Source organism: Enterococcus sp. CWB-B31 (assembly GCF_020567645.1).
Classification (GTDB): Bacteria; Bacillota; Bacilli; order Lactobacillales; family Enterococcaceae; genus Enterococcus_L.
This window is the reverse complement of the sequence record NZ_JAJDJW010000019.1, coordinates 1-57671: the sequence shown is the minus strand read 5'-3', so window position 1 is coordinate 57671 and position 57671 is coordinate 1. Positions and strand designations below refer to the sequence as shown.

The 57671-nt window shown below is 40.0% G+C and carries 54 protein-coding genes and 2 other annotated features (1 of these 56 running past the window's edge); of the genes, 41 read left to right on the top strand and 13 right to left on the bottom strand.

The window, feature by feature from the left end:
* Positions 1 to 1621 carry the 5' portion of an Ig-like domain-containing protein gene (locus tag LI954_RS14120; protein ID WP_229444777.1) on the bottom strand. It extends 701 nt beyond the left edge of the window, so the window shows 1621 of its 2322 coding nt (coding positions 1–1621); its start codon is at positions 1619 to 1621; its stop codon lies off the left edge, out of view.
* Between the two features lie 1107 nt (positions 1622 to 2728).
* On the opposite strand from LI954_RS14120, the gene LI954_RS14115 reads away from it, so the two are divergent.
* Positions 2729 to 2959: a hypothetical protein gene (locus LI954_RS14115; RefSeq protein ID WP_229444776.1), complete on the top strand. Its 231-nt coding sequence runs from the start codon at positions 2729 to 2731 to the stop codon at positions 2957 to 2959.
* A gap of 184 nt (positions 2960 to 3143) precedes the next feature.
* Here the strand turns inward: LI954_RS14115 and srlE are convergent, their stop codons facing one another.
* The 3 genes from srlE to LI954_RS14100 are packed head-to-tail and all read right to left on the bottom strand — an operon-like array spanning position 3144 to position 5097.
* Entirely contained in the window at positions 3144 to 4157 is a 1014-nt protein-coding gene (gene srlE, locus LI954_RS14110) for a PTS glucitol/sorbitol transporter subunit IIB (RefSeq protein WP_202067267.1), read from the bottom strand.
* Between the two features lie 21 nt (positions 4158 to 4178).
* Positions 4179 to 4703: a PTS glucitol/sorbitol transporter subunit IIC gene (srlA, locus tag LI954_RS14105; protein WP_202067268.1), complete on the bottom strand. Its 525-nt coding sequence runs from the start codon at positions 4701 to 4703 to the stop codon at positions 4179 to 4181.
* On the bottom strand, positions 4687 to 5097 hold the full coding sequence (locus tag LI954_RS14100; RefSeq protein ID WP_202067269.1) for a transcriptional regulator GutM: 411 nt from the start codon (positions 5095 to 5097) through the stop codon (positions 4687 to 4689). The genes srlA and LI954_RS14100 overlap by 17 nt, the downstream gene beginning before the upstream one ends.
* 277 nt (positions 5098 to 5374) lie before the next feature.
* Here LI954_RS14100 and LI954_RS14095 point away from each other — a divergent pair, with 277 nt between their 5' ends.
* The 27 genes from LI954_RS14095 (at position 5375) to glmU (ending at position 33836) form a co-directional block, all read left to right on the top strand.
* Entirely contained in the window at positions 5375 to 6622 is a 1248-nt protein-coding gene (locus LI954_RS14095) for an NAD(P)H-dependent oxidoreductase (RefSeq protein WP_229444775.1), read from the top strand.
* A gap of 28 nt (positions 6623 to 6650) precedes the next feature.
* Positions 6651 to 7007: a PTS glucitol/sorbitol transporter subunit IIA gene (locus LI954_RS14090; protein ID WP_229444774.1), complete on the top strand. Its 357-nt coding sequence runs from the start codon at positions 6651 to 6653 to the stop codon at positions 7005 to 7007.
* Between the two features lie 24 nt (positions 7008 to 7031).
* Positions 7032 to 7985, top strand: a complete 954-nt coding sequence (locus LI954_RS14085; protein ID WP_229444773.1) for a sugar-binding transcriptional regulator — start codon at positions 7032 to 7034, stop codon at positions 7983 to 7985.
* Between the two features lie 100 nt (positions 7986 to 8085).
* Complete coding sequence (locus tag LI954_RS14080; RefSeq protein WP_420705987.1) at positions 8086 to 9087, top strand: thiamine pyrophosphate-dependent dehydrogenase E1 component subunit alpha; 1002 nt, start codon at positions 8086 to 8088, stop codon at positions 9085 to 9087.
* 12 nt (positions 9088 to 9099) lie between these two features.
* Entirely contained in the window at positions 9100 to 10083 is a 984-nt protein-coding gene (locus LI954_RS14075) for an alpha-ketoacid dehydrogenase subunit beta (protein ID WP_229444772.1), read from the top strand.
* A gap of 16 nt (positions 10084 to 10099) precedes the next feature.
* Complete coding sequence (locus tag LI954_RS14070; protein WP_229444771.1) at positions 10100 to 11353, top strand: dihydrolipoamide acetyltransferase family protein; 1254 nt, start codon at positions 10100 to 10102, stop codon at positions 11351 to 11353.
* Positions 11354 to 11372: 19 nt separating this feature from the next.
* Positions 11373 to 12767, top strand: coding sequence for a dihydrolipoyl dehydrogenase (gene lpdA, locus LI954_RS14065; RefSeq protein ID WP_202067275.1), 1395 nt, complete (start codon positions 11373 to 11375; stop codon positions 12765 to 12767).
* A gap of 1672 nt (positions 12768 to 14439) precedes the next feature.
* Positions 14440 to 15846 carry a hypothetical protein gene (locus tag LI954_RS14060; RefSeq protein ID WP_229444770.1) on the top strand — a complete coding sequence of 469 codons (1407 nt, stop codon included), beginning with the start codon at positions 14440 to 14442 and terminating at the stop codon, positions 15844 to 15846.
* 160 nt (positions 15847 to 16006) lie between these two features.
* Positions 16007 to 16483, top strand: coding sequence for a dUTP diphosphatase (locus LI954_RS14055; RefSeq protein WP_229441391.1), 477 nt, complete (start codon positions 16007 to 16009; stop codon positions 16481 to 16483).
* Between the two features lie 127 nt (positions 16484 to 16610).
* Entirely contained in the window at positions 16611 to 17981 is a 1371-nt protein-coding gene (radA, locus tag LI954_RS14050; RefSeq protein ID WP_202067278.1) for a DNA repair protein RadA, read from the top strand.
* A gap of 273 nt (positions 17982 to 18254) precedes the next feature.
* Positions 18255 to 19397 carry a PIN/TRAM domain-containing protein gene (locus tag LI954_RS14045; protein ID WP_202067279.1) on the top strand — a complete coding sequence of 381 codons (1143 nt, stop codon included), beginning with the start codon at positions 18255 to 18257 and terminating at the stop codon, positions 19395 to 19397.
* Positions 19398 to 19400: 3 nt separating this feature from the next.
* Positions 19401 to 20096 (top strand): 2-C-methyl-D-erythritol 4-phosphate cytidylyltransferase, encoded by a 696-nt coding sequence (gene ispD / locus LI954_RS14040; RefSeq protein WP_202067280.1) that lies wholly within the window; start codon positions 19401 to 19403, stop codon positions 20094 to 20096.
* 6 nt (positions 20097 to 20102) lie between these two features.
* Positions 20103 to 20576 carry a 2-C-methyl-D-erythritol 2,4-cyclodiphosphate synthase gene (gene ispF / locus LI954_RS14035; protein ID WP_202067281.1) on the top strand — a complete coding sequence of 158 codons (474 nt, stop codon included), beginning with the start codon at positions 20103 to 20105 and terminating at the stop codon, positions 20574 to 20576.
* Between the two features lie 16 nt (positions 20577 to 20592).
* Complete coding sequence (gltX, locus tag LI954_RS14030; RefSeq protein WP_202067282.1) at positions 20593 to 22053, top strand: glutamate--tRNA ligase; 1461 nt, start codon at positions 20593 to 20595, stop codon at positions 22051 to 22053.
* A gap of 2 nt (positions 22054 to 22055) precedes the next feature.
* Positions 22056 to 22269, top strand: a binding site (T-box leader).
* A 134-nt stretch (positions 22270 to 22403) separates the two neighbouring features.
* Entirely contained in the window at positions 22404 to 22952 is a 549-nt protein-coding gene (gene epsC, locus LI954_RS14025; RefSeq protein ID WP_202067283.1) for a serine O-acetyltransferase EpsC, read from the top strand.
* Positions 22936 to 24348: a cysteine--tRNA ligase gene (cysS, locus tag LI954_RS14020; protein WP_229444769.1), complete on the top strand. Its 1413-nt coding sequence runs from the start codon at positions 22936 to 22938 to the stop codon at positions 24346 to 24348. The genes epsC and cysS overlap by 17 nt, the downstream gene beginning before the upstream one ends.
* The gene (locus LI954_RS14015; protein ID WP_202067285.1) at positions 24345 to 24752 is read left to right on the top strand and encodes a Mini-ribonuclease 3; all 408 of its coding nucleotides are present in this window, start codon (positions 24345 to 24347) and stop codon (positions 24750 to 24752) included. The genes cysS and LI954_RS14015 overlap by 4 nt, the downstream gene beginning before the upstream one ends.
* Complete coding sequence (rlmB, locus tag LI954_RS14010; RefSeq protein WP_202067286.1) at positions 24733 to 25554, top strand: 23S rRNA (guanosine(2251)-2'-O)-methyltransferase RlmB; 822 nt, start codon at positions 24733 to 24735, stop codon at positions 25552 to 25554. The genes LI954_RS14015 and rlmB overlap by 20 nt, the downstream gene beginning before the upstream one ends.
* Positions 25555 to 25567: 13 nt before the next feature.
* A complete protein-coding gene (locus LI954_RS14005) occupies positions 25568 to 26098 on the top strand; it encodes an NYN domain-containing protein (RefSeq protein ID WP_202067287.1) in 531 nt (176 codons plus the stop codon).
* A 197-nt stretch (positions 26099 to 26295) separates the two neighbouring features.
* Positions 26296 to 26856, top strand: coding sequence for a sigma-70 family RNA polymerase sigma factor (locus LI954_RS14000; protein ID WP_202067288.1), 561 nt, complete (start codon positions 26296 to 26298; stop codon positions 26854 to 26856).
* Between the two features lie 123 nt (positions 26857 to 26979).
* Positions 26980 to 27225, top strand: coding sequence for a Veg family protein (locus LI954_RS13995; protein ID WP_202067289.1), 246 nt, complete (start codon positions 26980 to 26982; stop codon positions 27223 to 27225).
* 164 nt (positions 27226 to 27389) lie between these two features.
* A complete protein-coding gene (ispE, locus tag LI954_RS13990; protein WP_202067290.1) occupies positions 27390 to 28241 on the top strand; it encodes a 4-(cytidine 5'-diphospho)-2-C-methyl-D-erythritol kinase in 852 nt (283 codons plus the stop codon).
* A 274-nt stretch (positions 28242 to 28515) separates the two neighbouring features.
* Positions 28516 to 29469 (top strand): metal ABC transporter substrate-binding protein, encoded by a 954-nt coding sequence (locus tag LI954_RS13985; RefSeq protein WP_229444768.1) that lies wholly within the window; start codon positions 28516 to 28518, stop codon positions 29467 to 29469.
* 155 nt (positions 29470 to 29624) lie between these two features.
* Positions 29625 to 30326 carry a metal ABC transporter ATP-binding protein gene (locus tag LI954_RS13980; RefSeq protein ID WP_229441394.1) on the top strand — a complete coding sequence of 234 codons (702 nt, stop codon included), beginning with the start codon at positions 29625 to 29627 and terminating at the stop codon, positions 30324 to 30326.
* Between the two features lie 33 nt (positions 30327 to 30359).
* Complete coding sequence (locus LI954_RS13975) at positions 30360 to 31196, top strand: metal ABC transporter permease (RefSeq protein WP_202067293.1); 837 nt, start codon at positions 30360 to 30362, stop codon at positions 31194 to 31196.
* A gap of 142 nt (positions 31197 to 31338) precedes the next feature.
* Complete coding sequence (gene purR / locus LI954_RS13970) at positions 31339 to 32154, top strand: pur operon repressor (protein WP_202067294.1); 816 nt, start codon at positions 31339 to 31341, stop codon at positions 32152 to 32154.
* A gap of 296 nt (positions 32155 to 32450) precedes the next feature.
* Complete coding sequence (gene glmU, locus LI954_RS13965) at positions 32451 to 33836, top strand: bifunctional UDP-N-acetylglucosamine diphosphorylase/glucosamine-1-phosphate N-acetyltransferase GlmU (RefSeq protein WP_267491507.1); 1386 nt, start codon at positions 32451 to 32453, stop codon at positions 33834 to 33836.
* A gap of 280 nt (positions 33837 to 34116) precedes the next feature.
* On the opposite strand, the gene LI954_RS13960 is transcribed toward glmU, so the two are convergent.
* The gene (locus LI954_RS13960) at positions 34117 to 37728 is read right to left on the bottom strand and encodes a 5'-nucleotidase C-terminal domain-containing protein (RefSeq protein ID WP_420705986.1); all 3612 of its coding nucleotides are present in this window, start codon (positions 37726 to 37728) and stop codon (positions 34117 to 34119) included.
* Positions 37729 to 38287: 559 nt separating this feature from the next.
* On the opposite strand from LI954_RS13960, the gene LI954_RS13955 reads away from it, so the two are divergent.
* Positions 38288 to 39259: a ribose-phosphate diphosphokinase gene (locus LI954_RS13955; protein ID WP_202067296.1), complete on the top strand. Its 972-nt coding sequence runs from the start codon at positions 38288 to 38290 to the stop codon at positions 39257 to 39259.
* Positions 39260 to 39321: 62 nt separating this feature from the next.
* On the opposite strand, the gene LI954_RS13950 is transcribed toward LI954_RS13955, so the two are convergent.
* Positions 39322 to 39888 (bottom strand): DUF1700 domain-containing protein, encoded by a 567-nt coding sequence (locus LI954_RS13950; RefSeq protein ID WP_229444766.1) that lies wholly within the window; start codon positions 39886 to 39888, stop codon positions 39322 to 39324.
* Positions 39885 to 40226 carry a PadR family transcriptional regulator gene (locus LI954_RS13945; protein ID WP_229444765.1) on the bottom strand — a complete coding sequence of 114 codons (342 nt, stop codon included), beginning with the start codon at positions 40224 to 40226 and terminating at the stop codon, positions 39885 to 39887. The genes LI954_RS13950 and LI954_RS13945 overlap by 4 nt, the downstream gene beginning before the upstream one ends.
* A 158-nt stretch (positions 40227 to 40384) precedes the next feature.
* On the opposite strand from LI954_RS13945, the gene LI954_RS13940 reads away from it, so the two are divergent.
* Together LI954_RS13940 and LI954_RS13935 are read left to right on the top strand one after the other, a co-directional pair.
* Positions 40385 to 40954 (top strand): hypothetical protein, encoded by a 570-nt coding sequence (locus tag LI954_RS13940; RefSeq protein WP_202067299.1) that lies wholly within the window; start codon positions 40385 to 40387, stop codon positions 40952 to 40954.
* 19 nt (positions 40955 to 40973) lie between these two features.
* Positions 40974 to 41408, top strand: coding sequence for a GNAT family N-acetyltransferase (locus LI954_RS13935; RefSeq protein WP_229444764.1), 435 nt, complete (start codon positions 40974 to 40976; stop codon positions 41406 to 41408).
* 76 nt (positions 41409 to 41484) lie between these two features.
* Here LI954_RS13935 and LI954_RS13930 read toward each other — a convergent pair whose 3' ends face one another.
* Positions 41485 to 42057, bottom strand: coding sequence for a DUF805 domain-containing protein (locus LI954_RS13930; RefSeq protein ID WP_229444763.1), 573 nt, complete (start codon positions 42055 to 42057; stop codon positions 41485 to 41487).
* Positions 42058 to 42463: 406 nt separating this feature from the next.
* On the opposite strand from LI954_RS13930, the gene rsmG reads away from it, so the two are divergent.
* Genes rsmG through LI954_RS13915 form a run of 3 tightly spaced genes read left to right on the top strand, consistent with a single transcriptional unit; the run spans position 42464 to position 44849 of the window.
* Positions 42464 to 43180, top strand: coding sequence for a 16S rRNA (guanine(527)-N(7))-methyltransferase RsmG (gene rsmG, locus LI954_RS13925; protein WP_202067302.1), 717 nt, complete (start codon positions 42464 to 42466; stop codon positions 43178 to 43180).
* A gap of 18 nt (positions 43181 to 43198) precedes the next feature.
* Positions 43199 to 43963 carry a ParA family protein gene (locus tag LI954_RS13920; RefSeq protein WP_202067303.1) on the top strand — a complete coding sequence of 255 codons (765 nt, stop codon included), beginning with the start codon at positions 43199 to 43201 and terminating at the stop codon, positions 43961 to 43963.
* Positions 43956 to 44849, top strand: a complete 894-nt coding sequence (locus tag LI954_RS13915) for a ParB/RepB/Spo0J family partition protein (protein WP_202067304.1) — start codon at positions 43956 to 43958, stop codon at positions 44847 to 44849. The genes LI954_RS13920 and LI954_RS13915 overlap by 8 nt, the downstream gene beginning before the upstream one ends.
* Positions 44850 to 45281: 432 nt before the next feature.
* Here the strand turns inward: LI954_RS13915 and LI954_RS16155 are convergent, their stop codons facing one another.
* Positions 45282 to 45413 carry a hypothetical protein gene (locus tag LI954_RS16155; RefSeq protein WP_267491506.1) on the bottom strand — a complete coding sequence of 44 codons (132 nt, stop codon included), beginning with the start codon at positions 45411 to 45413 and terminating at the stop codon, positions 45282 to 45284.
* A gap of 396 nt (positions 45414 to 45809) precedes the next feature.
* Between LI954_RS16155 and LI954_RS13910 the strand changes: the two genes are divergently transcribed.
* The 7 genes from LI954_RS13910 (at position 45810) to guaB (ending at position 51565) form a co-directional block, all read left to right on the top strand.
* Positions 45810 to 46205 carry a helix-turn-helix transcriptional regulator gene (locus LI954_RS13910; RefSeq protein ID WP_202067306.1) on the top strand — a complete coding sequence of 132 codons (396 nt, stop codon included), beginning with the start codon at positions 45810 to 45812 and terminating at the stop codon, positions 46203 to 46205.
* A gap of 9 nt (positions 46206 to 46214) precedes the next feature.
* Positions 46215 to 46526, top strand: a complete 312-nt coding sequence (locus tag LI954_RS13905) for a hypothetical protein (RefSeq protein WP_229441399.1) — start codon at positions 46215 to 46217, stop codon at positions 46524 to 46526.
* A gap of 257 nt (positions 46527 to 46783) precedes the next feature.
* Positions 46784 to 47323, top strand: coding sequence for a hypothetical protein (locus LI954_RS13900; protein ID WP_229444762.1), 540 nt, complete (start codon positions 46784 to 46786; stop codon positions 47321 to 47323).
* A gap of 152 nt (positions 47324 to 47475) precedes the next feature.
* The gene (locus LI954_RS13895; RefSeq protein ID WP_202067308.1) at positions 47476 to 47661 is read left to right on the top strand and encodes a DUF951 domain-containing protein; all 186 of its coding nucleotides are present in this window, start codon (positions 47476 to 47478) and stop codon (positions 47659 to 47661) included.
* Positions 47662 to 47935: 274 nt separating this feature from the next.
* Complete coding sequence (gene ychF / locus LI954_RS13890) at positions 47936 to 49036, top strand: redox-regulated ATPase YchF (protein ID WP_202067309.1); 1101 nt, start codon at positions 47936 to 47938, stop codon at positions 49034 to 49036.
* Positions 49037 to 49139: 103 nt separating this feature from the next.
* Positions 49140 to 49823, top strand: a complete 684-nt coding sequence (locus LI954_RS13885; protein WP_202067310.1) for a DUF1129 domain-containing protein — start codon at positions 49140 to 49142, stop codon at positions 49821 to 49823.
* A gap of 257 nt (positions 49824 to 50080) precedes the next feature.
* Complete coding sequence (gene guaB / locus LI954_RS13880) at positions 50081 to 51565, top strand: IMP dehydrogenase (RefSeq protein WP_202067311.1); 1485 nt, start codon at positions 50081 to 50083, stop codon at positions 51563 to 51565.
* Positions 51566 to 51758: 193 nt separating this feature from the next.
* Here the strand turns inward: guaB and LI954_RS13875 are convergent, their stop codons facing one another.
* From LI954_RS13875 to LI954_RS13860, 4 genes are all read right to left on the bottom strand, one after another.
* Positions 51759 to 53234 (bottom strand): polysaccharide deacetylase family protein, encoded by a 1476-nt coding sequence (locus tag LI954_RS13875; protein ID WP_202067312.1) that lies wholly within the window; start codon positions 53232 to 53234, stop codon positions 51759 to 51761.
* Between the two features lie 311 nt (positions 53235 to 53545).
* Entirely contained in the window at positions 53546 to 54817 is a 1272-nt protein-coding gene (serS, locus tag LI954_RS13870) for a serine--tRNA ligase (protein ID WP_202067313.1), read from the bottom strand.
* 53 nt (positions 54818 to 54870) lie between these two features.
* Positions 54871 to 55082 (bottom strand) — a binding site (T-box leader).
* 421 nt (positions 55083 to 55503) lie between these two features.
* Positions 55504 to 56688 (bottom strand): sensor histidine kinase, encoded by a 1185-nt coding sequence (locus LI954_RS13865; protein WP_229441402.1) that lies wholly within the window; start codon positions 56686 to 56688, stop codon positions 55504 to 55506.
* Positions 56678 to 57367 (bottom strand): response regulator transcription factor, encoded by a 690-nt coding sequence (locus LI954_RS13860; protein WP_202067315.1) that lies wholly within the window; start codon positions 57365 to 57367, stop codon positions 56678 to 56680. The genes LI954_RS13865 and LI954_RS13860 overlap by 11 nt, the downstream gene beginning before the upstream one ends.
* Positions 57368 to 57671 lie beyond the last annotated feature (304 nt).

Sequence of the window (57671 nt, the reverse complement as noted above, 5' to 3'; positions counted from 1 at the left end):
TATTGTCTCCAGTTACAGAGTATGTTAAATCACTGGTCACTTCATGACCAGTTTTTGCTTTCAGGCTGATTGAATCGCCTATATTCAGTGTATAGCTGGTTTCATTTACTACAGGGAGTCCGGAATCAATAGCAATGACTTTAAAAGAATAGTCAGTACCAACTTTTTCGCTGAATTTAATAGAAATATTTTCGTAGTTTTGAAAAGAAGCATTGTTTGCTGTATAAAACAATCCATCTTTTTCTATAGTATACCTTACTGAAGATCCCGAAGCCCATGATCCAGATTGAGTATTTGTTCTGGCTATTTGTGTTGGCTTCGTATCAGAGATGACAATAAAAGATTTTCCCTTATCAATTTCACAAAAGAAAAGGTCTGAATCCCCGTTGTATTCAATGGTTCCAAAAGATTCTTCTCCTAATTTAACTGAAGTGGCACTTAAATAGCTATTTCCATGATCATCACCAACGACCACTTGACTGTTTGCTGTGTAGTTTCCATCAGTAGTAGTTGCAGTAATGGTACTGATTCCTTCTTTGATTCCGCTGACTACCCCATTAGAATCAACAACAGCTATTTCAGGATTTGAACTTTCCCACTTAATAGTTGGAATAATTGCATTTTCAGGTTCAGCACTTACCTCCAATTTAATTGTTTCCAGCTTTTTTGGTAATAAATTGGCTGTTTTAGGTGCAATGGCTATTTTTTTCAATTCGACTGGCTTACTGATTAAGTAATTAATAAAAGCAAACCGATTGAAGTCAATATTTGTTGCTCGAGCAGCAATTGTTTCATCTTTTTCATTAGCATAGGAAACAATTACTCCTCTGATTTGATTCAAGCTGTTGTACAGCGGTGAACCACTGTTTCCTGTTGTTACATCAAAATAGGTAAAAAGATTTTTTGAAGAATCTGGCATGATAATATTTGTTTCGTTATTTTCTGTATACATGTCACCACCGAACATTCCCGGATAGCCTGTCACTGTATAATTTCCGTAAGAATAATAGTCTTCAAAATAGGTAATCCCCATCCAACCAGTCTGTGTTCCAATGGAATTCTCCAATTGAATCAAAGCGATATCTTCTTCAATTGTAGGATTGTCCCGATAGGCTTTTGGTATATAAACTTTCTTTGATTCTGTTTTTCCAAAAGGTATTTTTGGCTCAGTAGTAGAATTTCCGGGAGTCACATGAACATTTGCAAAACCGTTTTCCAGATTAAAAACAGCATGTGCACAGGTCAGTACTAAATTACTATTAATTAATGCGCCAGATCCTTGTCCGCCGTTGTGTCCGTTGCCGGTCGCAACCGTTCGTACTACAGCAGAATACGGATATTGAGTAGTATCGGTTACTTTCACTCGGTCATCTTCACCTATAATACCAATACCGGAAGCAGTTTTTGCAGCTTTGAGAGCGACAGGTGGAGAAGCTTCCAGACTTTCTGGCAGTCCGTCTGTCTGAATTTCATTGAATGAGATAACTCTTTCTGTGCCGCTTACCACATCATATTCAATCCAGTCATTGTTTTCATTCGCAAAACTTACTGTTGGTTTAAATAACAAAAGTACAAGACCAGCAATAATACTTATTGTTAACCTATGCAACCTTTTTTTCATTTTGGTCCCTCCTAATTAAGTGTGCATATAAGTATAACATTATTTTTTTTGAATTGTTATTTTATTTTGTTAAAACAATTTTTTTCATTTGGATAATATGGTTGTTATAGCTTGCATTATCTGTAAAACAGTTTATTGAAAGGAAAGATATCAGATTTCTTTAAGTTTATACTGTGAGTGAATAAATTTTTATTTATTTTATAATTGTTATTTAATGTGTTTGAAAATGATAGGATGATTGAATTTCTAAATCGCGAAAATTTTTACATTCAGTCAAAAAATTGGTATCTACTTTTGTTTTTAGATTTTATAAAATTTTAATTAGTGTTATTTAAAATACAAATATAAATAATTGATACACGTGAATTTCTTAAAAATAGCTAGATAACTTGTCAACTAGGGATAGATATTTAGAATATGTAATATAGAGAATAAGTACGCACAGAAAGAAGGATTGAAAGTAATATTTGTAACCCGGCAGATTTCAAGAATAAATAATTTGTAGGTTTACAGGGAAAAAGAGAATAAATCAAAGTCAGTTTAAATGGGATAGTACTAAGCATTTTTTTGTGCATGTTTCATGTGGAACAATTCAATGATACATAATTAATATGGAATTATAGCTTCTAATTGTTTGAAAGTGATTAAGCCTGAGTAATTAAACTTTAAAAGTCAGTCTCAGTAATCCAATCTAGTTCCATTAGTTTATTGATAACACTATTAAAATCTAAGTTTACATATTTTACTGTGATTGTTCTAAATTATAATTTGACATGATGGCTGTGGATGCTGAAAAAAATGAGTGCATTGAAGCTGGAAGTTGTCTATCTGTGTATATTTCTAAAAGTGTTTGGACACAGATGAAAGAGGTAGGTATCATAATCATTAATATTCTGACAAGTACCAGTGTTGAGGATATCTCTTTAGATATTCAATTATTTTGATGGGAATAGTTATGACGCTGTTTGTCGGGGCTATACTAAGATTACCTGCAGCAGCGGGTATCTTTAGCAAAGGTACTGGCACAGGATATGGAGACTATTTTGCTGGATGAACCCAATAATCACTTGGATTTGCACCACTAGATTGACCTAGTCAGCTACTTGAATGACTGGACAAAAACATATAACAAAACAAATGATCGGCGTGTTTCATGATACTCGTCTGGCACTGTCTCTAAGCAGAGAAGTGCTGTTTCTTAAAAGCGGGAAAATCGTTCAAAAAGGAGATTTTTTGGAGATAGCCTCAAAAATACTGCTGGAAGAGGTTTTTGAAATTGATATGGTTGCTTATTTTCAAGAGCAGGATACTATCTGGTCCAGCATTGTAGAAAATTAAAGGTATGAAATTGATAATGGGGTAATTAAAAATAGCTTATTTAAAAAAATATAAAATGCCCCCTCTGAGTATTGTCTGTTTAAACAAATATCAGAGAGGGCATTATTTTTTATAGAATTCAGATGTGACTGATACTTTTAAATGTTTGGATTCTCAGTGGCAGCTTAGTCACAGTGACTGCTTTTTAATACATTCCAAAGCTGGCAAGCCATGCTAGAAGTACTGCGAGCGGTCCTGTCAGCAGCCGAGAGAACAGAACGGCAGGAACTCCGACTTCAACTGTATAAGGCTCTGCTTCTGCAAGGGTCAGCCCTACTGGAACAAAGTCTGCACCTGCCTGAGAGTTAATTGCAAACAACGCCGGCAAAGTCATTGCAGGAGAAATGGTTCCTTTACCTACCTCAACCCCTAACAGCACACCAACAACCTGGGCAATAACAGCTCCCGGTCCAAGAACCGGTGACAGTACTGGAATTGAACAGATCAGAGATAGAATAAGCAATCCCGGAAGGTTTCCAGATAACGGCTTAACTGCTGTGGCAATCACATTTCCGATACCGGTATAGTTGATTAAACCTACCAGCATACTTACAAACGCCATGAACGGTAAGATATTTTTAATCACCATATCAATGGTGTCGCGTCCGGCCTGATAAAAAACGCCGACGACATTTCCGACAACCCGTCCCATTTTATTAATAAGAGCCATAATGCCGGTTTGCTGCTTGGCATTTTCTTCTTTGGCAGTTCTCACTTTCTCTTTTGCTTCCTGATACGCAGATTTATCAGCAGTTGCCGATTGTTTCTTGACTTTTTCCTGAACAGGACCTTCAGCTGCTGCTGTGATAGTATCAAGTGTAACACCTGAAACAAAATTTTGTTCATTGATAAATTTCATCAGTGGTCCTGAAGGCGTTGTAGAATGAAGATTTACAGTTAGTACATTTAATTTTGGATAAACGCCGCATCGGGCAGTTCCACCGCAATCAACAACTGCACAGACCATTTCCTCCGGTGCCACTTTTTCTTTAAAGCCATCTCGTGCTTCTGCGCCGATCATATCTGCAATTTTCTGAGCCACTGGGTGAATACCTCCGCCAGTGATAGAAGCTACAATTGTTTTTCCTTCACTTACCTGCAGCGTCAGAGGTCCTCCCCATCCGCTTGGTCCTTTATGAGCGATTACTGCTTTTACCATTTATATTCATCTGCCTTTCTTTTAAGCGTCTGTTGTTTCTTTCCACATAATTTTAGTCAACATTTCTGTAATGATTCCCCGAATTAATATTACTACCAGTCCCACCAGAAAATAGCGGACAGCTAACGGCATAACGGACAAGCCCAGTGTTGTTAGACCAGAAGAAATTCCTGTCCAGACAAAAAGCTCTCCTGCATTGGCATGTGGAAACAGACCGGTGATTGGATGGACAAAAGAAACGGCTGCATCATAGAATGCCGGCTTTTGTTTCTCTGTCAAAAAGCGTCCAAACGAATAACACATTGGATTCGTTAAGAAAAAGACGGCTAACAGCGGGAATACACTGTAACGTAGAATAATATTTTTGGTACAGAACTGGGCAAATGCTGTTACACGTTCTTCGCCAATCAATGCAATTAGGGCGTTAACAAAGGTCAGAAGAACGATCAGTGTTGGGAGGATACCGGTAATTAAGCCAACCAGATTTTCTCCCCCTGCATTAAAAATACCGATAAAATTTTCTGCCAAACTAACTAACATATCCATGTACTTGTTCCTCCATTTTCATTATTTCTTTTTTAATTAATCCCAATGCCTGTTCATAAGCTCTAAGACGCTGCTTATTTGTTATTTCATTTAGAAGTCCTTCAGCATTTTTACCGATATAGGTTTCTTTCTTTTTAAATCGGGAAAATACTGTAAAACCGGACATTTCCTGGAAATCTAAAATGGTTCCTGCATCGTCAGTTACCAAAATCAGAATAGAACCTTTCCCCAAGTTGAACTTCGTTTTCGCGATACCGACCCCTAAATAGCCAGACTGCCTATACTTGTTTTCATTGATGACCTTCTGATAATTCTTGTGCTGTATATAGGAAAAAAATAACTGCAGCAGCCAACATGATACTAGCAGAACAATCAGGTTCAGATACTCTCCCAAAATAATCATCCTCCAATTCTTTTTTATTTGAAAGCGCTTCATGATATAAGACCATGGTAATTATATTTATTTTGTTTGTCAATCTGATTTACAAGAATTTCTGCATTGGAACATATGTCACGTTTGTGAAAGAACGGTGTCGAATTATAAACATTGCAATATTTTCGATGATTTTCAAAAAACTAACTTAATCCCGTTGACAAAGAAAAAATTTAAATATACTATTTGTTTGTATCGTATGTTACTACAAAGAACATTTGTTAAAGGAGTGGTAAAATTGACAATCTATCAACAACTTTTAGAACGTGAGCATGAAGGAAATCCAATCAAAGTAGGTGTCATCGGTGCTGGTCAAATGGGTTTCGGGATGGTCGCTCAAATTGCTACAATTCCTGGAATGACAGTCACAGGGATCAGTGATATTCGAATTGAATTTGCTGAAAAAGCAGCTGAAGCTTATCACGCTTCTTCGAAACAAAAGAACAAAACTTTGGTAACGACAAATTTTAAAGAGGTCATTTATTCAGAAGATGTGGAAGTCGTTGTCGATGCAACAGGTGTTCCCGAGGTGGGAGCAAAAATTGCTCTTGAGACATTAATTGCGAAGAAACAGCTTGTACTTTTAAATGTAGAAATCGACATCACAGTCGGCCCATTAATGCACAAACTTTACAGGTCAGCAGGATTGGTCTACACAGGATCAGATGGAGATGAGCCGGCAGCAACGACTGAACTGTTTGAATTTGCGAAATCAATGGGAATGGAAGTGTTGGTTGCAGGGAAAGGGAAAAATAATAAGCTGAAAATCGGTGCGAATCCGGATACCTGTCAGGAAGAGGCAGACAGCAAAGCGATGGCTTCTCACATGCTGGCAGCGTTCCAGGATGGCACTAAAACAATGGCGGAAATGAATTTGCTGTCTAATGCAATCGGCTTCATTCCAGATAAAGTGGGGATGCATGGAATTTCCGGAGATGTCGATTCAGTTGTTAAAGATCTTGATCTGAAAGAAAATGGTGGTGTCCTTTCTCAGTATGGAGTCGTTGAATATGTGGACGGACTGGCACCAGGTGTATTCGTTATCGTAAAAGGACAGAATGAAGGAGTTCGACATGAGTTAAGCTACCTGATGAAAAAAGGAGACAGAGACCATCATATCTTGTTCCGCCCGTTCCATTTGGCCAGTCTGGAAACACCGATTACTATTGCTAAAGCCGTGTTAAGAAATGATCATGCCATTGTTCCAATGGGTGCACCTGTTTCTGAAACCGTTGCCGTGACCAAAAAAGATATTGCTGAGGGCGAACGGCTGGACGGCATTGGCGGATACTGTGTACGCGGGGTTCTTGAAACACATGCAGATATGAAGAAAGAAGGGCATATTCCAATTGGGTTAATCTCAGGAAAGGTGGTAGCACGCCGTCCGATCAAGGCAGGAACATTTATCACTGAAGAAGATGTTGTTCTAGATGAAACAACGACTGTCTGGCAGTTGAGAAAACTTCAGGACAGTACATTTGATTAGTCACAGTCGTATTAAAGGAGTCTAAAACATGGTAAAATCAACTGTAAAAGAAATTGGAGAATTCGCTTTTTTTGAGGATATCCCTGTTCTGATTTTATTCAATTCAACTGCACCGGAAGGTCTTCGTGAAGTCTGTGTGATTCATGATTTCGAAGATGACCCAAATGAAAATATGTTAAAAATCGGAAGTCAGATTGTTTTTGGCAGTCAGGTATATACTGTTGAAGATATTGGACATTTGGCAAATGGATCCCTGTTTGAACTTGGGCACATCTCTCTCTATTTTGACTTGGGAGAGGAAGAGCTGCTGCCGGGTTCCGTACTGCTGTCACCGAATAAGGTGCCGGAAGTGGAGGCTGGGGATATAATACAATTCAATTATTGATAATTATGTTTGGAGGAGAAGAGAATGAGTTATTCAGATGATACAAGATTATTGGTGGAGATTGCTTCCATGTACTACGATGAAGGAGCAAAACAAGCAGATATAGCCAAAAAATTCAGTATCAGCCGTTCTCTTGTCTCCAAATATTTAGCAAAAGCAAGAGATTTGGGATTAGTGGAAATTATTATTCATGATGACCTGCTTCATCCGTATCGCTACCTTGAAGATAAATTAAAGCGTAAATATAACCTGGAAGAAGTCATCTGTACGTCTACTTCCGGAGAAGAAACGCTGATTAAAAGACTGGGTGTAACTGCAGCGAAGTATCTGGCAAGAGTTATTCAGCCTCATCATACCGTAAGTGTCTCAGCAGGTACAGCTGTACAAGAGGTTGCTCTGAATTTTTCTTCTAAAAATCAGCTGCCGGATGTAAAGTTTGTTCCAATGGTCGGCGGCTTAGGTCAGCAGCATATGAACTTACAGGCGAATGTTGTGTGTGAAATTTTTGCCAAGCACAGTGGTGCAACCGCAATTGAAATGCATGCACCGATTACAGTGGATTCAGCAGAGGCCAAGAAGGTTTTTATGGAGCAGTCCTTTATAAAGAGCGTTTTTAATCAGGCAAAACAGGCAGATATTGCTTTGGTGGGGATTGGCGGCAAGCCCGTCTACTCAACAATGACAAAAGCGTATCTGCTGGCGAATACGGAGGAAATTACAACAGAATTATCCAACGGCGTCGTTGTCGGTGATATTTGCTACAACTTTATCAACAGCGAAGGAGAGCTTTCAGACTGTACGTGGAATAAACGTGTGATGGCACTGAACCTTGAGGATCTGAAACAAATCCCAAGAGTTGTCGGAGTAGCTGGAGGTAAAGATAAAATTGACGGAATTCATGCAGCGTTGACCGGTCATCTGGTCAATGTCCTGATAACAGATGAAATCACTGCAAAAGCATTATTGGATATAGTTTAAGCAAGTCCCTTACTCTTGTTAAAAATACAGCCTATATGGAGAAAGTATCAGTTGATTGTCAAGATTGACTGATGTGAATAAACAAGAGGAGATCAAAAAAATGACAGAAGCAAGCACAATATCGCTGCCCAATCGTGCCGGTTTGTCAGACGGTGAGCTGAAAGCGATTTATGAAACCATGTGGGAGATCCGTTTCTTTGATGAAAAAGTCGATCAGCTCTTTGCCAAAGGACTGATTCACGGCACGACCCACTTGGCTGTCGGGCAGGAAGCCACTGCAGCCGGCAGCGGTGCAGTACTTAGAAAAACTGACTGGATTACCGCAACACATAGAGGGCATGGTCAGACCATTGCCAAAGGAACCAATATCAATGAAATGATGGCCGAACTGTTTGGTCGAACCACCGGAACCAATAATGGCAAAGGCGGCTCCATGCACATTGCCGATCTGGATACCGGAAATCTGGGAGCCAATGGAATTGTCGGCGGGGGCTTCCCCATCGCAACCGGGGCTGCCCTGACTGCAAAAATGAAGAAGCTGGATCGGGTGGCGCTGGCCTATGCCGGAGACGGTTCTACCAATGAAGGCAGCTTCCATGAAGCTGTGAATCTGGCAGCAATCTGGGATCTGCCGGTGGTCTTCTTCATTGAGAACAACCAGTATGGCATGAGCGGTTCGGTGAAAAAAATGACCCGGGTGGCCCACTTGTCCGAACGGGCACAGGCTTATGGGATTGAGGGCATCACCATTGACGGCAATGATCTGCTGGAGGTCATCAACACCACCCATGATGCCGTGGAAAAGGCCCGCAGAGGTGAAGGTCCTACCTTGATTGAGGCTCTAACCTATCGCTGGAAAGGGCATTCGAAATCAGACGCAAAAAAATATCGTACAAAAGAAGAGGAGGAAGACTGGCGGAAAAATCGTGATCCAATCAAACGAGCCAAAGAAGCCTTTATGGAAGCTGGAATCTTCACAGAAGAAGAGGCAGAAGCCATTCGATTGGCTGCCAAGCAAACGATTGAAGATGCAGTTTCTTTCGCGGAAGAGAGCCCGATGCCGGTGCTGGCTTCCATGTACGAAGATGTGTATGCAGAGTAGGAGGGGTATGAGATGAGAGAAATAACCTATTCCGAAGCAATAAGGGAAGCGCTTACGGAGTCAATGAGAGAAAATGAAGATGTATTTATGCTTGGCGAAGATATTGGTGTCTATGGGGGTGCCTTTGGGGTCAGTCGAGGGATGGTGGAAGAATTTGGTGAAGAACGGATTCGTTCCACACCCATTGCGGAATCAGTGATTGCCGGTGCTTCGGTGGGGGCAGCCATGACCGGGATGCGCCCGGTCTTTGAAATCCAGTTTTCTGACTTTGTCACGATTGCACTGGATCAGATCGTCAATCAGGCGGCGAAGATCCGCTACATGTATGGCGGGAAAGCCAAGATTCCATTAGTGATGCGCACACCGGGCGGCTCTGGGACCGGGGCAGCAGCCCAGCACTCCCAGAGTTTGGAAAACTGGACAGCCCATGTACCGGGACTGAAGGTCATTCAGCCGGCTACTGCCTATGATGCCAAAGGGCTGCTGCATGCGGCGATTGAAGATGACAATCCGGTAATGTTTTATGAACATAAACTGTGCTACCGAACCACTAGTGATGTCCCAGAAGGAAAATATACGATTCCTATTGGTGCGGCAGATATTAAACGGGCAGGCACGGATATTTCGGTGGTTGCTACCGGCATCATGGTGCATAAAGCATTGGAAGCCGCCGAGCTGCTGGCAGAGGAAGGGATTCAGATTGAAGTGGTGGACCCGCGTACGCTGGTGCCGCTGGACAAGCAGACGATTGTGGAGTCAGTGATGAAGACCGGCAAGGCAGTCGTGGTGACCGAAGCAGTGAAGCGCAGCGGCTTTAGTGCCGAGCTGGCCAGTGTGATTGCGGAAAATGACTCCTTTGATTTTTTGGATGCACCGATTGTTCGTCTGGCTGGAGAAGAAATTCCCATGCCTTATCATCCGGAGCTGGAGAAAAAGGCCGTTCCCCAGGTGGAGGACATTGTCAAAGCCTGCCGGAATCTGATGGCGGACCGATAGGGGGAGGAGAAAAGAAATGGCTTATGAAGTCTTAATGCCGAAGCTGAGCTCCACCATGACTGATGGAACAATTACTGTCTGGCTGAAAAATGAAGGAGACACTGTAGAAGTCGGCGAAGCAATCTTTGAAGTAATGACGGATAAAATAGCGATTGAAGTGGAGGCCTATGAAGAAGGCATCCTGTTAAAACGATACATTGGTGACGGAGAAAGTGCACCGGTTAATTCAGTGATTGCCTATATTGGCGAAGCCGGAGAAAGCGTACCGGAGGAGATGCCTAGAGTGAGCGGAGGCGAAAGATCGGCTGAAGAGGAAGAACCTTCTGCAGACACACCCAAAATTGATAGTGAAGCAATGAAATCAGAAACGAGCCAGCCAACTGAAGGCAAAATACGTGCCACTCCGGCAGCCCGCAGAGCAGCCAGAGAAAATGGGGTTGATCTTAAAAATGTGACAGGCTCCGGACCGAAAGGACGAATTCAGGCAGCAGATATCTCAGCGTATACGAAATTATCTTGTGAAGAGAGTGCAAAAGTTGTTGGCGGACAACCAGTCTCAAGCACAGAAACCAGCCGCCTGATTCCATGGTTCGGCATGCGCAAGGTGATTGCGGAAAATATGCACCAAAGCACCTCCACGATTCCTCATGTCACCATGAGTGCTGAAGTCAATATGTCCGCCATGGTCAAGCTGAGAGAACAGCTGCTGCCGATGATTGAGGAACAGACAGACCAACGACTGTCCTATCTGGAGCTGATTATCAAAGCAACAACGATTGCCTTAAAGGTGTATCCGATGTTCAATGCCCATGGCACAGAAGAAGGTATTCGCCAGTTTGACGACGTGAATATGGGGGTGGCTGTGGCTCTTCCAGAGGGGCTGATTGTACCTGTGGTGAAGCAGGCAAACAGAATGGGGCTCAGTGAGCTGACCGCTTCTGTCAAAGATCTGACCAGTAAAGCCAGAGCCAGCCGACTGTCACCGGATGAACTGAGCGGCGGTACATTTACCATCAGTTCATTAGGACGAAGCAAAGTCAAAGAATTTACTCCGATCATCAATGCGCCGGAAGCAGCGATTTTAGGCGTCGGCGGACTGTTTGAGAAGCTGTCTGTAGATATGTACAATGACATGGAAAAAATTGAGCATGTCCCTACCTTGAACCTGTGTCTGTCCTTTGACCACCGGGTGGCCGACGGTGCTCCGGCAGCTGCGTTTCTCAGCATGATTGCGGAGATTCTGGAAAACCCAATGCGCCTGTTGTTGTAGGCGGAAGGAGGAGCAGAAGATGGCAAACAAGTTTGATACAGTGGTGATTGGAGCAGGACCGGGCGGCTATGTGGCCGCGATTCGTGCGGCACAGCTGGGTCAGTCAGTAACCATTATTGAAGCGGAACAGATCGGCGGTGTCTGTCTCAATGTCGGATGTATTCCGTCAAAGGCGCTGATTACAGCCGGTCACCGTTATCAGGAAGCACAGCAGTCTGATTTTTTAGGGGTTAGAACCAAAGAGGTCGAACTGGATTTTGCAAAGATGCAGCAGTGGAAAGACCAAAAAGTGGTTAAACCTCTGACTTCCGGTATCGCCATGTTATTGAAAAAGAACAGAGTAAAAATTATTGAAGGACGGGCACAGTTTACATCCCCGACAACGCTGGATATCCAAACAGCAAAAGGCTCAGAAACCATGACCTTTACACAGGCCATTATCGCCACTGGAAGCTCGCCGATTGAAATTAATGGATTTCCGTTTAGGAATCGGGTAGTTGACTCTACCGGCGGTTTGAACCTGAAGGAGCTGCCGAAGAAGCTGATTGTGGTGGGCGGCGGCTATATCGGCTGTGAACTGGCTGGTGCCTATGCCAATTTGGGAACAGAAGTCACCATAGTGGAAGGCAGCAGCAGTATCCTGCCGAATTTTGAAGCGGACATTCAGGAGCTGGTCTTGAAGCAGTTCAAGAAGAAAGGGGTGAAAGTCTACGTCAATGCCAAGGCGAAACAGGCAACGGCAGGCAAGGACCGGGTGACGGCTGAAATTGAGCTGTCTGACAACAAAATCAGGAAGCTGGCTGCCGATTACATCATGGTCACTGTCGGACGCAGACCGAACACTTCAGCACTTGGACTGGAAAAAGCCGGTATAAAAACGGATCAGAGGGGCTTAATCCCAGTGGATGCTCAATACCGTACCGTTCAGAAACAGATTTTTGCGATTGGGGATGTGGTGGAAGGTCCGGCATTGGCACATAAAGCCAGTTATGAAGGGAAAGTGGCGGCAGAAGTAATTGCCGGCAAGAATGTGGTGAAGGATTATCAAGTGATTCCGGCTATCTGTTTTACCGATCCGGAAGTGGCAGCGGTAGGCTATACTGTAAAAGAGGCAGAGGCAGCCGGGAAACAGGCGAAGACCGCCATGTTCCCGATGCAGGCCAATGGTCGGGCGCTTTCGCTGAATGCCACAGGAGGGTTTGTCCGTATTGTGTATGAAGAAGGCAGCGAGCTGATTCTGGGTGCCCAGATTGTAGGGGTGAATGCCAGTGATCTGATTGCAGAGCTTACCCTGGCGATTGAATCCTACCTGACACTGGAGGATATCGCATTGACCATTCATGGTCATCCAACCTTATCAGAAACGATCATGGATGCCTGTGAAGTTGGGCTGGGGTTGCCGATCCATATGTAGCAGGAGATAATAGAAGAAACAGATTATTCATTGAATCATTAAGTAGTGGAGACAAAAGGCAGACTGTCGTTGACTATTTCACAAAATAAGCACGAATAAGCAGTTTACTGTTGCTTTGATGATGTTATGGATAAACTCTGTGCAAAAACTGAACAATATAAATATATGACGATAATTTTGCTTGAAACGGCAAGATTATCGTTTTTTATAGTGAATACAAGCAGCTGAGTTGTAACTGAGCTTTTTCAGCATAAATACTCTTGAAAAATATGAAAAGTATTTTCCAATACTTTATATCAGAATCTGTCTATCAAAAATATTTTTATTGTATGACAGTTATAATCGGGCAATCATACATATACATAGGGTGAGTAAATAGAGATAATTCAGTAATATTCTGACCAAATTATAAATTACATTTCTTTCTGATATTTTTCTTTCCGAGTTTCCATACTCCTTATTAAAGGAATAAACTCAGATCAAGATCACTCAGACGATAGTCTGTTTTAGGCGGAACCGCAGTATAAATGGTACGAGTACTCTGTTGATCTTCCTGCAGCTGTTCATGTTGTGCAGTCAGCTAGCGATATAAATAGGAATAGCTGAATGATTGCGCTTTTGGCTGCCGGTGAGCTGTCCACTTTTAAATTTTCTGAGCAGCCTGTAAGTACTGCTGAGAAAATGATTAATGCAAACTTTTTTAATTAGATTCCATCTCTTCTGTTAAAATAAGGTTCTTTTGACAACATAACAAAAGGAATTTCAAATTACTATAAAGTTTTTTTGAATTAATTTTCATTTTTAAGGTTAGTTTAAGCTAGAAGGATTATTCTATAGTCAACCCAATAACCAAGCTTTTTCATTTAATACTTTCCTATCCCTGTCTTATTAATGAGGCAGGGTGTTTTTTTGTCCAGGAACAAAGAGCAGCGATACTCTATCCAGTTTTACAGATTAAATAAAATTGGTGAAAGGTCAAAATATACAAGTATTTCCCGCCTGCTGATTAACTGTTTTTAAATCAATAGAAAGTAATGGATTTCATTTTTTTAAATAAATTTCCCTTCTGTATATCCCGTAAAAAAGCAAGATTATAAATGAAGTCGATCAGGAAGTTACTCAGAAACCGTATTGACCCAATCAACGAACGTACGAACAGCTAAGGTAATCTGATAATACTTTGACTTTGAAAAGAAAACATTGCTGATACATGATTCTGTTAAACACTTCCAAAGCACCTCATTTTTGGTTAATTGCAGGGTGTAAGACGACAGAAACAGCAGCCGAATTGAGAATTAGCCAGAAGAAAAGGGGGGGATAATTGTCATGGTGCACTCGAGTATTATCCAGTACCTTGACAATTTTTTCTTCTGGCTGGATAGTTAGGACTATTTCCAAAAAAGTCAGAAAAACAGTGATACTACCTCGTTTTTCTTCAAGTGTATCATGAATAGCAAATCGATAAATTTTTAACTAATACTTCACTTTAATATATATAATTGGTTCTCTGCTGATTTTTCCATAAAAATATCTCTAACAGTTCCAATTCATTTTCATTTGTTTTTCTTGAATAATTACAAACTTGTCTATTTGTCGAAAAATTCAGGGAAATGGCTGAAAAAACGAGGTTTATCTTCGATTTTGTTTTGTGACAATGATAGACTGTAAGTATATGAAATTGTTTGAAGGAGTTGAAATGATGGGCGCTGTCAAATCAGTATTTACAAAACTTTATCCGGGGATTCCTTTTGTTCTCGTTAATACGATGCCCTTTATTCCCTATTTGGTGTTTTTAAATATGCACACTGGAGCAGGGTGGGAAGGTATTCTCCCCTTTGTACTGTTTTACACTGTTAGAATAGCGGGTATTTTTTTATTAAAAAGCTTTCGATTAGCTCTGACAACACTCCATATTTTTATTCTTTCTTTGATTGTCGGCGCTCTGGGAGGCGTCTTTGGTATTTTGGGAGAGTGGTGGTATCCTTGCTATCTTCTTTCTGCAGTACTGATTGGTTTGAGTGCTGCCTGGCTTCCTCCAACCAACACCACTATTAAATATCAGCGGAAAGAATTGAAGGTTAAAAAGGAAAAGACCAGCTCGATGACGCTTGTTTTTATGATTGTGCTTATCGGTATCTTTATCGGTTCTCTGACTGCGAATTTTCCTGCCAGAAATCTGGTTATTTTTACAGAGTACACGCTGCTGTATCTTGCAGCTTTATTTAAAATGAACAGCTATCCGGTTCAAGACAGACGCATGGATAAAATGGATGAGCAGACTTTTTTTATGAAGGAATTTCTATTGTTTCTGGTTTATTTTATTCTGCTGATTATTGTCCGTTTGGCACGTACTCTATTTGATTCGCATTATCTGTCTATTGCAGTCATTGGCTTTTCTGCCTGTCTGATTGTTGCATCCTGGTATATCAGTACAGTTCACCGAAACTGGAAGCTGCCTATATGGCTCAACCTGCTGGTTTTTATTAATGGAATGAGCATTAACTTTATTTTACTTTTCGGAACATTTTATACAGCATTTTATTTTGGAAACAATAAAATTGCCTTGTATTTGTATACGCCATATATTCTGGGAATTTTAGCATCTAAATTACTGATGAAATATATTTATCATTTATTTTTAAAATTAGACAGAGAGCTTATTCATATTTTTGGACTGATTTTTTCTTTAATATTACTGATGTTCCGTGCAATTTTTCCGATAGGTGTCTTTATTTTCAGTATGTTTATAAGCGCTGCCAGCACGTATTTAAATCAGGTATATGCTGAAAGCAGCGAACTCCCTAAGGACCAGCGGATTATTATCCGTTATGCTGCTCAGTCAAAAGGAAGTATTGTTCACCAGTTTCTAATTATGGGCGGACTGTGGATTATGGCAAAAGGATCAGGTATTTCAATTAATACGATACTGCAGATTACCGGATATAGGGAAGGTAATCCTCAGATATTACACATTATTGATGCAATTCATTATCTCAGTATCGGCATTTTGCTGTATCTCCTGTTTTTTATCCTATATGAACGTTTGTTTAAAAATAGAAAGCTGACTATTGAAAAATAATTATCAGGTATTTTTATGTAAGTATTTGACAATGCCGCACTGAAATTTTTCTCTAAGAGGAAAGAATGAATTAACATACACAAATCATCCAAAAAATAACGTATTATAAAGCAAGTATGTTAAAATAAACATAGGTTATAAAAAACAGAGGAGAGCTTAGATGAAACAACGAGGTTTTGAAATTATTTCAGATTATGAAGATCAGCAAATTACTCTTCCCCAAAGAGCAACAAGCGGTGCAGCAGGCTATGATTTTGAAGCGGCTGAAACTATCGTAATACCCAGTATTTGGGCGCAAAAAGAAAAAGGGGAGACTCCAAAGCCAACTCTGGTAAAGACAGGGATCAAGGTGTATATGGCGAAGAATGAATATCTGGAGTTAGTCAGCCGCTCCTCAAATCCGCTGAAGCGATTTCTGATGCTTGCAAACGGTGTGGGTGTGATTGACAGTGATTATTATAACAACGAAGGAAATGAAGGACATATTATGTTCCAGTTCCTGAATTTTGGCTATGAAGAAGTGACGATAGAAAAAGGGGAAAGAATCGGTCAGGGAATTTTTAAAGCGTTTCTTTTATCAGATACAGATGATGTGGAGGCGGAAAGAACCGGAGGATTTGGTTCTTCAGGCCAATGATTGCTTAAAATCTGATTAAACTTCTTTATTGATAATAAGAAGTCTTAGTGTAAACAGACCAGAGTGTGATAAAATACTAACAGTTAATACAATAACAAATTATAAGATTTGAGTAGGGAGCTGCAGCATGGCGAAAAAAGCAAAAGTTCAATTTGAATGTCAGACTTGCGGCTACATTTCTCCCAAATATCTAGGACGCTGTCCAAATTGCGGGCAATGGAATTCAATGGTGGAAGTGACTCTTCAGGATACAACAGACCGGCGTGTCAGAGTCAGTTTGACTGGAAAGAAAACTCAGCCTCAACTGCTGACAGAAGTCATTCCCAGAAAAGAACCCAGAGTAGCAACAAAGCTGGCAGAATTAAACCGGGTGCTAGGCGGCGGTGTCGTTCCGGGATCGCTGGTACTGATCGGTGGAGATCCGGGCATCGGAAAATCCACATTGCTTCTTCAAGTTTCTCAGCAGCTGACAGAAGTCGGCGGAAAAGTGCTGTATGTTTCTGGAGAAGAGAGTGCAGAACAGATCAAGCTGCGCGCGGAGCGTCTGGGTACGTCCAATCTTGATTTCTATTTATATGCTGAAACAGATATGCAGGAAATTTCCCGTGCGATCGAAAAACTTGAACCGGATTATGTCATTATTGATTCTATTCAGACGATGACTCAGCCGGATGTTACAAGTGTTGCAGGCAGCGTCAGTCAGGTGCGCGAAACAACAGCTGAACTGCTGAAACTCGCAAAGACTAACGGAATTGCTATTTTTATTGTCGGTCATGTGACGAAGGAGGGTTCGATTGCAGGACCTCGAATGCTGGAGCACATGGTTGATACTGTATTGTATTTTGAAGGAGATAAGCATCATACCTTCAGAATTTTACGTGCAGTCAAAAACCGGTTTGGTTCAACCAATGAAATCGGTATTTTTGAAATGCGGGAACATGGACTGGAAGAGGTGGCAAATCCTTCACAGGTATTTTTAGAAGAACGACTTGATGGCGCAACAGGATCTGCCATAGTCGTAGCCATGGAAGGCAGCCGTCCGATTCTGGTAGAGGTTCAGGCGCTGGTTACTCCGACAGTTTTTGGGAATGCCAAGCGAACGACAACCGGTCTTGATTTTAACCGTGTATCGCTGATTATGGCGGTACTTGAGAAAAGAGCTGGTCTGCTGCTTCAGAATCAAGATGCTTATCTGAAAGCAGCCGGAGGTGTGAAGCTGAATGAACCAGCCATTGATTTGGCAGTAGCTGTCAGTATTTCCTCCAGCTATAAAGAAAAGGGAACGAAGCCGACAGAGTGCTTTATCGGAGAAATTGGTTTGACAGGTGAAGTTCGGCGGGTGAACAGTATTGAACAACGGGTAAGAGAAGCAGCCAAGCTTGGCTTCACGCGAATCTATCTCCCCAAGAATAATCTGGGGGGCTGGGAACCACCTAAAGAAATTGAAGTAATCGGTGTTTCAACGCTTGGAGAAACACTGAAAAAAGTTTTTCAGTAAACTAAAAAGTATGGCAGGACTGATTTATTGTAAGTTCACAATAGCTTCTCAGGTGTCTTATCAAAATGAAAACTGACAGTCCGCCGCCATACTTTTTAATAGATAGTAACAGCGGCAGGATGTCGAATCTTTTTAATCTATTTTTATGTTTAAGAAAAAATAATGAGACAAGGTGTTCGGCTGTCAGTGATGGTATATTATTTTGACTGGACCATTGTATCCAGTCGTTTTTAACGAATAATCAAAAATAAAATTTGAGAATAGGAGAGTACTATGCAAAAACGTGTAATCTCTGTCTTGATGGTTGTTGTTGGAGCCAGCTTGGGAATATCATTATTTCCTATAGCTTGGAAGATGACAAATCAAGCGGATAATAAATGGCTGAACAATAATTTTACTAACAGTCTGATCGGTGCAATTATTTTCTTTATTTTATCTTTACTGTTAACAAAATACATTATTTCAGCAGTTAAAAGAATTGAAAAATCTTTAAATGAGGTAAGTCTGACCTTTCTTCTATTTGGAAGTGTCGGAGCGATTTTAGGCTTAACGCTCGGTGTGATTATTTCCATCCCAATGTACAACTTGGATATTCCTGTAGTGAACAGTCTGGTCCCTATTTTAGTTATGATTATGCTGGGTTATCTGGGCTTTCGAATGGGAACTACCAGAATTGAGGAGTGGAAAAAAATCTTTACCAGCAGACAAAAGAAACCGTTGCCGGAAAATGAAGGACAGATGCTGGAGCGTAAGGTGGAGGATCATTTTCACAAATATAAAATTTTGGATACAAGCGTAATTATTGATGGTCGAATTTATGATATCACCAAAACCGGATTCCTGGAAGGCGTTATTTTAATTCCTAACTTTGTTTTATATGAGCTTCAATATATTGCTGATTCTGGCGACAGCTTGAAGCGGGTACGCGGACGACGCGGGCTGGATATTCTGAATGCCCTTCAAAAAGAAGAAGGAATTTCTGTGGAAATGTACGATGGAGATTTTGAGGATATTGCAGAAGTAGACAGTAAACTGATTAAGCTGGCAAAGCTTTTAGATGGTGTCGTTGTAACTAATGACTATAATTTAAATAAAGTCTCTGAATTTCAAAATGTTCCGGTTCTGAATATCAATGAGCTGGCAAATGCTGTGAAGCCGGTAGTGATTCCAGGAGAAACAATGAACGTAATGGTTGTCAAAGCCGGAACAGAGCGGCAGCAGGGGGTGGCTTATCTTGACGATGGCACCATGGTTGTTGTTGAGGACGGACAGCATTATATGAATGAGCATATTCAGGTCGTTGTGACCAGCGCTCTTCAGACAGCTGCTGGACGGATGATTTTTGCCAAACCTGCACATTCAGGCAGAGGAATTGATGAAAATAAGGGTTCTTATCAGGCAAATGAAAAGAAGTAGATTATGAAAGAATATGAAGTTATTTTACTGGCAGCAGGTCAGGGAAAAAGAATGGGGGCTTCCCGAAATAAAATTTTGCTGCATCTTATGGGGAAACCGGTTATCCTGTATTCGCTGAAAACGTTTCTGAAAGATCCGCTGTGCAGGCATATTATTTTAGTAACTCAATCAGATGAACAGGATTTGCTTAAAGAAACGATTCGAAAAGTTCGAAGCAAAAACTGTACGATTACTATTGTTCCCGGCGGCTGTGAACGCCAGTACAGTGTGTATAATGGTTTGCAGAAGCTGAAACATCCAGAAAATATTGTGATGGTTCATGATGGTGCTCGGCCATTTGTTACTCGTTTGCAGTTAAAGGAGCTTCATGCGGCAGCACTTGAAACACGTACCGCTATTTTGGGTGTACCGGTTAAAGATACGATTAAACGAGTAATCAATGGAACAGTTCAGGAAACCATTCCCAGAGATACATTGTGGCAGATTCAGACACCACAGGTTTTTTACGGAAATGACCTGATAAATGCACATGAAAAAGCCCGTGAAGAGGATTTTCTGGGAACGGACGAATCTTCGTTGATGGAAAAATATAGTAATCTTCCTGTGACAATGGTTCTTGGAAGCTACGAAAACATTAAATTGACAACACCGGATGATATGTTGATAGGTGAAGCAATTGTTAAACGAAAAAGGAGCTAGACAAATATGTTTAGAATTGGTCAGGGATTTGATGTTCACCAGCTGGCAGAAGACCGCAAGCTGATTGTCGGCGGTGTGGAAATTCCCTTTTCTAAGGGATTGTTGGGACATTCGGATGCTGATATTCTGCTTCATGCCATTACCGATGCAATTCTGGGCGGTGCGGGCTTAGGTGATATCGGTCATCTGTTTCCAGATACAGATCCTGCATTTAAAAACGCAGATTCGATGGAACTGCTGTATCAGGCAAATAAAAAAGTCATGGATGCAGGCTTTACTATTAACAATATTGATTGTACAATTTTAGCAGAGCAGCCGAAAATGAAGCCGTATTTGGAAAAGATGAAAGAAAATATTGCCGAGACCTGTAAAATAACCGCAGAACAGGTGAATATAAAGGCGACAACGATGGAAAAAATGGGTTTTATCGGTCGTGAAGAAGGAATGGGAGCGATGGCGGTCGCTTTACTCGAAAATTAAGAAAGAGGAAAAGATAATGACAAAAGTTCGTGTACGTTACGCACCAAGTCCAACAGGACACCTGCATATTGGAAATGCAAGAACAGCTTTATTTAATTACTTGTTCGCCCGTCATAATGATGGTGAATTCATTATCCGTATAGAAGATACAGATCAAAAGAGAAATATTGAAGACGGTGAAAAAAGTCAGCTTGAAAATCTGGCGTGGCTTGGAATTAATTGGGATGAATCTCCAGAAAATCCGGGTGAGTATGGTCCGTATCGCCAGTCTGAACGAAAAGAGATTTATCAGCCGCTGATTGATCAGCTGCTAAGCAGCAATCGTGCGTATAAATGTTATTGTACAGAAGAAGAGCTGGAAACAGAAAGAGAAGCACAGAGAGCGAGAGGTGAAATGCCTCATTACTCTGGAAAGTGTGCAGATCTGTCGCCTTCAGAACAGGCAGAAAAAGAAGCACAGGGATTGAAACCGGTCATCCGTTTCCGCGTTCCAAGAAATACTACCTATACATTTGATGATATGGTTAAAGGGGAAATCGTATTTGAATCTGATAATACCGGCGGCGATTTTGTTATTCAAAAACGTGACGGTATGCCTACCTATAACTTTGCGGTGGCTGTAGATGACCACATGATGAAAATTACTCATGTGCTCCGCGGTGATGATCATATTGCCAATACACCAAAACAGCTGATGATTTATGAAGCATTTGGCTGGACACCGCCAAGCTTTGGACATATGACTCTAATTATTAATTCAGAAACAGGGAAAAAATTAAGTAAGCGTGATGAAACTATCCTGCAGTTTATTGAACAATATCGTGAGCTGGGCTATTTGCCTGAAGCAATGTTCAACTTTATCGCATTACTGGGCTGGTCTCCAGTTGGGGAAGAAGAAATCTTTTCTCAGGAAGAGCTGATCAATATTTTTGATCCTGAACGCTTAAGCAAATCACCAGCTGCTTTCGACAGCAAAAAGCTTGAGTGGGTAAACAACCAGTACATGAAGCAGATTGATTTGGATGTATTGGCAGATATGTGTATCCCTTACTTGATCGCTGACAGTCGCGTAGAAAAAGATCCAACACCGGAACGAATTGAATGGTTGAAGAAACTTGTCAGTCTTTATCAGGCGCAAATGAGTTACGCTGCTGAAATAGTGGGACTTTCTGACCTGTTCTTTAATGAACATCCGGTTCTGGATAACGCAGCAAAAGAAGTTCTGGCAGGAGAAACAGTTCCTGAAGTGCTGAATGTGTTTAAAGCACAGCTGGAAGAAGCCGCTGTAGTGGATGTTCCAACAATTAAAGCGGCAATCAAAGCTGTTCAAAAGGAAACAGGAGTAAAAGGGAAGAACCTGTTCATGCCGATTCGTGTAGCTGTTTCCGGATTGACACATGGACCTGAGCTGGCAGAAACTATTGAGCTTTTAGGAAAAGAAAAAGCACTGGCTCATTTAACGAATGTTTTAAAATAGAAAGAAACACACAGAAAAGAAGAAGTAAAAGGCTGTTTATTTTCAGAGAGACTGCGGCAGGTGTAAGCAGTCAGTAAATACCCTTTGAAATGCCCCTTTGAGTGGTCTCGGTGAAAAGCAAGTAGCTGAGAACGGCTGACAGACGTTACCTGTTTTGAGGCAAAGCAGCAGTCTGTTTTGTGAAAAAAAGTGGAACCACGTGAAAGCGTCTTTTAAGCGGAATTATTTCGTTTGAAAGGCGTTTTTTATCATTAATTAAGGAAAATAAAGGGGAAAAAGAGTCTGTCTGCTGATGGTAAAATGAACTGAAGGAGTTGTTTTGAAAGAAGATAATGAAAGGAAGGAAGCTTATGAGTTGGTTGAAGAGGAGCATTGCTGCGGTTAGAAAAAATGATCCGGCAGCCCGTTCCACTGCAGAAATTCTGTTTACCTACCCAGGGGTATATGCGCTGTTCTGGCATCGGCTGTCGCATTTTTTATACAATCATCATCTCTATCTGCTGGCAAAAATTCATGCTCAATTTTGGCGATTTTTGACAGGTATTGAAATTCATCCGGGAGCAACAATCGCACCTGGCGTTTTTATTGATCATGGGATGGGTGTGGTTATTGGTCAGACAGCTGAGATCGAGGAAGATGTGGTGCTATTTCATGGTGTGACGTTAGGCGGTACAGGTAAAGACAGCGGGAAACGACATCCTACTGTTAAAAAAGGTGCAATCATTTCTGCACATGCACAAATTTTAGGACCGGTTACCATAGGAGAACAGGCAAAAGTAGGTGCTTCAGCAGTTGTGCTGATCGATGTACCGGATCGAGCGACAGCAGTGGGAATTCCGGCAAAAATAGTCCGAATCAACGGGGAAAAGGTAGGAGAAAAAGATGATACAGATTTATAATACATTAACCAGACAGAAGGAAGTCTTTACACCTTTGGAAAAAGGAAAGATTAAGATGTATGTCTGCGGACCAACAGTCTATAATTATATTCATATAGGAAATGGGCGCAGTTCAATTGCCTTTGATACGATTCGCCGCTATTTTGAATATAGAGGTTATGAAGTAAATTATGTTTCCAACTTCACAGATGTGGATGATAAAATTATCCGGGCAGCCAATGAGCTGGGGATTACAGCACCGGAAGTTGCAGATAAATTTATTCAGGCATTTAAAGAGGATACTGCGGCGCTGAATGTAAAGCCTGCTACTGAAAATCCAAGGGTAATGGATCATATGCCGGATATTCAGGCATTTATTGAGGCACTGATTGATAAAGGGTATGCTTATCAGTCTCAGGGAGACGTATACTATCGCACTAGAAAATTTAAAGAGTATGGGAAATTAAGCCACCAATCCATTGATGAGCTTGAAATGGGCGCCAGTCAGCGTACTGGAGAAGAGCTGAAGCTAAAGGAAGATCCTCTTGATTTTGCTTTGTGGAAAGCGGCAAAAGAAGGAGAGATTTTCTGGGATTCTCCTTGGGGTGTCGGTCGTCCGGGCTGGCATATTGAGTGCTCGGTGATGGCAGGCAAGCATTTGGGCGATACCATTGATATTCATGGCGGCGGTCAGGATCTGGAGTTTCCGCATCATGAAAATGAAATAGCACAAAGTGAGGCAAAAACCGGGAAAACATTTGCGAATTACTGGATGCACAACGGCTACGTAACGATTGGCGAAGACGATGAAAAAATGAGCAAGTCTTTAGGAAATTTTATTACTGTACATGAAATGGTTAAGCAGGTAGATCCTCAGATTTTGCGGTTCTTTATGGCAACGACTCAGTATCGGCGCCCGATCCGCTATAGTGAGACAACTCTGAAAGAAGCGGCAGTAAATTATCAGAAACTGAAAATCGCTTTTGAAAATCTTTCTTTCAGAAAAGATTCAGCAGAGGAGGCGTTGCTGGAGGATGCTGAAAAGATTGCGGAACTGGATCAGATTGAAGCAGCTTTCATTAAAGAAATGGATGATGACTTTAATGCGGCCAATGGAATTACGGTTGTTTACGAATTGGCAAAATGGCTGAATCAGTACAGTGAGCAGAATTCTGTTTCCAAAAAAGTTACAGAATATGCCTTGGGATTATATACGGTACTTTTGGAAATATTTGGCATTCTCTTTTCTTCGGCTGAACTGTTGGATGATGCTGTTGATCAGCTGATTGAAGAAAGAAATCAGGCAAGAAAAGATCGAAATTTCGCTCGCAGCGATGAAATTAGAGATCTGTTAAAAGAACAGGGAATCATTCTTGAGGATACTGCTCAGGGAACCAGATGGAGACGTGGCGAATGAGAGATTACACACAGCTGAACGGTCTGGCACTGGCTTATGTAGGGGATGCAATTTATGAAATATACATTCGGGATTACCTGGTCTCAGAAGGACAGACGAAGCCAAATGTTCTTCACCGAACTGCAACCAATTATGTCTCAGCAAAGGCGCAGGCTTCTCTAATGCAGGGAATGCTGTCGGAAGGCAAGCTGTCGGAAGAGGAAGAGCTGATTTACAAGCGTGGAAGAAATGCCAAAAGTCATACCTCGGCTAAAAATGCGGATATCACAACTTACCGTGTTGCGACCGGCTTCGAAGCGTTGATGGGCTATCTTCATTTAATGAAGAGGACCGAACGTTTGGAAGAATTGATTGAATGGTGTATAAAGAAAGCAGGTGAGCAGAATGAAGCCAGGAAGAAATAGAAACAGGCAAAATGATAAGAAAGACAGAAGACCTGTGAAAGTGAAAAAACAGGAAGGCCCTGTCGCAGAAAAAAATGATGATTTTGTTTTTGGTCATTATGCGGCACTCGAAGCACTGGGAAATGACCGCGGCAACAAATTGTTTTTGCAGGAGGACCTTTCTGGAGAAAAGATAGAGAGACTGAAAGAAGCTGCAAAGGAACATGCAGTTCCGGTAAAGTGGGTACCGAAGCAGAAGCTGGATACTTTGAGTGACCGAGGCGTCCATCAGGGGGTGGTTCTGGCTACAACTGCATATGAATATTTGACGCTGGATCAGCTGCTTGAAAAAACAGAATCGGAGACTCCTTTTTTTCTGATACTAGACAGTATAGAAGATCCGCATAACTTGGGCTCTATCTTGAGGACTGCTGATGCAACGGGAGTGGATGGAGTGATTATTCCAAAGCATCGGGCAGTGGGTGTTACCTCAGTTGTTGTAAAAGCTTCCACAGGGGCTGTAGAGTACGTTCCCATTGCCAGAGTAACGAATCTGACCAATGCAATTACGGAGCTTAAAAAGGCCGACTTTTGGATATTTGGGACAGATATGCAGGGAACCGACTATCGGCAATGGAATACCACAGGAGCTGTTGCACTGATTATCGGAAATGAAGGTCGGGGAATGAGTAAAGGTCTGCATAAAGAGGTAGACGAACTGCTGACTATTCCCATGACAGGGCATGTTCAAAGTTTAAATGCCGGCGTGGCTGCCGGATTATTAATGTATGAAGTTTATCGGGGAAGAAATCCCAAGGTATGAGGAGGTGAAATCGGTGAAAAAGCAGCTGCTGATTGTAGATGGCTATAATATGATTGGTGCATGGCCGGAATTAGTTCGTCTGAAAAATCAAAACAAGCTGGAAGATGCAAGGGAAGCGCTGCTTCACCGATTATCCAACTATGCGAAATATGAAGGTCTTGAAGTAATGGTTGTTTTCGATGCCCAGCTGGTACCTGGAATCCAGCAAAGCTATAAAAAATATCAGCTGACAGTTGTTTTTACAAAAGAAGAAGAGACGGCTGACAGCTATATTGAACGTGTAACAGGGGAAAAAAACAATCTGCTGACACAGGTCTCTGTGGCTACGAGTGATCTGGCTGAACAATGGCTGATTTTTTCAAAAGGGGCACTCAGAATTTCTGCCAGAGAATTATATGACCAGATTCGTAAAACAGAGCGGACGATTGCCATTCATGCGACGGATATTCAATATCAGAGCTTTAGACGGAACTCACCCTGGGATATGGAACAACTGTCAAAGCTGTCTGATATTTTAGAAGAGCTTTCGAATGAGAAGGACTGATTTGAAAATATACGCAAGAATGTATGAGTACAGAGAAGAGCCATCAGAAAAAAACTCTATATAATAAAATAATATGCTAAAAAGAAGAAAATATTTATCGTAATATATTTTCTTCTTTTTTTATCTTCATTTTAGATGCGGAGAGATGGTACTCTTTTTTCATCAATTTGTTTAATTGGATGGAAAGGGAGTTAAGTATGAATCAGTTTGAAACAATTTTACACGGGGACTTTGAAGCATTTGATCAGCTATATCGAAAGTATTATCCAGTTGTTTTTAAAATGCAGACGAAGTATTATTTGAGAGGATTTGATCAGGATGACTGGCTGCAGGAAGGACGAATTGTCTTTTTTCGTTCTTTGGAAAAGTTTCAGGAAGGACACAAAGTAACAATCGGAAATTTTTTTAAGCTTAATTTCGAGAATCATATTCGAAGTTTAGTCCGCAGACAATGCGCCTATAAGCGTCAGGGGGACATAACTGCTGTATCACTTGAACAAAAAATGGATACACAAGGGGAAACATTTTTGGATTATATGCAGATAGAAGAATCTCAAGCGCTGGACTACATGATTATTCGTGAAAAACTGGAAGATGCTCATAATGTCCTGTCTTCTTTTGAGCGGGTTACATTTGAAGAATATATGGATGGCAAAGAGCTCAGCGATATTGCAGAAGAATATGATGTGCAGCCGATCAGAGTCAGAAGTGCCTATGATCGGGCAAAAAAGAAGATCAAATCATTGATATATGATTAAAAAAAAGAGAGAAAAATAAAAGAATTAAATAATTGTAGTATAAGTAGTTGCAATTATTTTTGTGCTATGGTAAACTTGAAATTTTCCTGTACATGTGATACAATCGTTTTTGAGGTGAATGCAATGCCAACAACTTTAGCTTCAATCAAGAAAGACTTGGAATGCCGTATTGGCAGTAAAATCACATTGACTGCGCAGACGGGAAGAAAACGGCAGACAGAACGTTCAGGTGTTTTAACAGAAACCTATCCTTCTGTTTTTGTTGTAGACTTAGATCCAGACGAAAACTCGTTTGAACGGGTTTCTTATAGTTATTCAGATGTGTTGACACGTACTGTAGAAATTGAGTTCATCGGTGAAGCTGTCTAAAGAATGACGAATCAAGTTGGGTAAAACGGAAATTTCGTTTTGTCCAACTTTTTTTATATGCTGTATTATACAAACATTCTATGTACTTCACTAAAAACATATGTTAGAATTTTAAAGGATTCTGTCGTATAAGATTGCTGATATATCATAGAATAGGTGGAGACATGGAGATAATTGAGAAGGCACCGGCAAAGATTAATCTGGGTCTGGATGCATTATACAAGAGGAAAGATGGATATCATGAATTGGAGATGGTGATGGCTAGTGTAGATTTGGCAGATCGTCTTTCGTTTGAGCCTCTTCCGGATAATCAAATTATCCTTGAAACAAATAATTCTTTTATTCCTTTAGATCAAAAAAATCATGTGTATATCGCTGCAGAGCTGATAAAAAGCAGGATGCAGATCGATCAAGGAATAAAAATCTTTATAGAAAAACGAATACCTGTTGCTGCCGGCCTTGCAGGAGGCAGCAGCGACTGCGCAGCCACACTGAGAGGATTGAATCGGCTTTGGCAGTTGGGTCTGACAAATACCGAACTGGCTGAACTGGGCAGTGAGATTGGCTCGGACGTTCCTTACTGTATTGAGGGAGGAACAGCTTTTGTGACAGGCAGAGGCGAGCGGATAGAAAAGCTTCAGCCTATGCCGCAATGCTGGGTAGTCCTTGTGAAGCCGAAAATGAGTGTTTCAACAGGCTCTGTATTTGGCAGTTTGTCGTTTAACAGCATCCATCATCCGGATATTACTGGTCTGAAAGAAGCAGTGCAGGCAAACGATTATCTGCGAATGACACAAACAGTTGGTAATGCATTGGAAAGTGTGACAATTCAGCGGTATCCAATTATTCAGCAGATTAAAGATCGAATGTTGAAATTTGGCGCTGATACAGCTTTAATGAGCGGCAGCGGACCTACTGTTTTTGCATTGTGCGATAAAAAGAGCAGAGCCCAAAGAATTTATAATGGGCTAAAAGGCTTTTGTGATGAGGTTTATCTGGTAAGAACACTGAAATAATTGCTTATCAGTGTGTATCTGATTTAGATATGCAGCATGTGCCTGGAATTATAAAAGATTCCGGGCTTTTTGCTTTTTTCTGAATCTGGAAATAATTTCGTGCTTCAAGTCTGTAAATGAGGTCTATTTCTTACTGCAAATCACCTGAATGAAAAAGGTTTTCAGATTCTTTTGATTTTTTTCTTGACGGAATTTTTAACTTCTGATAAAGTAGGTTTTGCTCTTAAATCGTAAAAATTACGATTTGCAAAAGTAAATCGGAATGGAGAAAAAAATGAAGCGAAAATTTTTGAAATATAGTATGTGTATCGGTATGCTCTTACTAGGTATTTTTATTTTAGCTGCCTGCGGGGAAACAACGAAGCCGGCAACTGACAAACAAGATCAGATTACTGTGATGACTACTTTCTATCCTATGTATAATTTTACAAAAGAAATTGTAGGAGATGAGGGAACTGTTGAACTGTTAATCCCTTCTGGTACAGATGCCCATGACTTTGAACCAAGTGCAAAAGATATCGCAAAAGTTTCCGATGCAGACTTGTTTGTATATAATAGTAATGAATTCGAAACCTGGGCAGAAGATGTCATTTCAAATATCAATCAGAATAGTGTAAAAATTGTAGAAGCAAGTAAAGGTATTGATTTGATGGAAAGCGATGACCATGATCATGAAGAGGAAGAAGAAGAGCATGATCACAGTCACGAAGTAGACCCGCATGTCTGGCTGAACCCTGTGCTGGTCCAAAAAGAAGTGGAGACAATTCGTGATGCGCTGGTAAGCAAATATCCTGATAAAAAAGAGGTATTTGAAGCAAATGCAGCTGCTTACCTTGAAAAATTACAGACATTGGATGCTGAGTACAGAACAGCTTTTGCAGCTGTTGAAAATAGGACCTTTGTGACACAGCATGCTGCTTTTGGCTATCTGGCAAAAGAATATGGACTGATACAGGAGTCTATTTCAGGTATTTCTCCTGATCAGGAGCCTTCACCAAGTCGTTTGGCTGAATTGAAGAAATATATTGATGAGCATCAGGTAAAGGTCATTTATTTTGAAGCAACAGCTTCCTCAAAAGTAGCTGAAACACTGGCTAAAGAAACAGGTGTTGAGCTTTCAGTACTGCAAACACTGGAAAGTCTGACAGAAGAGGAGCAGCAGTCAGGTCAAGATTATATTTCTGTGATGCAGGAAAATCTTGAAGCCTTGAAAAAGAGTATTAAGTAAAGAACAAGACTGATATATTTTGGCTGTATTCTAGAGCATGTGCAGGTTTTGATTGCTCTGAATGAAGCAGTTTTGGATGAAAAATAAAGTAAAGAATAAGATATCATCAGACTGGGAACTGAATATGTTATTTTATTAAAAAAGGGAGAGCGTATATGCATTACATTGATGTACAGGGACTAACATTTTATTATGATGATGAGCCTGTTTTGGAAAATGTTTCCTATTATGTTGATCCGGGTGAATTTGTTATTTTAACGGGAGAAAACGGAGCTGCAAAATCAACCCTGATAAAAAGCACGCTTGGGCTGCTTAAACCTGCAAGCGGAACAGTAACGGTATCTGATAAAAATGCTGAAGGGAAAAAAATCAGTATCGGCTATATTCCTCAGCAGATTGCCTCATTTAATGCTGGCTTTCCCAGTACGGTACTGGAATTAGTCCGCTCCGGCCGATTTCCCAGACAGCGCTGGTTTCAGCGGCTGACAACAAAAGATCATCAGCACGTGGAAAAGGCATTGAAAGCAGTTGGTATGTGGAATATGCGGCATAAACGCATTGGTGAGCTTTCCGGCGGGCAAAAACAGCGGATCAGTCTGGCCAGAATTTTTGCAACAGATCCTGACCTGTTTATTCTTGATGAACCCACAACAGGGATGGATGAAGAATCCAGAAACGAGTTTTATCGTTTGTTAAGACACAATGCTCATGCTCATGGCAAATCGATTTTGATGATTACTCATGATCATGAGGACATTAAGAAATATGCAGATCGGCAAATTCGCTTAGTGCGGAAAGAAGACTCTCAGTGGCGTTGTTTTCACATGAGTTCTGAGACAGACATGGATGAAGTATAAAATTGAAAAAGATAGATTAGGGAGTTGAATATTTTGGAGATGTTTTCATATGAATTTATGAGGCGGGCATTTCTGGCTGCAGGATTTATTTCTGTTATCGCCCCAATGCTGGGAGTGTTTCTGGTTATCCGGAGGCAGTCGCTGATGGCAGATACGTTGTCCCATGTCTCTTTGGCAGGAGTTGCTTTGGGGCTGTTCTTTAATTTGAGTCCCAATTTAATGACCTTGGTTGTAGTCATCATAGCAGCTGTTGTTCTGGAGTATTTGCGGCATATTTATAGTACATATTCAGAAATTTCAATCGCTATTTTAATGTCCGGCGGTCTGGCACTCGCACTGGTTCTGATGAATATGAACAGCGGGAATTCTGCAACAAGTATCCAGTCATATTTGTTTGGTTCCATCGTTACTATTACATGGGAACAGGTAGTAATTTTGGCAGTTTTGTTCGTTGTGCTGGTCATTCTGTTTTTCCTGTTCAAGCGCCCGATGTATGTGTTGACGTTTGATGAGGACACAGCGCATGTTGATGGACTTCCTGTACGCTGGATGTCCATGCTGTTTAATGTAATAACAGGAGTTGCCATTGCTGTGATGATTCCAATCGCAGGAGCCTTGCTGATTTCTGCTATTATGGTGCTTCCTGCAGCGACAGGATTGAGAATCGGAAAAGGGTTTAACATGGTAATTCTAATTAGTACAGTTGTAGGGCTGGTGGGGATGATGGCAGGATTGACTGGTTCTTATTATCTGGAAACACCACCGAGTGCGACCATTACACTGGCATTTATTAGTATTTTTTTAGTAATCAATGTTATTCGTTATATTACAACCATCTCTTTAAGAAATAGAAAAATTAAAGGAAGTTAGGGAAAAACGAAGATTCTTTTCCCTGACTTCTTCTTTTTTATAGAATATGCGAACTATTTCAGATTTTTTCTTTAAAATGCTCGAATTTTTTCTTCTAAACCCTTATAATAAGGAACGATAGAGAAAAAAGGAAGTGACTAATTTGAAAACCCGTAGAAGTGAACGCCTAATTGATATGACACAATATCTGTTAAGTCACCCACATACATTAATCTCTCTGACATTTTTTGCTGAGAGATATCAGTCTGCCAAGTCTTCTATTAGCGAAGATCTGGCGATTGTAAAAAAGACGTTTCAGCAGAGAGGAACAGGTCTTCTGGAAACCGTACCGGGAGCTGCAGGAGGCGTTCAGTTTATTCCCAAGATTCCATACGAGGAAGCAAAGCAGTTTATTATGGAGCTGGGTGACCGTTTGTCCGAACAGGATCGTCTGTTGCCGGGCGGCTATGTCTATCTTTCTGATTTACTGGGACAGCCGGAGCTGCTGCGTCAGATTGGTCGGGTGATTGCTTCAATTTATTTAGATCAAAAAGTTGATGCAGTGATGACTGTGGCAACAAAAGGTGTGCCGATTGCACAGGCAGTTTCTTATTATCTGAATATTCCCTTTGTGATTGTCCGCAGAGATTCAAAAATTACAGAAGGTTCTACAGTCAGCGTGAATTATGTATCCGGTTCATCTGAACGGATAGAAAAAATGGAGCTTTCCAAACGCAGTCTGGAACGGGGATCGAGGGTTCTTGTCGTAGATGATTTCATGAAGGGCGGCGGAACGGTTAACGGTATGAAGAGTCTGATTGAGGAATTTGAAGCTGAATTGGTGGGCATTACTGTATTTGCAGAGTCCAAATTCAATGGACAGCGTGCAATCAATGATTATACATCTCTGCTCTATGTGAAAGATGTGGATACCCAGACAAAAACGATTAATGTTGTTCCGGGAAATTATTTTAGTTAAGAATAAATCAAAATAATTGCTAGACAAGGAAGCTTTGCTGTTCAAAAAATAGCGAAGTTTTTTTGCTATACTGAATAGGATCATCCATCCATAAACTAATAGTTATAGAATGGACCAAATTGCTCTGCATTATTTAAAATTGGTTTGGTTGAAAAAGTGCATTTGGTAAGATAAACTAAGAGAAGGTTATGATAAAGATAAACTTCATTTGTTTGGGATTTAAAGAGCGGGGATTTTAGAATTACGCCGTTCTCTTGTTATAAAAAAGAATGAGACAGAATTGAGGAGTGACAAATTTGGAAGAGAACAGATACGTCATCATTTTAGCTGCAGGTAAAGGTACACGTATGAAATCAAAGCTTTATAAAGTCCTTCATCCCGTGGCAGGGAAGCCTATGGTAGAGCATATTGTCGATCAGGTAGAGCAGACTAAGCCAACGGAAATTGTGACAATTGTCGGCCATGGTGCAGAAGCAATCAAAGAGTATTTGGGAGAACGGACAAAGTATGCGTTACAGCAGGAACAGCAGGGAACCGGACACGCGGTCATGCAGGCAGAAAGCTTGCTGAAAGGGAAAAAGGGAACCACACTGGTGATTACAGGAGATACGCCTTTGTTAACGGCAGAAACACTGACCAATCTTTTTGATTATCATCAAGGGAAAAATGCTAGTGCAACAATTCTGACAGCTCAAGCTGATGATCCTACAGGTTATGGACGAATCATTCGTGATCATTTGGGAATTGTTGAGAAAATCGTTGAACAGAAAGATGCGTCTGAAGAAGAGACAAGTGTAAGAGAAATCAATACAGGAACATTCTGTTTTGACAATGAAGCCTTGTTTTCTTCCCTTTCAAAAATAGAGAAAAATAATTCGCAGGGTGAGTATTATTTAACAGATATTATTGAAATTTTGAAAAACGGCAGAGCGACAATTGCGGCTTACCGGATGGCTGATTTTGATGAAGCAATGGGGATTAATGATCGAATGGCACTGGCCACCGCAAATAAAATTATGTATAAACGTCTGAATGCGATGCACATGATGAATGGCGTTACGTTTGTCGATCCTGCTAGTACGTACATTGATGAAGGCGTAGTGATTGGCTCAGACACTGTGATTGAAGCAGGAGTCTGTATCAAAGGAAAAACTGTAATCGGTGAGGACTGCTTTATCAGCTCCGGTTCGGAAATTGTGGACAGTGTGATTGAAGACAATGTCAAGATTGTTCATTCCGTAATTGAAAAAAGTACCATTCGAAGTCATGCGGATGTCGGTCCATTTGCCCATTTAAGACCCAATACAGAAATTGGTTCACGTGCACATATTGGGAACTTTGTTGAAATAAAAAATTCTTCAGTAGGTGAAGAGACTAAAATTGGTCATCTCAGCTATGTAGGGGATGCAGATTTAGGGAAAGATATCAATGTCGGCTGCGGTGTTATTTTTGTGAATTATGACGGGAAAGATAAGCAGCATATCTCAGTAGGAGATCATACGTTTATCGGTTCAGGTTCTAATTTGATCGCACCGCTGACAATCGAAAACAATGTAATGATTGCTGCTGGATCAACCATTACGGATGATGTATATACACATGATCTCGCAATCGCCAGAGCAAGACAGGTCAATAAAAAGGGATACGCAGAGAATTTTTCTTATTTTGAAGGTAAGGAATAAGAACAGTTTATTCGGTTTTAGGGGACTTAGACATACTTATGTCACAGTCCCCTTTTTTCAGTTATTAAATGATGTTGTTATTTACCGTAAAGTTTAAAACCAGTGTCTTGACCGAATTAAAAACAAGTTATTCTTCTAATCCAAGAAACGTGCCCTACCAAGTAGTATTACATATGAGACTGCTGCTTTTGAAGCTGTCCCATTTGTTATTGAAGCATACAAGTTAAGACTTTCAATCATTTGACTATCATTTATTGTAATTTACAATCTGGTCAAGCCGCTAGGATATTTTTCGCTTGTTATAGTAGTAGGTTCCTGTTACAGCAGCGCCTGCAGTCAGTAAGCCAATACCCAGATAAGAAGCAATTTCTTCACCTGTTTTCGGATAATTTCCGCCATTTTTATCTCTGTCCCCTTCACCTGCTGTTTTTTCGCTGTCTGCTTCATCGCTGCCGCCTTCTTTATTGAACTCAGCTTCAGCAATAGAGATGATGCGTTTTCCAGGGAATTGTTCTTCATATTGAGCCAAATCGACATTGGTTGCTGTATCTAACAGACGCAGTGCTGCGCCTTGTTTCAGATAGTCAATCAGAACGGTGTCAAGAGAAGGGCCTTCTTCTCTTTCACCGCCGAGCATGTCGTAACCATCGCCTCCGGCAGCCAGAAAATCGTTGGTTGCCATATTGTAGGCAGCAGTATCTTCGATTGGTGCAAATTCACCGGTTTCACGGTTTTGGACTTCAATTTGCAAGACACGCTGACCAATGACTGTCTGTCCTGATTCGTTGCCTTCATCGTTTGCTAGCAGTGTTCCTTGTTTAGTTGAATCATAATAAATACGAATTGTGCTTGATACGTGAAGGAATCCACCATTTGCACCCAATTTCGGTTGTCCATAATCGTCTAAAATGACTGAGCCGTTTTCATCCTTTTGTGCAGTTGAGCGAAGAGACATCTCAAACATTTCTTTCACCTGTGCGCCTGTCACCTTAATTTGTGAGATGCTGTTGCCAAATGGCAGAACAGCAATAATGTCTCCAAGAGTTACGGAGCCTGGTTCGATAGTTGCACGAATACCTCCACCATTTGTTACAGCGAAATCAGTCGGTGAACTGAACCCGGTTTGTCCATAAGAAAGCATAGAGTCACCAATTAAATTTCCCAGATTTGTTTCTCTGGTACGCACATTATCTCGTTCTCCGTTGAACAAATAAGGGTTATTTTCAAGCACAACTTCAGAGCCCCAAGCTTCAAAGGTTGCTTTTGCCTGATCAACCAATGCCTTAACTGCTGTATTTTCTTCCAGCTCTGCCAGAGTCTCAGCTGAAACCAGTTCTGCAGATTTAGCAGATACATTATTTACATCCAGTTTTACCAGACCCACATTGTTCAGATAGTTGCCTGTTTGAGTATACAGGACATTTCCGTACATCATACCGCCATTTACAGCAGTATGAGAATGACCATCCAGAACAACCAAATTCAAATCAGGGAAGCTGACGTTTAATTCTTTGGCCAGTGTGTCTCCCCGCCACTCAGCTGGAGTTGTTTCATCAATTCCCAAATGTCCGGCAATAACAAAAGCATCAATTGCTGTTTCGGAATTTTTCAAGGTGTTGATGATTTTCTTTGTTTCTTCAATCGGATCAGCGAATGTTACTCCGATAATGTTGTTTGGATGGGTTTTGGTTGCTGTTTCCGGTGTTGTTACACCGATTACGGCATAATTTCTGCCATCTTTTTCAATAAGGGTATAGGGTTCAAAGACAAGCTGTCCGTCTTTATACGTATTATTCGAAAGAAGCGGGAAATTCAAATTTTCTTTATAGTGAAGGGCTCGTTCAAAACCGAAATCAAATTCATGATTTCCCACAGCCATTGCATCATAGCCAACTTCGTTCATAATGCTGACCATATCCATTCCTTCAGAGAAATTAGAGATAGGCAGCCCCTGGAATGCATCCCCTGCATCGATTAACAGTCCGGGATTCTTTTGATCCTTATAGGTTTTAAGACGGGCCATTCCCAGAACATCCTGTCCGTTTCCTTCCAGTCGTCCATGAATGTCATTTGTATGCATGATTGTTAAAGTGCTTGGCTGAAAGCCTGCCTCAATGACATCCTGTTTGGTAATTGCCTTGACATTTGGTGTCCGGCCGTCTGCAGCGGAAACAACTTGAAGCGTTCCATTATTTACCAGCTCAACAGCCAGTGCCCGCCAGTCTTCATCAAAGTTGTAGCCGATGATTTCCCAGTTGTGCTCAATCTCCTTTTCCGGATCAATCATTCCTTTTTCTTTGATATATTGAGCAATATATCCTCGAAGCGTTTCCGGATCTGTAGAGACTAACGGTTCTTCTGTAATAATTCCCTGAGCCAGCAAACCTTCATAACGGTAGTTGTTCATGGCAATTGTATAATTGGCAGTTGGGTCTACAGCCGCTCCATCAATGGTTGGGTTGATAATCCGCTGTCCGACTTCTTTTGAAATATCCATTTTATAGTCAATTCCTGAAAAAATATCGTAATTGTAAACACGTATTGCTTCATTGAAGCTGATGGTCAGGTCATCCGGTTGAGGGGTATTGTAATAAGCCGCCTGATTTTCCATGTATTTTAACAGATTTTCTCCGGTAATATTCACGCTGACCAAGGTATTCGGGTACTTGTAAATATCAAAAATATTAGAGTAGGAAAGAGTGCCTTTATTTAATTTGCTGTCTGCTTTAAATAAGGCAGAAGCAGCAAGCTGAGCGCCTGTGTATTTTCTTTGGACATTGTTAATTAATGAGATCATGGCAGTTGGCTGAAGCTGAGCCTCAGGAATGCCTGTCACTTCTTCTGCCGGAAGGAAATCAGCAGCAGCTGTTCCAATTGGATCTGAAATGAACTGACGTGCTGTATCATGATAAGTTTGTGTAGCGGCTTTTAATTCTGTATCGGCAGCTGCCTGTGTGGTGTCAATAATGGAAACATGGTCATTTTTTACCTCCCATTTTCCGTTGATTTTTTCAATATCCAAATCAATCCGAACCATTTCGATACCCGTATCTTTTGGTGCGCCGACAGGAGCTGTTCCGCTGGGACTGTCAATCTGCTCTGCGAAAGAGCGATGATCATGTCCTAAAATAAATGCATCAATACCTGCTACATTATTTATTACCTGATCGGCACTTGCAGCAGGATCGCTGTCTGTCCGTCCGGCGTGGATGGAAGCCACGATGATATCCGCAGAGCCTTTGAGTTCTGCTACAGCTTTTTCGGCTTCATCTTTTAAAGCATTGAAATACAGTGTTTCAACTTTTGCCCCATCCCAATTTGGAATATGCGGAGTGGTCAGACCAATAATTCCCACAGTCAGATCCTTTGTCCCGTCGTTATCCAGATCAATATCTTTTAACGTGGTGCTTCCTACGTAACGGTTATTTGTTGCTTTGACATATGTGTTTGCAGAAAGAATTGGGAAAGATGCTTCGCTGCTGATTTTGTCAATCAGATCAAGGCCAAAATTGAATTCATGGTTTCCAAGGACCATAGCATCATATTTGATTTCATTCATGGCTTTAATCATTGGATGCTCTTCGTTAATCAGTGGTTCTTTGTTGTACAAATCATCGGTAAGAATGGTTCCCTGTACGATATCCCCATTATCAATTAAAATCGTTCCATTGGGATTTTCTGTACGAACATTTTTGACAACCGTACTTACTTGTGAAAGTCCGACAGCAGCTTCTTTGTCATCCTCATACGACCAGTTCCACAGCTGACCATGAACATCAGAGGTTCCCAGAACAGTCAGCCGGTGGGTTTCCTCCGCTTCAGTTTCTGCTGTTGCGGGAACTGTTGTGCTTCCGCTTACCAGCAAACCTGTGACAATCAGCCATTGAAAGATGTTTTTGATTTTGTTACGCCCTAGCTTCTTCAAAAAACAAACACTCCTTCTTCCTATTTTTTAGTGCACAAGACTATTTTAACAAATATAGAGCGCTTTCTAAATGTTTTTCTGGCTTTTAATGAAAAATAAATAGAAAAAAGAGATATTCGTATAATCTTGGTAGAAAAATCAGAAGTAAAAAGGTGTAAAAACGATTTTAATTCCTAATTTTTCGTAAAACAACTACATGTCGAGCTGAAGTATATTTAGTGAAGATATGCAAGTGTTTCATTTGGACATATCCGGAGAACTGTCTAAAAAATTTTTTTAAAGGAAATATCTGTTATGAATGAACAAAAACTAAGAATAAGAATGCCTGAAAAAGAATTAAGCAGAAAAAAAGAAGGAGAATAGAAATGAAAATCTGTGAAGCTGCAAACAAAAATAGTAAAACGGTTTAAATGCGTATAATTGATGATAATTTGGTATTACTATAGGAAAATCACTTGATTTATTTGTAAAAAGTGACTACTATTTATAAGGAAGCTATTGTTCAAAATAGAAAGTGGAGGTCCCAATGTCAAAACATTATTTTGATCCAAGATTGAAAATTTTTTCTCTTAATTCTAACCGCCCTCTAGCGGAAAAAATTGCAAAAGCAGTTGGTGTGGAATTAGGTAAGTCATCTGTCAGCCAATTCAGTGATGGTGAGATTCAAATCAACATTGAAGAAAGTATTCGAGGGTCGCATGTTTATTTGATTCAATCAACGAGCAGCCCAGTGAATGACAATTTGATGGAACTATTGATCATGATTGATGCGTTGAAGCGCGCAAGTGCCAAAACAATTAATGTTGTTATGCCGTACTATGGTTATGCGCGTCAAGATCGAAAGGCTCGTGCACGTGAACCGATCACAGCCAAATTAGTAGCGAATATGCTGGAAAAAGCCGGAGCTACAAGAATGTTGACATTAGACTTGCATGCGGTACAGATTCAGGGATTCTTCGATATTCCTGTGGATCATTTGATGGGTGCGCCGCTGATTGCTGATTACTTTATGGAACATGGGATTAAGGGCGACGATGTGGTGGTAGTTTCACCGGATCATGGCGGAGTGACTCGTGCCCGAAAACTGGCGGAGTACTTGAAATCTCCAATTGCAATTATTGACAAACGCCGTCCTAAAGCAAACGTGGCAGAGGTAATGAATATCATTGGACAAGTGGAAGGGAAAATCTGTGTGTTGATTGATGACATGATCGACACTGCCGGAACCATTTCATTGGCCGCTAATGCATTAAAAGAAGCCGGTGCCAAAGAAGTGTATGCTTCATGTACACATCCAGTATTATCAGGTCCTGCACTGGAACGGATTCAGGATTCAGCGATTAAACGTCTGGTTGTAACAGACTCCATTTATCTTTCGGATGACCGCAAGATCGATAAGATTGATGAAATCAGTGTTGGCGAACTAATCGGTGATGCTATCAAACGGATTCACGAAAATAAACCAGTCAGCCCTTTATTTGAAACAAAAAATCGTTAAAAGAATACAAATAAGCGTTGGAAGTGTTGTGAAAGCACAGAAATCCGACGCTTATTTTTTTGTTAATTGGAATTTTTCAGTTTACGATGCGCAACAGAAATAGATAGCAGATAGCCTTTCAGCCAATTCCACATTTTTTTGCTGCTGATATAAAGCAGCAAACCAACCAGAAGACAAACTGGCAAAGCCATGAAATCAGGAGCCTGCCAAAAACCAAAATTCATAACAACAATCGGCAGTGAATAGCCGAAAAACAGACCAATCATTTTGATAACACCTGCTGCAACTACTATAAAGGAACAAAAATAGAATGTAATTGAAATGATTCCTACACAGGAAACAATGAACATACCTGAAAAACCAGTTACAAAATAGAATTTTATCAGTTTCATCAAATTACTCAAGTTGAAAGAGCCTTCTTTAAGAAATGCCTCGTCAATATAAGAATCTGCCAAAGCTTTGGGACTTCCTAATGTTTTCAAGACTATATCGATCTCTGCGCCGTTGCTTACAGCTTCAAAGATGTGGCTTTCTACTTCTTCAAGGATATCCATCCGTTCCTGCTGATCCATCTTCTTTAAATAATTGTTTAACTGCTGTAAATAGACTGAAGCCTGTTCATTCATCATAATTCCTCCCTGTTTTCCTGAATATCATCGACTGCTCTGGTCAATGTTTTCCACAGAACGGTCATTTCCATAAGATATCGAATACCTAGATCGGTAATCCGATAATATTTTCTTCGAGGCAGATCATTATTTTCCTGCCAGTAGCTTTCCAAATAGCTTTCTTTTGTCAGACGTCTAAGTAACGGATACATTGTATTTTCGTTTGTGGCGATGATACTCCAGTTGCTCAATACCTCTATCAGCTCATAGCCGTAATAATCTCTTTTTGATAAAAGAGAAAGGATACAAAGCTCCAAGGTACCGCGTTTAACCTGTGATTTCCAATCATCTATATTCATATTAGCACCTCACACAGTACAGTGTATAACACAGTATAAGATAATACAAGTCTTAACAAAGAATTTAATGCAGATATACTATTTTGAAAAGGAATTCTCTTTAGAAACGTTGCCAATGTAGTATAATTAGATAAATCAATATATGAAGGGGAAATAAAATGGAACGTCCGGACGAACGGAAAGCACTTGAAATACTGCAGACAATTTTTCCTGAAAAATATAAACAAGCCAAACTTCTGGACAAACCTGATATTCAAAGCCTTGAAAACAATGTTGGCGTAGAAGTCACTCAATCGCTGAAAGAAGGAGTTCTGCATACGTTGGGAGAAAGCAGTGTGCCATTTCAGGACGAGCAAAAATTGTTAAAAAGACTTAAGCAGGAATACGGTACAGATGTGATAAAGATGACGTTGAGATTACCAGACGGTACAGTAAAAAAAGTAGGAATTTCTTTGGCAAACTGGGACAGCTTATTTAATTTGATTGAAGCCTATGATAATAAACTGAAAAAACTGCAAAATGGAAGCTACACACTTTATCAGGAAAATAATCTTTTTATCTTTGTTTTTTGGGAAGATGAATCTTATATCAGAGGGTTGTTGAAACACTTAACGACAATTGCTTCTCCGCTTTATTATAATATTGTTTATGTGTACAGCAGTCCATTTTTGTATGTGATTGACTGTGATCGGAAAAAAATGGAAAAGTATAAATACAAGATAAATTAAGAAGCAGGAGTTGAATAAAATGGATGTTCAGATTAAAAAATTGGAAGAGTTATCTTCGGCAGAATTACTGAAAATTATGGCAGCACGTATTGCAGTGTTTGTCGTTGAACAGCAGTGTCCGTATCAGGAGATTGATTCCGATGATGAAACAGCATGGCATGTTTGGCTGCAGGAAGGAACTGATATTGCCGGTTATTCCCGAATTATTGACAAAGGAGACTGCATCAGTATCGGGCGTATATTGACGACTAAAAACTATCGTGGTCAAGGATATGGTAATCTTCTAATGGAAAAGACACTGACTGAGATAAAAAAACGCTATACAAATCTATCGGTAGTATTAAGTGCTCAGGAATATGCAGTGGCATTTTATCAAAGCTTTGGTTTTGAAGTTGTCTCAGAGGTTTATCTGGAAGATGATATTCCCCATGTGAATATGAAAATGGAAAAATAAAATACCTGATAAAAAATATGCTGTAACAGTTGGTACTAAAAACTGTTGCAGCATATTCCAGATAAGTTAAAATGGCTTAATATTCTACCCATTCGCTGTCTTTTTCCTGTTTCTTTCTGAAAAAGAACTGCATGGCATCACTGTTGCTTGTTGTTACCAGTGAATCAGTTGGTAAAATAGACAGTATGAAGAAAAAGATGCTGATTGCGGAGACAATCAACGTTAAGAACGCAGAACTTCCATTTAAATTAATAATGTTTCCGACAAAATTAATAATGTAAAAGGTCAAAACTCCCCGACCGGTAACCCCGGCGTCTCTGTATCTTCTGACTGAAAGTGCCAGTGTTGGCAGTATTAATGCTAAACTAATAACGCCGAAAAGAATGAACACTCCGATAGAGTCAGTTAAAGCTGCAGCAATTTCACTTTCAGAATAATAGCCGTAATCATCAATTAAACTAAATACCAATGAAAAAATTTTTCCCAACATAGCAAAAGCCATAACAAACCCGCCTAATGATAAAATCAATGTTACCCACCAGTAGCCGGCTCTTGTTGTCCGACCCTTAAAGTCTACATATCCCAGAAAGAAATCTTTAATTGCCTGAACAAAAGACACTTCACCTGGCTTTTGATTAATTTTTCCCATAACTACCCCTCTTTTTAAAATATATTGGTCTCCATTTTATCACTCTTTTCATGTAACTTACAAGCGAATTTACTGAAATGACACACTAGCAGGCAGGGGAAGTTCTTGTTTCATCTACAGAAGGTTGTTAAAAAGCTGATTAGAAGTTAAAAAGGATAGTACTGTTAGGAGAGGTCTTCATTTTTTGACGTCATCTATTTGCTTTTTCATTTCCGTTGCCCCATCTATTCTACCTATTTCTGTTATACTGGAATCATTCTGTATTACCGGAGTTTCGAAGAAAAAACAGATCATTTTAAGAAAGCTGATAAAAGTTATCAAAACCATTGCATGAAACAGCTATTTGCGATAAAGTAAAGTAAGAAACTGTGAAACATTTTAGTGTTTCACGCTAGGAAGGAATAATATGACGCCAGAAGAATTTAGACGCTTGTTAGAGGAAAAAGGAAGGATTTTATCTGATCAGCAAATGATGCAGTTTGCCAAGTACCATCAGCTGTTGATTGAATGGAATGAAAAGATGAACCTTACGGCTATTACAGAAGAAAAAGAAGTATACTTAAAACATTTCTATGACTCTGTATCGCTGGCTTTTTTTGAGGATTTTTCATCTGATAAGAAAATCTGCGATGTGGGTTCCGGAGCCGGGTTTCCAAGCATCCCTTTAAAGATAGTTTTTCCAGATTTAGAGGTTACGATTGTTGATTCTCTGAACAAACGTATCAAATTTTTAACTCATCTCACTGAAGAATTAGGCTTATCTGATGTTTCTCTCTATCATGACCGGGCAGAGACTTTTGGACAGACTGAAGAATTTAGAGGGGCATTTGACTATGTAACAGCAAGAGCTGTTGCCCGTCTGAATGTATTGGCGGAGCTTTGTCTGCCTCTGGTAAAAAGAGACGGCTTCTTTCTGGCATTGAAAGCATCGAAGAGCGAAGAAGAAATAACAGAAGCAAAAAAAGCAATTGCTGTATTGGGTGGAAAATTCGAACAGGAACGTTCGTTTGAATTGCCTATTACTCATGATGAACGGCATATTGTTGTAATTCAGAAGAAAAAGGAAACACCGAAAAAATATCCAAGAAAACCAGGGTTGCCAAATAAACAGCCGATCAAATAAGATGGAGGAACAAAACACATGGTACGAATCATTTCTGTAGCGAACCAAAAAGGCGGAGTAGGCAAAACAACGACTACTGTAAATTTAGGTGCTTGTCTTGCTTATTATGGAAAAAAGGTATTGCTGGTTGATATCGATGCTCAGGGAAATGCGACGAGCGGTGTAGGAATTAGAAAACCGGATGTTGCTCATGACATTTATGATGTACTGGTGAATGAAGAGCCCCTGAATAAAGTGACTTTACAGACAACAAGAAAAGATCTGGATATTATTCCTGCCACTATCCAGCTGGCCGGAGCTGAAATAGAATTGACTTCCATGATTGCCCGGGAGTCCAGACTTAAATCAGCGCTGAAAGAAGTGAAAAACGATTACGATTATATTCTGATTGACTGTCCACCGTCACTGGGACACTTGACCATTAATGCGTTTACTTCCAGCGACTCTATTTTAATCCCGGTTCAATGTGAATATTATGCATTGGAAGGACTTAGTCAGTTACTGAACACGATACGTCTGGTTCAAAAACACTTTAATCCGGAGTTGAAGATTGAGGGAGTTCTTTTGACCATGTATGATGCCCGGACGAATCTCGGAGCCGAAGTCGTGGAAGAGGTTCGTAAGTATTTCCGTGAAAAAGTGTATGACACGATCATTCCTCGAAATGTTCGTTTATCGGAAGCGCCAAGTCATGGGCTGTCAATTATTGATTATGACCCGAGATCTCGCGGAGCCGAAGTCTACTTATCTCTAGCAAAGGAAGTGTTGAATAATAATGAGTAAAGGAAAAGGTTTAGGCCGCGGTATTGATGCATTGTTTCAAGATTTTGCTAGTTTGGAAGAAGTAGATGTAAAAAAAGAAGAGGTCATTGAAATTCCTCTTAAGGAGCTTCGTCCAAATCCCTATCAGCCCAGAAAAACATTTGATGAAAGTTCATTGAATGAATTAGCAGAATCCATTAAGCAGTCAGGTGTTTTCCAGCCGATTATTGTCCGAAAATCATCTGTAAAAGGCTATGAAATTATTGCTGGTGAGCGACGTTTCCGGGCATCCAAATTGGCTGAAAAAGAGACTATTCCAGCAATTGTCCGTGAATTCGATGAAGAAGCAATGATGCAGATTGCTGTACTGGAAAACTTGCAGAGGGAAGATTTGAACCCGCTGGAAGAAGCAGAAGCTTATGATATGCTGATGAAAAATCTGAAGCTGACACAGGTGGAAGTGGCAGAACGCTTGGGTAAGAGTCGTCCCTATATTGCAAACTATCTGAGATTGCTGACTTTACCGGAGCTGGTGAAAGATTTAGTGCAGCAGGAAATATTGTCTATGGGGCAGGCAAGAACATTGCTGGGTCTGAAGGATAAGAAATTGATCTCTACATTGGCTGATAGAGCAGCCAAAGAAGGGTTGACTGTTCGTCAGCTGGAGCAGATAGTTAATGACTATAATGAAGATGAAGGTAAAAAAACCGCTAAAACGGTTAAGAAGCCGGTAAAAGAGAAGCCGTACTATATACGTGAAAGCGAAGATCGCTTAATGGACAAGTTCGGTACGACAGTCATGATTCAGGAAAAAGAAGGAAAAGGGAAAATAGAAATTGAATACCTTTCTCAATCTGATCTGGCTAGAATATTGGATATCCTGAATATTCAATTTGATTCAGAATAAATTAAATAAAGTTGAAAAAGGCAGGAATCTGAAATTTTCTGTCTTTTTTTATTGGATTTAAAAACAGGGATAAACGGGACTGTGACATAAGGATGTCTGATACCCTTAAAGCCGAATAAACGGTGTTCCAGTCTTTGTATGATTCGAGCTTCGAAGAAGCGTAGAAGTAAGTTCCTACATGCCCCCAGACATGCTTCGAGGATCGGAACGAAGTCCTTCAATTCTTAGTGGCTTTGCCATTTAGGAATTGATGAGATCGAAACGAAGTGTAGTGTAGTGAGAACCGTAGACGCAGAAAAACGGCTACAGCGTAATGGTTTGTCTCGAGAATCGTTAGACTCGTAGAGACAGCAGTTCTGGAAATAAGTCGAACGATACTGAAAATATGAGTAGCTCCAGGAAGGTATCCATTCACAGCTAGTCATTTTATGACTAGTGTTTCTTGACAATTTTCGTATATTCCGCCTTATTGACATAAATCACTACGACTGACTTGTCAGAGTAGATGATACCTACTTGGTTCTTGAGCCAGAACACTTCTGCTCCTGCGGTTACTCGTCGCATGAAGTGCTTTGCTCCTGCGGTTACTCGTCGCAGTTAAGGACGTGCAAGTGCTCCTGCGGTTACTCGTCGCAGTTAAGGACGTGCAAGTGCTCCTGCGGGTATTCATCGCATGGAGATTGTCACAACCTCCTCAAGTAAGGGGCTTCTAATTACTGGAGTGAATTTTCCTGATATTCTGGAAATTGCTTCTGTATAAGGGCTGTCAAGCAGATTTGACGAGGGAAACAGGAGATGTCAAAGGTATTTGATAGAAAAAAAGAGATTATTGCAGGATGATTATCTTATACGAAGAAGCATTTTTGTTAAACACAGAAGTACGAAAGAAATCTTTAATATGAAAGCAGTTTAAGCAGTATAATGGAGGAGGAGAGACAAAAAACAAAGTCGGAGGCAGTCATGGAGATTGGAGTTAAGTTAAGAGAGATAAGAAATGAACTGAGATTAACGCAGGAACAGGTAGCAGCATCTGTTCATGTATCTAGACAGACCATCTCGAGTTGGGAAAATGGTCATAGTTATCCAGATATTATAAGTGTGCTGCTTTTAAGTGAATTATATAATGTATCTGTTGATACACTGTTGAAAGGAGATCCTAAAATGACCTCATTTTTAAAGGAAAGTACAGATACTGTAAAGAGTAATAGAAGAATACTTTATGGTATGGGGTTGAATTTGCTGCTTATTATATTAATGTTTTTCTTTGAAGCTGTTAAAGGTTTGGCATTTCTGCTGTTTATACTGATTGCTGTAAACGGCGCTATTCTGTTTTATAACTTTGTCAGGAAGATTTAGGAGGAGACTATGATGCAGACATCATGGAAGGTTTTCGTTGGAGTTGGTATCATCATACTTTGTTCGCTTGCCATAGCAATAAATATTTATCGTTTGCTATTAATTGATGCCAAAGACAGAGGACTGGAAAAACCAAAAATTTGGGCTTTGATCGGAGCAGGCGGACAGCATGGGGAAGGTCTGTTACTCTATTTTTTTCACCGTAGAAATCATCCCAAAATGATGGAAAGCCAACCAGAACAGACAGCTTTTATCAGAAAGAAGATTCAATACCTGCTTGTTTTAGATATTATAGGATTTATTTTGTTTGTAGCCGGATAGTCAGCTTTTGTTGAAATGAACTCTGGACTGGTACTGGTTGCTTACTCAAAAGAAGGGATTTTCTTAAAACATCAAAGGGATGATGTGGTGAATTTTTAAGCGCTTTGTCTTGTTTTAATTTATAGAGCTGTTGGAAAGATAGAGTACAGTTAGAAAATGTTTCTGACTTGTAGTCTATCTTCTATTTATTAGGATAGTAAAACAAATTTTACGTAATCTGCATTTTACGATATAATAAAAAAGAATGGAGGGAAGATATGGAACTGGACACCACACTTATTGAAGCATTGTTAGCTTCACCCGTCAGCAGTTACCAAATTTCCATGGGTACCGGGATTTCCCGCCAAATGATCGGTAAGCTGAGAAATGGTCAGGCTGATTTTCATAAAGGATCTTTGGAAAATGCACTTTCTTTATACAGCTTTGCACTTGAACAGAAAAAAATAGGGAATTTATTGATGAATAAAAATGAGACGCTGAAAGAAGTAGCAACGAAAGACGACCTATTGGATGCATTAAAAAGAAAAACGGATGAAATTTTGGTTATAGGAGAGCTGGCTGCCGAAATAAACGAGCTGAAAAAAAATCAGTTAACCGATACTGAAATCATGGGAGTGGAGCTTGGTGGTGGAGGTATGTTGACCATTTTGGAGTATCTGATTAGTCTGTTAATTGATGCAGGTGAAAAAATTGATAAAAATGAAAAGGCGATTCGAAAGAAAATCATCCGTCTGTATTATATAAAGAGAGTAGGTCCGGCTTCAGTTTTATTGCGATTAAAACAGTTGGATTATTAACAAAACGAACAATGTTAACTTTCATCAAAACAGTAAATTGCTTTTGCTACTTGGAGAAAAAAATGGTATTGTAGAAATATCTGCTTTTTTTATTTTATCTGAGCGAAAAGATCTATATTTGGCGCAGAGAAAACTGAGGAGGAAACGACGAAATGTATGATTTAGGTGATGTTGTAGAAATGAAGAAGCCTCATGCCTGTCAAACCAATCGATGGGAAATTATTCGAATGGGTGCTGATATAAAAATCAGATGTTTGAATTGTCAGCATATCGTTATGATGACTCGCCGGGATTTTGAGAAAAAAATGAAAAAAGTACTGGAAAAGAAAGTATCCTAGTGCTCTGACCAAATTATAAATTACACTAAAAGATCGTCTATAAATGATGTTCAATGATAGAAAATGTTAACTTGTATGCTTCAATGACAAGAATAAACAGCTACAAATATAGGGGTTGCTCTTGTGCTGGCTGCGTGTTTTTTGGATTAGAAGCATAACTTAGTTTTAAATTGGTCGATACACTAGCAGCAAAGGAAGAACCCATACAGTTAACAAGAGGAAAAAGTGAAAACTTTGTTGTACAGTATAAATTGATAAAGGAAGAGTGAAAAAAATGGCATTGACAGCTGGAATCGTAGGTTTGCCCAATGTAGGGAAATCTACTCTTTTTAACGCAATCACAAAAGCAGGGGCTGAAGCGGCAAATTATCCGTTTGCAACAATTGATCCTAATGTGGGAATGGTTGAGGTACCTGATGACAGACTACAGCGCTTAACAGAGCTGGTTAAACCTAAGAAGACTGTTCCAACCACCTTTGAGTTTACGGATATTGCCGGAATTGTGAAAGGTGCGAGCAAAGGAGAAGGACTGGGCAATCAGTTTTTAAGCCATATTCGTCAGGTGGATGCGATTTGTCATGTAGTCCGCTGTTTCGATGACGAAAATATTACCCATGTGGAAGGCAGAGTTGATCCGCTGGCAGACATTGATACGATTAATCTGGAGCTGGTTCTGGCTGATCTGGATTCAATTAACAAACGCTATGCGCGCGTGGCAAAGATTGCCAAGACGAAAGATAAAGAGGCAGTTGCTGAACTGGCAGTCTTAGATAAAATCAAGCCTGCTTTAGAGGAAGGACTTTCAGCAAGAACAATTGATTTTGATGATGAAGAAAAGAAACTGGTGAAAAGTTTGTTCCTGTTGACAGCTAAGCCAATTTTATATGTAGCGAATGTTTCGGAAGATGAAGTAGCTGATTCTGAAAACAACAAATATGTTCAGCAGGTCCGTAATTTTGCGGCAGAAGAAAATGCTGAGGTAATTGTTGTCTGCGCTCGGGCAGAAGAAGAAATAGCCGAGTTGGATGAAGAGGATAAAGCAGAGTTTTTAGAAGCATTGGGAATAGAGGAATCAGGCTTGGATCAGCTGATTCGTGCGGCATATGATCTGTTGGGATTGGCAACCTATTTCACAGCGGGTGAGCAGGAAGTTCGTGCCTGGACATTCCGAAAAGGAATTAAAGCACCACAGGCAGCAGGTATTATTCATACCGATTTTGAACGCGGCTTTATTCGTGCGGAAACAGTTTCTTTTGAGGATCTCAGTACTTATGGAAATATGCAGGCGGCTAAAGAAGCAGGGAAAGTTCGTCTGGAAGGGAAAGATTACATCGTTAAGGATGGAGATGTTATGCTCTTCCGTTTCAATGTCTAATGTTTTTTGAAGAAAACGGTTTTTCTTTGATAAATTTATGATAAAATACCACATAGATAAGGTTTGTTTTGCGATAGCGGATTGATTAGGGGGATACAGTAAAATGGAACCAGAAAAACTGCAGGAAATTGTTGCTGAAAATCGTGAGTTGGAAAAAAAATTAACAAAAAGAAACGAGCAATATATTTTTGATTTGAAAAAGTCAATTAAAGCGGCCAATCTTTCGGAACAGGAACAAACTTTAGCCTTACATGAAATTCTGCCGTTAATGGTGGAAGAACAGAAGAGCGGTAGAACAGCACGTCAGCTTTTTGGCACTGTTTCAGAACGGACAGAAGCCATTTTAAATAAACCGGTAGAGAAAAAGGAGTCCACACCTCTTTTGATGTGGATAGACAATGCAATGCTGTTGATGGGTGCGCTGGCTTTGATGATGTCTGTCACAAGTTTGTTGTTTAAAACCGAAAGACAGCAGATTGGGCTGGTAACTTTGCTTATCGGTTCAGCAGTTGGAGGCTATGCACTTTATTTAATGTATAAATATGTGTATCAGTATGACCGCCCGGGTGCCGATAAATCACAGCGCCCCGGATTTTTAAAGTCCGGTGCCATTATGGTTGGGGCTATGTTTCTTTGGATTGTCACATTTTCGGGTTCAGCTTTGCTGCCTGCCGTTATTAATCCGGTACTGGATCCAGTCGTTATGATAGTGATTGGTGCGGCAGTGCTGGCAGCGCGTTATTTCCTGAAAAAGAAATACAACATGCAGAGCAGTTTGGCAAGATAGTACGGATAAAATAAGATTTAAGACAAACGTGAACAACAGGTGTCTGAATCTTATTTTTTTATTCTATGATAAGAGAGAGCAGACAAATCAGATAAGGTGAACGTTCTTTTCTTTTAAAATGCTGATAATAAAATGAGAAATAACTAATGTTATAAAAAAATTGATGGAATATTTCAGAAATCAGAAAATCCGGTTGACTTATCTTCTGGAATCTGTTATTTTCATAAATAAAATTAAATTGAGGAGTGATTCAGGCAATGTCTAACTGGGAAACGAAATTTGCGAAAAAAGGTCTTACATTTGATGATGTTTTATTGATTCCGGCAGAAAGCCATGTGTTGCCAAATGATGTGGATATGAGTATTCAATTGGCAAAAAATCTTAAATTAAATATCCCGCTGATTAGTGCAAGTATGGACACTGTAACAGACAGCAAAATGGCGATTGCAATGGCACGTCAAGGCGGATTGGGCGTAATCCACAAGAATATGAGTGTTGCACAGCAGGCGGATGAAGTCCGTAAAGTAAAACGTTCAGAGAGCGGTGTTATTCTAGACCCATTTTTTTTAACACCATCAAACCTTGTTGCAGAGGCAGAGAATCTGATGAGCAAGTATCGAATCAGCGGTGTGCCAATTGTTGAAACGATGGAAAATCGTAAATTAGTAGGGATCATTACAAACCGTGATATGCGTTTCGTTACAGACTATCAAATGAAGATCGATGAAGTGATGACCAAAGATAATTTGGTGACAGCCCCAGTTGGTACTTCTCTAAAAGATGCTGAGAAAATTTTGCAGCAGCATAAAATTGAAAAATTGCCGATTGTTGATGAAGCAGGTCGTTTAAGCGGATTAATCACAATCAAAGATATTGAAAAAGTTATTGAATTTCCAAATGCTGCCAAAGATGAGCACGGCCGTTTGCTGGTGGCAGCAGCAGTAGGTGTGACAAGCGATACATTTGAACGGGCGGAAGCATTACTTGAAGCTGGAGCTGATGCAATCGTTATTGATACTGCTCATGGTCATAGTGCCGGTGTTATCCGTAAAATTAAAGAAATTCGAGATACTTTCCCTGATGCGACCTTGATTGCTGGAAACATCGCAACTGGTGAAGGTGCCCGTGCATTGTATGACGTTGGTGTTGATGTGGTAAAAGTGGGAATCGGTCCCGGTTCAATCTGCACAACTCGAGTGGTTGCCGGTGTTGGAGTTCCTCAGTTAACAGCAATTTATGATGCAGCATCTGTTGCCCGCGAATACGGCAAATCAATTATTGCAGATGGCGGAATTAAATATTCAGGAGATATTGTCAAAGCGTTGGCTGCCGGCGGACATGCAGCAATGCTTGGAAGTATGCTTGCCGGAACGGATGAGTCTCCAGGTGAATTTGAAATCTACCAGGGACGCCGCTTTAAAACCTATCGCGGTATGGGTTCTCTTGGTGCTATGGAAAAGGGCTCAAGCGATCGTTATTTCCAAGGTAGTGTAAATGAGGCAAACAAGCTGGTTCCGGAAGGAATTGAAGGCCGGGTTGCTTACAAAGGAAGCATCGCTGATATTATCTTCCAAATGATCGGCGGTTTAAAATCTGGAATGGGGTATGTAGGGGCAGCTAATTTGCAGCAGCTGCGTGAAGAAGCTCAGTTTGTTCAAATGAGCGGAAATGGTCTGAAAGAATCTCATCCTCATGATGTTCAAATTACGAAAGAAGCGCCAAACTATTCTGTCGAACAATAAAAAAATAACTGAAAAAAGACCAATGTGAATGAAGTGACCCCAAAAGTTAGACCAAAAATCTAACTTTTGGAGGTCGGTTCAGAAATTTTATTCCAACATCGGTCTTTTTTTTGCAGTTTTTGAGTGTTTTCTACTACTTGATTAAGGCTCAATCGTTTTATCGGATACTGAAAGCAGCTGTGAACTGAATCCGTTATGGAGAGACAGGGATAGTTTTATTTCCATAATAAAGATGTAATGGCTCAAGTTTGTTGCCTAATAATTCATCAGGGGAGATAATTTCATAGCCTTCAGCCCGTAAATCATCAATAATTTTCGGGACTGCTTCAACTGTTTCAGAATAGATATCATGCATTAGAATAATTGAGTAGTTATTGCTGGTCTCTTGTACACGCTTGATAATTTTTTTTGAATTTTTACTTTTCCAGTCTTCCGAATCCACTGACCACTGAATAATCGGCCGGTCAATGATTTCAGCCGCCTGGCTGTCCACTGCTCCATAAGGAGGGCGAAAGGTTGTTGGAAGTTTTCCTGTTATCTCGAAAAGAACTTTATCTGTTGCGTGGACCTCTTCTTTAATACTTTTAGGTTCTATTGCTGTCAATTTGGGATGAGAATAGCTGTGACTGGCAACATCATGTCCTTCTGCAACAGCTCGTCTAACGATTTCCGGATGCTTAGCTGCATTTTCGCCAAGCATAAAGAAAGTCGTTTTAACATTTTTTTCTTTTAAAATATCTAGAAGTTTTGGTGTAGTTAAGGGGTTCGGCCCATCGTCAAACGTCAAGGCAATATATTTTTTATTCGAATCCAAGCTAGTCCCTGCATGATCACGAATGAGTTGAGAATCAACAAACTCCTGATCAACAAAAGGTATAATTTCTGTAAAGTCCAATGAGAGCTGCTTAATATTGAGTTCATTTTCAGGTAATGAGAAAGTGAACTGATTTGGTGTATAATCAAGTATTTTCTGCTCCATTGTACTATTTGGAAAGTCTATTATTTTATCGATCTGTTGAGAGACTTCATCTGCTGTCATCGTATCCAAAAGTTTCTGCCTGATAATCGGTTGGATTGCCCTGAAGTTATTTTGATTATGAAACAGCTCGGTTAGGGTAGGCAGCTCCAAAGTATCTTTGCTTACATATGTATTTTCCCCCCGTAATAACGGCTGAATCTCCCATAACTCCTCATTTTTGTAGTATAAATCAACAACCGGTGTATAAATAACTGTCTTTCCCAAGATAGCTGATTCAGTATAACCAATTACTTTTGCTGATTGGTCTTCGCTAAGTTGTGTTTCAGCATCTGTCAGTAGTTGCTGCAGCTGCTTTTCCAGCTCTTTTTTCAAGGGTAGATCGGGAAGAAATAGGATATGTTGCCGCTGTTTATTGATAACCGTTCTTTTGACTTCTTGATTTCCCAGCTTTTGCTGTTCGGCAGCTATTATTTCAACGATTTTCTCATCTGGCTCTTGCTGCTGCTCAATTGATTTATCAGTTTGAACACCAGTCTGCTTTTTTGTCAAATAAAAATGTCCGGTGATCAGCGGGAGAAAGGCTGTCAGCAAAAAAAGACTGAAAAATAGTAGGTTTCTTTTTGTTTGCCGCTGTTCCGAGCTCTTTTGAATCTCTTTTCTTGTTTCAGCTTTTTGACTTTCTGGTTCCATAGAGTCAGTCCTAACTAAAAATTGGTGTTTAATTGGTTTGTATATACAAATGATCGGCTTTATTAGAGCCATAAATAGGAGTCTTTGCTAAATATCCTATGAGCTTATAAGTCTTCGGTGTAAATAAAGGGTTATATTAATTAAAAGGTACTATTCAGCTCTAAAATTGTTGCTGTCTTTTCGCAAAAAAGTTAAAAAATAGATCGGATAAATGGACTTTCTCCGAAATTTAAATGTACAACCATACAAAAGAGGAGTCAGACAATATGCAACGCAGAATAGTGACAAGTGCCTGCTCCCCCCGTTGAAAATTATTTAATTACTGTAACTCCGCCCATATAAGGAACAAGCACTTCAGGAACGGTGACAGAGCCATCTTCATTTTGATAGTTTTCCAAAATCGCAGCAACAGATCGTCCGACAGCCAAGCCTGATCCGTTTAGAGTGTGAACGTAATTAATTTTTTCATCTTCATTGCGGTAGCGGATCATCGCTCTGCGTGCCTGGAAATCCTCGCAATTTGAACAAGAGCTGATTTCTCTGTATGCATCCTGAGCAGGAATCCATACTTCTAAATCATATGTTTTTGCAGCGGAGAAACCCATGTCTCCTGTGGAAAGTGTGATAACGCGATAAGGTAAATTCAATTTTTGCAGAATTTCTTCAGCATTAGCAGTCATTTTTTCCAATTCATCATAAGAATTTTCAGGCTTGCTGAATTTAACCATTTCAACTTTATTAAACTGATGAAGGCGAATTAAGCCTCGTGTGTCGCGGCCTGCACTTCCTGCTTCTGAACGGAAAGAAGGACTTAAAGCCGTGAAGTAAACCGGCAATTCGCTGCCGCTTAAAATTTCATTATTATAATAGTTCGTTAACGGAACTTCAGCAGTAGGAATCAAAGTGAAATCAGTATCTTCCAATTGAAAACCATCTTCTCTAAATTTTGGAAATTGACCAGTACCGTACATTGAATTGCTGTTAACAATATATGGCGGAATAATTTCTGTATAACCATGATCATAAACATGGAGATCAAGCATGAAGTTATACAATGCTCTTTCTAAACGTGCTCCGAGACCTTTATAGTAAACGAAGCGGCTTCCGGCAACTTTAGCACCACGTTCGAAATCAAGAATATCTAGATTTTCTGCAATTTCCCAATGAGGCTTGGGTTCAAAATCAAATGTTTTAGGCTCACTCCATTTGCGGACTTCAACGTTTTCTTCTTCACCGGCACCGATCGGAACAGAAGAATGAGGCAGATTAGGTAAAGCAGCTGCGATTGTCTGCAGCTGTTCGTCCACAGAAGCAATCTCTGTATCAAGCGCCTTGATTTCTCCGCCAACGTTTTTCATTTCAGTAATTTTTGCAGAAGCATCATCTTTATTGCGCTTTAACTGAGCAATTTCGGCAGAAACATCATTCCGATATTTTTTCAATTCTTCCACTTTGGTCAATAATGCTCTGCGGCTTTTGTCAAGACGCAGAAACTCAACAAGTACTTCCTCTTTTACTCCGCGTGTTGTCAATTTTTTTTGAATATCATCAAAATTTTGACGAATCATTTTTACATCTAACATATTTTTTCCTCCTAAAAATAAATAATAAAAAAGTCACTCCATCCCAGAAAAAATCTTGGGACGAAATGACTGTGATTTCGCGTTGCCACCCAAGTTCAACCCTTCGGCTGCCCTTGATTAAACAGATAACGGCTGTGACCGATCTGACTTATTTCGTCAGATGCATAAGTAGAGATGGATTCTTTATAGATGAATATCTGCTTTCAGCAACACAGACTCTCTGGAATTCAGAGCTACAAATACTTGTTCTCTAAGCTTTCATTTAGCATACAGAATTTCGATTAAGATGTCAATGGAAGAATCAGTTTGAATTTACCTATTCTCCACTAAAAACCCTATTATATCAGCAGTTACAGAAGCTATTTTCTAAACAAATGAACTACACTTCGAAATACTGTTAGTTCAATGCTTTTCTGTATTAGTTTCTAAAATTTGGGGTAAATTCAAAAAGAATCAGCTGCGCCCAAGACAAAAGGATGAAGAAAATAATAGTGAAAAACATATCATTAATTTTCTAAATCCAACAATTCTCAGTTATTTCCCATTCACTTTTATTAACAGCAAATAGCTAGTCAAAAAATACATGGTTATTACGCATCAATTGCAAATTTTTTGATCAATGACCATGTATTTTAGAAACCTATCTACAGTTTCTGAAAAATATTTCTTTATGCTTTTGTCATGAATCAAGCCTCAGCAGCAGTTGTATTACTTTGAAGAGGTAGATGAATAATAAAAGAAAGCCATTGAGCATCTGAAGTAGCATAGATATATCCGCCATGTAAAGCAACAATACTTTGAGCAATAGCCAGTCCCAAACCAGTTCCTCCAGTTTCCTGAGAACGGGATTCTTCCACCCGATAGAAACGATCAAATAATTGATCAAGCGATTTTTGTGGGATTTTTGGTCCATTGTTACGTACGGCAACCACAACCTCAGTCCCGACTTTATTTGCTTCCATCAGAATCTGATTACCACCCTGCCCATATTTTAAGGCGTTGGACAATAGATTATTGAAGACACGGACGAGCTTTTCTGTATCTCCTTCCATTCGAATAGATGCAGGATTTGTTTCTACCAGAATTTCCATCCCTTTTTTATGTGCTTCCAGTTCAAAATCCACTGCCAGCTGTTCGAGCAGCTGGGCCATATCAAATGTGATAGCATTTAAAGGAACGGAAGGCTGACGCACTTTTGTGTATTCAAAAAGATCATCTACCAATAATTTCATTTGTTTCGCTTTTACATAAGCAATATGTGTATATTTTAGAATCTCTTCTTCTGAATGAAACTGTCTGTCTTCGATTAATCCTAAGTAACCTATAATAGAAGTTAAAGGAGTTCGAATATCATGACTGACGTTTGTAATCAATTCATCCTTGGATTTTTCTATTCGGCGCTCATCTTCAATCGCTGCAACTGTACTGTCAACCAAACCATTGATACTTGCAATTACTTTAGCTAAATTTCCACCCAATTCGAAAGAAATCCGATGATCATAATTGCCGTCTGCAATATAATGGAGTTCACTGATAATGTGACGCAGCTGCATTTGTCGGTAGCGGCGAATCAGGCGCCAATATAAAACGGAAGCATCTATAATAAGAAAGAAAGGAATTACAAACTTGCTCCAGCTCCAAAAGACATCTGTATCTAGGTAGTCAGCCAAAACACCTTTTGTCCCGAAGATAATGTTGCTTAAAGTAGGTGAGCTTTGAACAAACTGATAAATGAGTACAAGAATTGCTACATTTAATAGAAGCAAAAGAATGACTGTCAGAATACCCTCTGCCAAAAGTTCACTGATTTCCTTGGAAGTTAGAGGGATTCTTTTTTGTTTCTCAACTTTCTTTTGTTGTCTAGCGGGCATCAATTTTATACCCCACGCCCCAAACAGTTTGAATCACTTTTTCGCCGCCGGTTGCTTCCTCAATCTTATCCCGCAGATGGCTGACGTGAACCATTACTGTTTTTGCAGAAACAACACTTTCCTGCTGCCATACACGTTCAAAAATTTCATCTGCATTAAAAACACGATTCGGATGACTTGCCAAGAGATAAAGAATACCGAACTCCAAAGCAGTTAATTGAATTTCTTTATCATCAATTGTTTTCACTTGATGGGAGTCCTTGTTAATAATCAATGAACCAACCTCTAAGATATCCGGCTCATCAACTTTTACCTGCATCTGACTTCTGCGTAAGATGGATTTCACACGAGCCATTACTTCTAATGGATTAAATGGTTTTGTGACATAATCATCCGCGCCGGCAACCAGCCCTTTAATTTTATCCATATCTGTTGTTTTAGCTGTAAGCATAATAATCGGAACCTGGGACTCTTTTCGAAGTTCCTTAACAACCTGCATACCATCCATAATTGGCATCATAATATCCAAAATCAATAAATCAATATCAGGAACAGTTCTGATTTTAGATAGAGCTTCCTTCCCATCGTAGGCTTTAACAACCTCATAGCCTTCATTATGGATATAAATACTTAAAAGCTCAACAATCTCTTTGTCATCATCTGCTACTAAAATTTTCATATATATGCCCTCCATATCATTAATATCATCAAATACTATTTTAACAAAAAAATCAGGAAAGAGATAAAAAGTGCTCCATATTACAGAAATTTTAAATACATTACTAAAATTGAAGATGGCTGACTATGAAAACACTATAAAAACGAATGAAAAGTCAATTGTATTGGGAATTGATCGGAATTGAAAAAAAGTTGTAAAAAATGACATATTTTGATTGACCTGAGCGAAGAAACTTGATATATTATTACTTGTCGCAAGACAGGACAACCTCTTTTGAAGCACTGGATAGAATAACAGTGGGAAG

Coding starts and splice junctions, on each gene's coding strand:
- cysS (WP_229444769.1), top strand. CDS start 22,936: ATGATACAGATTTATAATACATTAACCAGACAGAAGGAAGTCTTTACA.
- LI954_RS14070 (WP_229444771.1), top strand. CDS start 10,100: ATGGCTTATGAAGTCTTAATGCCGAAGCTGAGCTCCACCATGACTGAT.
- LI954_RS14085 (WP_229444773.1), top strand. CDS start 7,032: ATGAGTTATTCAGATGATACAAGATTATTGGTGGAGATTGCTTCCATG.
- LI954_RS13865 (WP_229441402.1), bottom strand. CDS start 56,688: ATGCCCGCTAGACAACAAAAGAAAGTTGAGAAACAAAAAAGAATCCCT.
- LI954_RS13945 (WP_229444765.1), bottom strand. CDS start 40,226: ATGAATATAGATGATTGGAAATCACAGGTTAAACGCGGTACCTTGGAG.
- ispF (WP_202067281.1), top strand. CDS start 20,103: ATGTTTAGAATTGGTCAGGGATTTGATGTTCACCAGCTGGCAGAAGAC.
- LI954_RS13940 (WP_202067299.1), top strand. CDS start 40,385: ATGGAACGTCCGGACGAACGGAAAGCACTTGAAATACTGCAGACAATT.
- guaB (WP_202067311.1), top strand. CDS start 50,081: ATGTCTAACTGGGAAACGAAATTTGCGAAAAAAGGTCTTACATTTGAT.
- ychF (WP_202067309.1), top strand. CDS start 47,936: ATGGCATTGACAGCTGGAATCGTAGGTTTGCCCAATGTAGGGAAATCT.
- LI954_RS13895 (WP_202067308.1), top strand. CDS start 47,476: ATGTATGATTTAGGTGATGTTGTAGAAATGAAGAAGCCTCATGCCTGT.
- LI954_RS14015 (WP_202067285.1), top strand. CDS start 24,345: ATGAGAGATTACACACAGCTGAACGGTCTGGCACTGGCTTATGTAGGG.
- srlA (WP_202067268.1), bottom strand. CDS start 4,703: ATGGATATGTTAGTTAGTTTGGCAGAAAATTTTATCGGTATTTTTAAT.
- LI954_RS16155 (WP_267491506.1), bottom strand. CDS start 45,413: ATGCGACGAGTAACCGCAGGAGCAGAAGTGTTCTGGCTCAAGAACCAA.
- LI954_RS14075 (WP_229444772.1), top strand. CDS start 9,100: ATGAGAGAAATAACCTATTCCGAAGCAATAAGGGAAGCGCTTACGGAG.
- lpdA (WP_202067275.1), top strand. CDS start 11,373: ATGGCAAACAAGTTTGATACAGTGGTGATTGGAGCAGGACCGGGCGGC.
- radA (WP_202067278.1), top strand. CDS start 16,611: ATGGCGAAAAAAGCAAAAGTTCAATTTGAATGTCAGACTTGCGGCTAC.
- LI954_RS13875 (WP_202067312.1), bottom strand. CDS start 53,234: ATGGAACCAGAAAGTCAAAAAGCTGAAACAAGAAAAGAGATTCAAAAG.
- LI954_RS13955 (WP_202067296.1), top strand. CDS start 38,288: ATGTCAAAACATTATTTTGATCCAAGATTGAAAATTTTTTCTCTTAAT.
- LI954_RS13950 (WP_229444766.1), bottom strand. CDS start 39,888: ATGATGAATGAACAGGCTTCAGTCTATTTACAGCAGTTAAACAATTAT.
- LI954_RS14055 (WP_229441391.1), top strand. CDS start 16,007: ATGAAACAACGAGGTTTTGAAATTATTTCAGATTATGAAGATCAGCAA.
- LI954_RS13900 (WP_229444762.1), top strand. CDS start 46,784: ATGGAACTGGACACCACACTTATTGAAGCATTGTTAGCTTCACCCGTC.
- LI954_RS13910 (WP_202067306.1), top strand. CDS start 45,810: ATGGAGATTGGAGTTAAGTTAAGAGAGATAAGAAATGAACTGAGATTA.
- LI954_RS14060 (WP_229444770.1), top strand. CDS start 14,440: ATGAAATTGTTTGAAGGAGTTGAAATGATGGGCGCTGTCAAATCAGTA.
- LI954_RS13930 (WP_229444763.1), bottom strand. CDS start 42,057: ATGGGAAAAATTAATCAAAAGCCAGGTGAAGTGTCTTTTGTTCAGGCA.
- gltX (WP_202067282.1), top strand. CDS start 20,593: ATGACAAAAGTTCGTGTACGTTACGCACCAAGTCCAACAGGACACCTG.
- LI954_RS13905 (WP_229441399.1), top strand. CDS start 46,215: ATGATGCAGACATCATGGAAGGTTTTCGTTGGAGTTGGTATCATCATA.
- rlmB (WP_202067286.1), top strand. CDS start 24,733: ATGAAGCCAGGAAGAAATAGAAACAGGCAAAATGATAAGAAAGACAGA.
- epsC (WP_202067283.1), top strand. CDS start 22,404: ATGAGTTGGTTGAAGAGGAGCATTGCTGCGGTTAGAAAAAATGATCCG.
- LI954_RS13860 (WP_202067315.1), bottom strand. CDS start 57,367: ATGAAAATTTTAGTAGCAGATGATGACAAAGAGATTGTTGAGCTTTTA.
- LI954_RS13980 (WP_229441394.1), top strand. CDS start 29,625: ATGCATTACATTGATGTACAGGGACTAACATTTTATTATGATGATGAG.
- LI954_RS14080 (WP_420705987.1), top strand. CDS start 8,086: ATGACAGAAGCAAGCACAATATCGCTGCCCAATCGTGCCGGTTTGTCA.
- LI954_RS14000 (WP_202067288.1), top strand. CDS start 26,296: ATGAATCAGTTTGAAACAATTTTACACGGGGACTTTGAAGCATTTGAT.
- serS (WP_202067313.1), bottom strand. CDS start 54,817: ATGTTAGATGTAAAAATGATTCGTCAAAATTTTGATGATATTCAAAAA.
- LI954_RS13985 (WP_229444768.1), top strand. CDS start 28,516: ATGAAGCGAAAATTTTTGAAATATAGTATGTGTATCGGTATGCTCTTA.
- LI954_RS13995 (WP_202067289.1), top strand. CDS start 26,980: ATGCCAACAACTTTAGCTTCAATCAAGAAAGACTTGGAATGCCGTATT.
- ispD (WP_202067280.1), top strand. CDS start 19,401: ATGAAAGAATATGAAGTTATTTTACTGGCAGCAGGTCAGGGAAAAAGA.
- LI954_RS13885 (WP_202067310.1), top strand. CDS start 49,140: ATGGAACCAGAAAAACTGCAGGAAATTGTTGCTGAAAATCGTGAGTTG.
- rsmG (WP_202067302.1), top strand. CDS start 42,464: ATGACGCCAGAAGAATTTAGACGCTTGTTAGAGGAAAAAGGAAGGATT.
- LI954_RS14090 (WP_229444774.1), top strand. CDS start 6,651: ATGGTAAAATCAACTGTAAAAGAAATTGGAGAATTCGCTTTTTTTGAG.
- srlE (WP_202067267.1), bottom strand. CDS start 4,157: ATGGTAAAAGCAGTAATCGCTCATAAAGGACCAAGCGGATGGGGAGGA.
- LI954_RS13915 (WP_202067304.1), top strand. CDS start 43,956: ATGAGTAAAGGAAAAGGTTTAGGCCGCGGTATTGATGCATTGTTTCAA.
- LI954_RS14115 (WP_229444776.1), top strand. CDS start 2,729: ATGACTGGACAAAAACATATAACAAAACAAATGATCGGCGTGTTTCAT.
- LI954_RS13935 (WP_229444764.1), top strand. CDS start 40,974: ATGGATGTTCAGATTAAAAAATTGGAAGAGTTATCTTCGGCAGAATTA.
- LI954_RS13920 (WP_202067303.1), top strand. CDS start 43,199: ATGGTACGAATCATTTCTGTAGCGAACCAAAAAGGCGGAGTAGGCAAA.
- LI954_RS14045 (WP_202067279.1), top strand. CDS start 18,255: ATGCAAAAACGTGTAATCTCTGTCTTGATGGTTGTTGTTGGAGCCAGC.
- ispE (WP_202067290.1), top strand. CDS start 27,390: ATGGAGATAATTGAGAAGGCACCGGCAAAGATTAATCTGGGTCTGGAT.